The organism is Arthrobacter arnarulunnguaqae, assembly GCF_051262515.1.
Lineage (GTDB): Bacteria > Actinomycetota > Actinomycetes > Actinomycetales > Micrococcaceae > Arthrobacter_N.
The window spans coordinates 167604-225274 of sequence record NZ_JBIMER010000004.1; the positions used below are offsets into that span (position 1 = coordinate 167604).

Here is a 57671-nt window from a genome sequence, read left to right on the forward strand (position 1 = left end):
AGGCCAAGCCGAACGGGATTTCCATACCCCATTTCGCCGTGGGCGACCTATGCTTCGAAGCCGACACCCTGGTGAAAGGCTCACATCGTGTTTCTGTTCTTCGGCATGCGTTCGGTCCACCGGACGTCCGTCGTCGGACCGGCAACCTGCCGCGTCTGCGGTCGGCAAGCGCTTCAAGAGCTCACGAAGCACGGCACGCGACTAACGGTGTTCTTCATACCGGTTTGGACTTTCGGCCGCCGGTACCGCGTCCGCCTAGACGAGCACCGGGTGGGTGTCCGCGCCAGTCGCCTACAGCTCGGGGCACGCGTGGTCCGTCGCCGTCGGATGTGGCTCCCGAGGCCACACTGGCACCATCCACGGATAGGCTCTGGTCATGCCCCATGTGAAACCGACGCCCATTGTTGCCATGGCACGAAAATCGGCCGGAAGACTGTTCCTTGCGTTCCTTGCCGTCCAGACCGCCGTTGCCGGCACGCTGGTTCTCATCGACGCGGTGAAACACCGCAACAGGGCCCACCGCCCGGGCTTCCCGCATCCGGGTGTATTCGATGCGCGCGTCGCCGATTCGGACGTCACGGTCTACACCTACGGCGAGGACCTCTACCGCGACATGCTCGCCGCGATCCACGGCGCCAAGCGAAGCATCTTCCTGGAAACCTTCATCTGGAAGGACGACGCGACCGGACGGCGCTTCAAGGAAGCCCTGGCCGATGCTGCCGAACGCGGCATCGAGGTTTACGTCGTCTACGACGGTTTCGCCAACCTCGTTGTTCCCCGATCCTTCTACCGGTTCCACCCCGGCATCCACGTCTACCGGTTTCCGGTGTTGCGGCCGTCCAGGCTGTTCACCCCGCTGCGCAGCGCGGGACTGGACCACCGGAAGATACTCGTCGTGGACGACGAGACCGGCTTCGTCGGCGGCTACAACATCGGCGACCTCTACGCCACCGAATGGCGCGACACCCATGTCCGCATCACCGGCCCCTCCGTCTGGGACCTGCGCCAAGCGTTCGTCGGCGTGTGGAACACCGTCACCGCCGACCCGGGGATCCCCCACCTCCCACCGCAGGCGTGGGATCCCCACATCCGCGCGGTCAACAACATCCCATCCCATCTGGTGTACCCGATCCGGGGCGTGTATCTGGACGCGATCAACCGCGCCCAGCACCACATCTACATCACCACCGCGTATTTCATCCCGGACCAACAGATCCTGCAGGCCCTGCTCTCGGCCAGCAAACGAGGCGTGGACGTCAGGATCATCCTCCCGGAGGACTCCAACCACGTGCTCTCCGACTGGCTCTCGCGCGGTTTCTACACCAGCATGCTGCGCGCGGGCGTCACCGTCCTGCTCTACCGAAACGCGATGATCCACGCAAAGACCGCAACCATCGACGGGCATTGGTCCACCGTCGGCACCGCGAACATCGACCGGTTGAGCCTGACCGGCAACTACGAAACAAACCTGGAGATCCACGACGAGGCCCTTGCCGCGGACATGGAGAGGATTTTCGGCGTCGACAGCGCCAACTGCAGGGAACTCACCTTGGATGACTGGAGCGAACGGCATTTCGCCGCGCCGATCAGCGAAACCATCCTCATTCCCCTGCGCCCGTTCCTTTAGGCGACCGGCGGGCCTACCCGTGTCGTTTGAAGGGGGCCGCGGCGTGGCGGTCGGCGATCAGATACTCCTCGACGGCCTTTTCCGGGACCCGGTAGGAGCGTCCAAACCTCACCGCGGGCAGCTCCCCCGAATGCACCAGCCGGTACACGGTCATCTTCGACACCCTCATCGCGACCGCCACCTCGGCGACCGTCAGGTAATGGGCGTTTTCAAAATTCCCCAGCTCAACCATTTCCATCCCCCATCACGTCGTCCGCTGTCCCCACAACGGTTCTCCGGCACCCCAGATGGTCCGGGGCTCCATTGACCACAAGGAAATCACGCGCACCTTGGGGTTTGGTGGGAACGACGTCGACGCGCTCCGGTCTCTCGGGCAACAAGTGCCCGGTACGGTTCACGCCGCCGTCAAACGGGTGGCTAGGCTGGGTGGATGGCGACAGTTCTTCTCGTGCGGCACGGCCGCACCACAGCCAATGCCACTGGACTGCTCGCTGGCCGGGCCGCCGGCGTCGGCCTGGACCAGATCGGGCGCGACCAGGCGGCCCTGGCCGGGGACCGGCTGGCGGCCGTGCCCGTAGTCGGGGTGGTGTCGAGCCCTCTTGAGCGTTGTCGGCAGACCGCCCAGCTCATCCTCGACCGCCAGGCCGGGACCCCGTACGCGCCGGTCGATCTCGATCTCACCGAGTGCGATTACGGCCAATGGCAAGGCCGCACGCTCAGTGATCTCGCGACCGAGGATTTGTGGACGGTGGTGCAGTCGCAACCCTCCGCCGTCGTCTTCCCGGGCGGTGAATCCATGGCCGCGATGCAGGCTCGCTCCGTGGCCGCGATTCGACGCCACGATGCGGCCTTCGAAGCCGAACACGGGCCGGGGGCCGTGTGGGTGGCGGTGAGCCACGGTGACATCATCAAGTCAATCCTCGCCGACGCGCTCGGCATGCACCTTGACCTGTTCCAGCGTCTTAGCGTGGGCCCCGCCTCCGTATCGATCGTGCGCTACGGCGCTAGCCGGCCGAGCGTCCATGCGACCAACACCGACGCGGGGGATCTGTCGTGGCTGGCGAACGGCATCCAATCCGGCGATGCGCCGGTGGGCGGCGGCGCGGGGAACAAGGCGCCCTGAACCCCATGTGCCTAAAATACTGACATGCCTACACGTGTTCACGAGTTTGACTGGCCTGATCGGGTCGTCGTCGGCACCATCGGCCTTCCGGGGGCGCGCACGTTCTACCTGCAGGTGCGCGCACGGAAGCACATCGTGAGTATCGCCCTGGAGAAGCAGCAGTCGGCTCTGCTCGCGGAGAAAATCGACGAGATTCTCGACCAGCTCATTGCCGTCCACGGCAACCCCTTCAGGGTTCCCGCAAATACTCCCATCGAACTTGTCGACAACGACCAGCTCGAGGCCGTTCAGGAGCAGTTTCGTACCGGTTCCATGAGTTTGGGCTGGGACCCGACGACGGCGCAGGTCGTGATAGAGGCCTACCCCATCACCGATGTCGATGCCGACGACAACGACGAATCCCTTGATCAGGACGGCGCCGACGATCCTGAAATGCTGCTAGTGCGAATGCCGGTCGGTACCGCCCGCGCATTCGCCAAGCGCACCCGTGAGGTCGTGGGCGCCGGGCGTCCGCTGTGTCCGGTTTGCGGTTACCCCATAGACGCCGACGGGCACGTGTGCAACCTTCCCGAGATGTGATGCCAACACCGGATCTGGCGGCCGCAGAGCTGACGCTCACCGGCCGCATCACGACGGCTTCAAACGCTACATTCCTAGGTAGCATCGGCGACGTGGTGGTTGTCTATAAGCCGATAGCAGGCGAAAGTCCACTGCGGGATTTTCCCCACGGCACCCTGGCTTACCGGGAGGTTGCCGCCTATCTGGTCTCGAAGGTCTTCGGCTGGAACGTGGTGCCGCACACTTGGTTGCGCGATGGTCCGATGGGCGAAGGAATGGTGCAGCTTTGGCAAGACCAAGACCCCGCCCAAAGCGCCGTGGATCTGGTCGCGACGGACCACGTGCCGGAGACGGGCTGGAAACGCGTCCTCGAGGGACGCGATGCGAGCGGACGGATGGTCGCCCTCGTCCACGAGGACTCGTCAGCGCTCAGACGCATGGCGGTGTTCGACGTGCTCGTCAACAACGCCGACCGCAAAGGCGACCACATTCTCGCCATGCCGGACGGACACCGGCACGGCGTGGACCATGGGCTGACCTTTCACCATCACCACAAGCTGCGCACGGTGCTGTGGGGGTGGCTGGGAGAAACTCTGACCACCGAGGAGCGCGACGGCATCGAGCGTGTCAGCGAAGGACTGCACGGTGAGCTGGGCCGAAACCTGGCCGACTTGCTCAGCGCCGAGGAAATCGCCTCCCTCGCCGCGCGCTGCGCCGGACTTCGCCTGGCAGGGCGGTTTCCGGCTCCGAGCGGTGAGATGTCGGCCGTACCCTGGCCGCTGTTTTAAAGGAATTACGACTACGGGCTTCGCAGGCCGTGCCACGTTAAGGGCATGGATCCTTGGGTAGACGGAGCACGGAAAAACGAAGGCCCGAGATGCGCGGTATCACGCGGGTCTCGGGCCTTCTTTCGGAGCCCCCTGCCGGATTCGAACCGGCGACCCCCACACGTTTCCGTTCCCCCAAGGAATTATCAGCACCAATGCGACTCCGTGGGTTAGAACGCGATGAAGGCACATATGGAAAGCCTCAGAGTCCCGCAACACTGGTCGACGGAAGTGGCGGATTGGTGGGATCTAGCATCATTGCTCTGTTAGCGGTGGTGCCGTGCCTTCCCCGGTGAAAGAGCCGGCCACGGTGACGAGGACGCCCGCAAGCACGGCAGCATTGCCCAGAAAATGCCCCGTACGCCGAGTGATCCGCCGTTGCGGGGATCCGGTCCTTATTTAACTACGAGCCGGTCATGCATTGAGTCGCGATATTTGAGCGGTCCTTGGAGGCTGCTCAGCATCGACAGCCTGGCCAAGGGTGGGCGGATCCTGCCTACGCCAGTTGAGTGACTCTTAGGTTCTCCAGTGTTGCGGCGCCTCCGTGCGCGTACATCGTGAGCTCGTTGCTTGCCTTGTCCGGAAAAATCAGGTCGGTAAGCACCAGCTCGCCGTGCTGCGCAAAGACCTCGACAGAGCAGTGGTCGACGTAGACCTTCAGGATGTATCGACCGCCGATGGCGTTGATGGGGGCGGTGTCGACGGAAGCGAACCCCGTGTGGAAGCCCGTGTTGCCGGAGGCCGTCCGGTCGAGGATGAGTCGGCCCTCCGCGGGGTTGATGCCGATGCGGGTTCCTTCCGTGTCGCTCCCGCGAACGATGAGTCCGAATTCTTCGGCCGTGCCTGCCGTGAACTCCGCTTCGATAACCTGCACCGTTCCCGCGGCGGCAGGCATCTGGCGTGTTTCTTCGGCCAGGTGGATGCGGCCGCACTGGACTACCGGTGCCCCGTCGCGGCCTATGGATTCCTCTACGACGGCTTGACGTAGTGTGGGGCGGCCCCCCGTGGTGGACAGCGAGAGCTCCCTGGCCAGGGACATTGGGCTTCGCCAGGGCGAGGTGGGGATCTCGTTGGCATAGTCCCAGTTGTTCATCCAACCGATCATGATCCGCCGACCGTTTGGGGCGTCGCTGAATGAAACGGCGGCGTAATAGTCCCGGCCCCAGTCCAGCCATTGATATTCGTGGAGGCAGTCGGATTCCTGCCCGCCGTTGGTGATGGTGGAGTCGGAGTTGAACTCGACGCCGTCGAAGTCTCCCGTGAAGTACTGTCCGGCCGAACCGCCATTCGGGCCGCCGGGGTTCAGATTCACTGTCAGCACCCATTTGAGCTCTTCCGGATTGCCGTCGACCGGCAGGGCAAACAGGTCGGGACATTCCCAGATACCGCCGGTGGCGTTGGCGGGGCCGAAATCGCTGAGGTGTTCCCAGGTTTTTAGGTCATCGGACTTGTAGAGGACCACTTTATAGTCTTTGGCTTCGACGGCAGCCAACACCCAGTAGGAGCCGGCTCGGCCGTCGTAGCGGAAGACCTTGGGGTCGCGGAAGTCTGCCGAATTGCGGCTGAGCACCGGATTGCCTGCGTACTTCTTCCAGGTGAACCCGCCGTCCAGGCTGTAGGCCAGAGACTGCGCTTGGGTGCCGTGCAGCGGCGATGCATCCTTGTAAGCACTGGTGTAGACAGCGACCAGTGGGGGGGCCGCCTTGGTGCCGAGACCGCTGCTGTTCTGGCTGTCGAACACGATGCTGCCGGAAAAGATGTCTTCCTGCTCGTCGCAGGCAATCGCGACAGGCTGTTCGGTCCAGTCGGCGAGGTTTCTTGACGTCGCGTGGCCCCAGGACATGTTTCCCCAGGTGTTTCCGAAGGGATTGTTTTGATAGTAGAGGTGGTACAGACCCTGATGGTAGATCAGCCCGTTGGGATCGTTGAGCCACGTGTTTCGAGCCGTGTAGTGCAGGGCGGGCCGGAAGGCTTCCGGGTGGGTGGTGGTCACGGCCGTCATGTGGGGGGTGCTCGTTTCGGGATGGGGGTTCGTGGATCTTGAGGTGGCGTCGGGTCGGCCGCGGCGATGGAGCCGGGAGGTGGTGCTCAGCTGGCCAGGTGGGCACGCACTTCGGCCGAGGATGGCAGGTCCGCTCCTGGGCGGGCCACGGTGATGGCGGCTGCCATGGATGCCGTGTGGGCGATCTGGTGGAGAAGTGGTGCAGGCAGCCCCTCGCCCTCTCTGTTCAGGAGTCCCAGGATGAGGGCGGCCGTGTAGGAATCGCCTGCGCCGATGGTGTCAGCGACACCATATTCCACGGCCGGGACGCTGGCGTCCGTGTCGGCGGTCAGTAGGAATGAACCGTTGGAGCCGCAGGTGACGACGGCCAGATCCGTGCCGAGTCCGAGGATGTGTCGGGCCACCTCTTCCGTGGAACTGCGCGGATACAACCACGCGGCGTCCTCGTCACTGAGCTTCACAACGTCCGTGAGCGGGACGAGATCTTCGAAGATGGTTCTGGCTTCGTGGTGGCTACCGAGCAGTTCGGGCCGGATGTTCGGATCGTAGGTGACGGTGCTGACGCCTGCGCAGTGCTGCAGGACCGCCTTTACACCAGCGGCACCCGGGGCCAGGAAACTGGCAATCGACCCGGTGTGCAGGAGCTTGGGAGGGTGTGCCGGGGCAAACGGGGCCAGTTGCCAGACGACGTCGAAGGAATAGGTTGCGGACCCGTCGGGGGCCAGCGTTGCCGTGGCCGTCGAGGTGGCGGCGGCGTACCGAGAGCCCGGGAGTATCTGGACGCCCGCGCCGGTGAGGTGGCTGCTGATGGCAAGCCCCCGGTCGTCCGTGCCGATTGAGGTCAGGAACCCTGTCGCCACGCCTAGGCGGGCGAGCCCGTAGGCCACATTGGCGGGTGAGCCCCCCGGGCGCTCCGTGACGCCGTCCTCTGTGCGGACCACGTCGATGAGTGCTTCGCCGACAACGACCACGTCGGGTATGCCGGAGCGTGCGGCAGCGGGTTTCATCATGGGGTTCTTTCTCGAGTTCTTCGGCTGGCACCGGTTCCGTAGTGGGGGTGACCGGGATCGGGTTGGTGGTGTGACGTCAGGCGGCGGGTTCCGGCGCTTTCAGCGCCCAATGGGACGGGCTGAGTGTGACGCGTTCGCCCGTTCTCCGGCCGGCGATCCGCCCCGTGGCTTCCCTCTTCGGCGGGCGGACGCCCGGGGGCCTGTGGGCGTCGGGTACGGCGGAGAGCAACAACCGTGTGTAGGGGTGGTGGGGGGCGGCCATCAACTCGATGCTCTCGCCGCCCTCAACCAGGTCCCCGGCGCACATCACCATGGTTGTGTCCGCGATGTAGCGTGCGGATGCGAGGTCGTGGGTGATGTAGAGCATGGACACCCCCCGTTCGTCGCGCAGCTTGCGCATCAGATTGAGAATCCCGATGCGCACGGAGACGTCGAGCATGGAGGTGGGCTCGTCGGCCAGGATGATTTCCGGTTCCACGGCCAGTGCCCTGGCGATGGCCACGCGCTGCCGTTGTCCCCCGGACAGCTGGTGGGGGTACCGGTCCAGCATCTGCTCACCGAGACCTACTGTGGCCATCAGCTCACGCAGTTTGAGTTTGAGGGCCTTCGGGCCTTCGCCTTCTCCATGGAGCTGCAAGGGGCGTGCCAGGAAGTGCTCGATGCGGTGTGCCGGGTTGAGGGATCCGAAGGGGTCTTGGAAAACCATTTGGACCTTGCTTCGGTATTTCATCGACGCCCGGCGGCGTTCGGTGGCAAAGATGTCTTGTCCGTCGATGATGAGCTGCCCGCCCGTGGGCTGCTCGAGGCGGGCAAGAATGCGAGCGATGGTGCTTTTTCCGCTGCCGGATTCCCCGACAAGCGCCACAATCTCGCCGTGGTTGATGTCGAAGGAAACGTCGTTCACCGCACGCACGGTAGATCGGAAGGGAAAGCCCCCCAGATGGTAATCCTTGCTCAGGTTGCGTACCTGGACCAGGGGCGCCGCCTTCGTTTCGGGGCGGGATGGGGTGCTCTGCAAGGGGCTCATCGGCTTGTCCTTTCGCTGGGGGCGACGTGTTCGGGGACCAGCAGGCACGCCGCATCGTGGCGTGCGGCCACCTGAAGGAGCGGTGGCTCGATGCCGCGGCACGCGTCCACGGCGAGGGGGCACCGGGGATGGAAGCGGCACCCGGTGGGCGGGTGGGCCATATTCGGCGGGGCGTCCGGGATGCCGGTCAGCTCCACCCTCGGTCCGGTCAGCGGAGGGAACGCTCCCATGAGGGCGCTGGTGTAGGGGTGCAGCGGGTTGCCCAGCATGTTCTTGGAGGGCGCGACCTCGACGAGCTTGCCCGCGTACATCACGGCCATGCGGTGGGAGAGCTCGACCATGAGGGAGATGTCGTGCGTGATGAACAGAATGGAGAATCCCAGCTCCTGCTGGAGTTCCTTGATCTGGTGCATGATTTCCTGCTGCACGACCACGTCCAGGGCCGTGGTGGGTTCGTCCATGATGAGAAGTGAGGGTTTGAGCGCCAGCGCGATTGCGATGACGGCTCGTTGGCGCATTCCGCCGGAGAGCTGGTGCGGGTAGGACTTGAGGCGGTCGGGGCTGATGTCGACAAGTTTCAGCAGCTCCGCGGCGCGTTCCCGGGCGGCTTTCTTGGGCATCCGTTCATGCGTGGTGAAGACGTCGACGATCTGGTCTCCGATGGTCATGACGGGGTTAAGGGAGTTCATGGCGCTCTGGAAGACCATGGCCACGTCGCGCCAGCGGGTGCGTCTCAGTTCTTCCTCGCCCAGGGCCAGGAGATTTTTTCCGTTGAGCTCGATGGATCCGCCTGTGATGCTGGCCGGCACCTGCAGGAGCCGCATGACCGCGTTCGCGATGGTGGACTTGCCGCAGCCTGATTCGCCGGCGAGCCCGAACACTTCCCCCGCGCCGATATCGAAGCTGACGCCATCCACGGCGGTGACGTTTCCGCTCTCCGCCCTGTACTGAACCCTCAGGTCTCTTACGCTCAGCACGGGGGCGGCGGCACGGCCGGTGTATCCGCGGTTCCGTTCGGTCAAGGTCTCCACGGGTCAGCCTTTCTTTTCCGCGCGCAGGCGAGGGTTGGTGATTTCATCGACGGCGTAGTTGATCATGGCCAGGGCGAATGCGACGACGGCGATGGCAACGCCCGAGGGCAGGAGCACCCACCAGTCGCCGGTCATGAGGGCGCCGTCGTTGTTGGCCCAATAGAGGTTGGTTCCCCAGCTGACGGACCCCGTGTCTCCGAGCCCCAGGAACTCCAGGCTCGCTTGGGCTCCGATGCCGTAAATGACGCAGCCGAGCAGGGTGCTCATAACGATGGAGGCCATGTTGGGCAGGATTTCCCGGAACATGATGCGCCAGGCTTTCTCGCCGGTCACCACCGCCGCGGCGACGAAGTCCTTGCTGCGCAGCGACAGGGCCTGGGAGCGCAGCACGCGGGCGCTGCCCGCCCAGCCGGTGATGACCAGGACGACGACGACGGTGGTGGGGCCCGGCGGCAGGAACGCGGCGAGCACGACCAGGAGCGGAAGTCCGGGGATGAGGAGGAAGATGTTGGTCAGGAGCGAGAGTGCTTCGTCCGTGGACTTGCCGAAGTATGCGGAGGCGATGCCGATGAGGCAGCCGATGAAGGTCGCGGCCAGACCGACGATGAATCCGACCGTCAGCGAGCTCCGGGATCCCCACAGTGTAAGGGCGAGCACGTCCTGGCCTTTGGAGGTGGTTCCGAGCAGGTGGCTCGCGGATGGGGGCAGGGATGCCTCGGGACCGAAGTCGGAGGGGTTTCCCGGTGCCAGCACGGGCGCCAGCAGTGCCAGGAGTGCGAACACGGCCAGGACGGCCAGCCCGAAGAGGGCCTTCTTGTTTGTGAGGACGCCGTGGACGAACCCTCCGTGGACCAGGCGTCCGGAGACCGGAGGTTCCGGTACCTGAACGGTGGGGTTGCCCGCCGTCGTGCTCGCGGTGGGTGTTGAATCTGTGAGTGACATGGGGAACCCGTTTCTAGCTGACCCGGACCCGGGGGTCCAGCCGTACGTAGATGATGTCGACGAGGAAGTTGGCCGCCAGCACGGCGGCGGTGATCGTCAGGAAGATGCCTTGGGTCAGCGGGTAGTCCAGCGCCTGGACGGAGGTCAGGAGCTGGTAGCCGATGCCCGGGTACGCGAACACGGTCTCGGTCAGGAGAGCGCCGCCGACGACGAAGCCCAGCGACATGCCGAAGGACGTCACCGAGGGAAGCATTGCGTTGCGTGCCGCGTACTGGAACATGATCCGCGAGGGACGCAGTCCCTTGGCCCTGGCCATCGTGATGTAGTCCTCGGCGGTGGTGGCGATCATCGTGTTGCGCATCCCCAGCATCCAGCCTCCGACGGAGACCAACACAATGGTCAGGGCGGGGAGGATGAGGTGTGCGATGACGTCGCCGATGTATTCGAGGGAGAACGATGCGTTGAGCCCCGTGGAGAAGGCATGGCTCAGAGGCAGCCAGCCCAGGGTTATCCCGAAGAGGTAAAGGGCGGCCATGGCCAGCCAAAAGTAGGGGAACGATCCGATGAAAATCAACAACGGCGGAAAGACCGAGTCCAGAAACTTTCCGCGCCGCCACGCCGCCAGAATGCCGAGGAAATTTCCCAGGATGACGGCGATGATCAGGGACGTGCCGCCGAGCAGGAGGGTCCATCCGATTTGTGACCCGATCACCTCCGAAACGGGGGCGGGAAACCGGGACAGCGAGATGCCCATGTCGCCCTGGAGGATGTTGCCGATGTAGGTGAAATACTGCTCCCACATGGGCCTGTCGTCCAGGCCGAAGAGCCGGCGAAGCGCATCCACCTGGTCAGGGCGCATCTGGGTCTGGACTTGGGAGAACATCCTGCTGACAGGATCCCCGGGCATCAACCTCGGGAGGAAGAAGTTCAGGGTGATGCAAGCCCAGAATGCGAGGACGTAGAACCCTAGGCGGCGAAGGAGGAATACCATGATTCCGTTTCTTTCTTGATGGTTGCGCGTCCCGGGAGTGCTCCGGGACCGGCAGGTGGTGGCGGGGTGGGTGCTTTGTGCATGCCTCGGCTTGAGTGTCTGTTCGGGGCCGGCGGCCCCGAACAGACACCCGATGCCTACTGGGCCGGCTCGAGCGAGGTCAGCACCAGCACCGTGGTGGCGGAGCGGGCCGAAAGGGTTGCGTACGGGTTCTCGCTGCTGGGCCAGCCCGTGAATCGCTCATCGGTGTACGCGCCCCACACCGGGCCGGAAAACAGCGGGATAACCGGGGCAACTTCATCGAAGCGTGCCTGAAGCTCGCTGACGAGGGCCTTCTGCCCCGCCGGGTCTGCCGTTGCCACCAGCTCATCGAGCGTCGCGGTAGCTTCCGCGTCGCCGAATCGATGGTAGTTTTCGTTGGCCGTCTTGCCGACCGGCTTCACGACCGCCTCGGACATGACGCCCCGGTAGAACTCGACGGGCGTTGCGCCCGCGTTGCTCCAGACGATGCCGCTGTCGAAGGATCCGTCCGTGTAGCCGGAGACGACCTGGGACCAGTCCGGGGAGTTGACCTCAACCTTCACGCCAATTTTTTCCATGTTCTTGGAAATGATTTGGGCGACGGAGAGCCAGTCCGAGGAGGCCGATCCGACGGAGAACTTGAACTGGAACGGCTTGCCGTCCTTGAGTGTGCGGAGGCCGTCGGCGCCCTTTGCGTAGCCGGCGTCGTCGAGCATCTGGTTGGCCTTGTCCACGTCCAGCTTCGTCCACTCGCACTTGTCTACGATGCTCTGGTCGCGCCAGCTGCTGTAGGCGTCGCTGAGGCCGGTGCAGTCGGCTGGCTGGGTGTAACCGGACATGCCCAGGTCGGCGACCTGGTCCCGGTCCACGGCCATGCTGAGGGCCTTGCGGACAACGGGATCATTGAAAGGGGCCTTGGTGGTGTTCAGTTGCCAGTTGATCGTGCCTCCGGTGGTGGGGTACCAGAAGTTGCGGTGTTCCGGATCCTTGTCGACATAGGTTTTCTGGACGTTGGGGATGAACTGGTCGCTCCAGTCCACGTCGCCGTTCTGCAGAGCCAGGTTGGCCCCGGAGTTGCCGGCGAAGGCGAGCATCCTGATGCCGGCGAGCTGCTGCTTCTCCGGCTGCCAGTAGGTGGGATTCTTGTGCAGTTCGTACGACTGGGTCTGGAAACGGGAGACCTGCGTGTAGGGGCCGGTGCCGACCGGGGTGTCGTTGGTGGCCTTCGCCGGGTCCGCGATCTCGGACCAGACGTGCTTGGGCGCGATGACCTGCTGCCCGACTTCGAAGAGTCCGGGGGCGTAGGGCTTGTTGAAATCGAAGCGGACGGTGTGCGTGTTGACGGCGGAGACCTTGGCCAGATAGTCGAATCCGCCCAGGATCTCCTTCTGGAGCTTGAAGGTGTACACGACGTCGTCGGCGGTCAGGGGCTTCCCGTCCGACCACTTGACCCCGTCGCGGAGCGTGAACGTCACTCCCCTGCCGTCGTCGTCCGCCTTCCACGACGCGCCGAGCCACGGTACCGGCTCCCCCTTGACGGGGTTCACGATCAGAAGCGGCTCGAAGACCGACTGCTGCGTCATCGGCAGCGCGTTCGGGGAGAACGGGTTGAAATTACTGGTGAACGTTGCCGTGTCCTCCCGGGGGATGGTCAGGAGTTCGTTGGCGGCCGCGCCGTTTGCCGCACCTTCCGACGCGCTGGGTGCGGTGCAGCCGGAGAGGGCCAGCGCGCCAATCGCCAAGGTGGCCGCAACAACCGTCAGTGACCTGTTGGGGTGGATTTTGGGCATGAGGGAGCTCGTTTCGTTGGTGGAAGGGAAAGGGGTTAGCGGATGGTGGACGGGACAGGCAGACGCACGGATGTGCGCTCGACCAAAGGACATTCGACAACGCGTTGGAGCGGTTCCATGTTGCGGTCCGCCGCTAGTTGGGCCAGCAGCGCGACACCAGTGACTCCCATTTGCCGGAAGGGAAGCGCAACGGTCGTCAGGCTGGGCCGCAGGTAGTTGGCGATGATTTCCTGGTTGTCGAAGCCAACCACGGAGATGTCGTCCCCGATGCGAAGCCCGCGTTCTTTGATGGCGTCGTAGGCGCCCATGGCCATGCGGTCGGTGGCGCAGAAGATCGCAGTTGGTGGCTCTGCGCCGTCGAGGAGGGAGACTGCCGCACGGTAGCCCTGGTCCGCCTCGCCGTCCTCGTTGATGACCAGCCGCTCGTCCAGGCCGAGACCTGCCTGCTCCAGCGCACGGACGTAACCGGCCCGACGGCCGACGGCAGCCGGAATAACCGGGTCCAGATTGATCAGCCCAATCCGGTCGTGTCCGGCCGCGATGAGTCTCGCGGTGGCGGCATAGCCGCCCTGGGCCTCATCCGGAATGACGGAAGGGAAACCACCCGACTCGTCGAAGCAGTGAACCAGGACTGTCGGAACCTCGGCCGCAACAGATGGCAGCCTCACTCCCCGATGCCAGTTCGTCGCGTAGATCAGGCCTTCGACACGGTGCTCAAGCATCGTCTCGATGGCCCGCCGGTCAGTGTCACTGTTGCCGTCGGTATTGGCGATCAGCAGTGTCTTGCCTTCCCGCGCGGCCTGCTCCTCGGCGCCGCGTACGGTATCGGCGGCATATGGCGCCGTCACGATTTCAGTGATGAGCCCGTAGAGCTTGGTCTGTTTGGACGCCAAGGCACGTGCCCCGGCGTTTGGGCGGTAGCCCAACTCCGTCACGGCCTGGTGGACGCGGTCACGGGTTTCTTCTGGGATTCCGTTCCCGGTCCCTCCGTTCAGGACAAACGAAACGGTCGTGCGAGACACTCCCACGTGGTTCGCGACATCCTGCATCGTCACTTTGACCTGCCGAGAGTTCGTCATCATTGACCATCCGATGTCTACAAGGAGAAGGGGTAGTGGAGGAACAAACCTACTGATGCGCGTTACTAACGCGCGTTAGTAGGTGTGATATAGAACATATCCTCTGTCGGCGTGGCGTGTCAAGCAGTCAGTGCCCGCCACCCCGGCACCTCTCTGTGTTGATGAACGTGGCCGGCATCCGACGCATCAGGTCCGGCGAGGCCTGGGCGAACGTTGCGTGAGGCCATCAGGACCTGCCAAGAGCCCCGACGTCATCGGGGCCGGGAACCGAACCGCTGTGCGACGATGTCCGACTGCTCACGCCGGCGGGCGGAGCGCGTACCCATCGATACCCCTGCCCCACCCTCCAACAGGCCCCGATGCCCGCACCGTCCTCCAGGTTTGGCCGGCATCCACGCAGACTGGCGGTGGCGTCCCGGCGCGGGACCGGTTCGATGTGTGTTTCGTCAACTTTAAGCAGGGCGTTTCGGCGCTAAGAATCGGGCCACGTTGGCATGGTTTTGGTCCGTTTCGGCGGCTGGCTATTTCATGAGGGCGTTTTTGACACGGTAGGACTCACCGCAAAATTGCGGGAGTCGTCCGTGGTGCACGAGTCGGTCGATGACGGCGGCGACCATGTTGTCGTCGCCGAAGACCTTTCCCCAGCGGGAGAACTCCAAATTCGTGGTGATGATCAGGCGGCGTTTCTCGTACCCCTCGGAGATGACCTGGAAGAGCAGGCGGGCGCCTTCGGTGTCGATCGGGAGGTAGCCCAGTTCGTCGATGGCGATGAGCTGGTTCTTGGCCAGGGACGCGAGTTCCTTGTCCAGCCGGTCCTCGTCTTTGGCCCGTCGCAGCATCATGACTAGGAAACTGCTGAACAATTTTCCAGGTTTAAGGCGCGCCTCCGGCGTTTCGGGCCGTGGTCATTAAGAGGTCATTAAGGCTTGATGAATGCAAGGATTTGAGCAGGCCCAACGCGAGTTGTTGGATGTGCAGGCACTGGCCGGGGAGTTGTTGGCTCCGGGCAGTGCCTTCGCGTTTCTGGCCGAGCACCGGGAGCGGTTGTTTCCGGACTCGATGATGGAAGACCTGTTCCCGGTGCGCCGCGGCAGGCCTTCGATTCCGGCTTCGGTGATCGGCTCGGTCCTGGTCCTCCAGGTCTTGGAGGGCCTGTCTGACCGCGGGACCGCGGAGGCTTTGACCTTTGACCTGCGGTGGAAGGCGGCCTGCGGTTTCGGGCTCACCCAAGCCGCGTTCCATGCCTCCACGCTCACGTATTGGCGCAAGCGCCTGGCCGCCAGCGAACGTCCCCACCGGATCATGGAGGCCGTGTTCGAGGTCGTCACCGAAACCGGGTTCCTTGCCGGCAAGCGCCGGCGTGCCGTGGACTCGACCGTGCTCGATGACGCGGTGGCCAGGCAGGACACCGTCACGCAGCTCATTGCCGCGATCCGCCGCTTCGGCCGCGACGTCCCCGAGGCAGCTACCCTGTTGGCCGTCCATGCCACCAGGTACGACTATTCGAGGGTCGGGAAGCCGGACATTGCCTGGGACGACAGGGAAGCCAAGGAAGCCTTGGTGTCGGTGTTGGTCAACGACGCGCTCGCGTTGCTGGACGCTGTCGACCCCGAGTCCTTGGAAGCCAAGGCCAGTGAGTCCTTTGCGTTGCTGGCCCTGGTGGCCGGTCAGGACGTGGAACCGGCCGAAGGGTCCGACGGCACCGACGGGCGGTGGCGCATCGCCCGCAGGGTCGCCAAGGACCGGATCATTTCGGTGGTGGATCCCGAGGCCCGGCACGCGCACAAGTCCCGCTCGGCCTTGCGCGATGGATACAAGGCCCACATCGTGGGCGAACCGGAAACCGGGATCTATACCAGCGGGGCCGTGACGAAGGCCGGCGGTCCGGGCTCCGGAGATGCCGAGGCCGGAATCCAGTTGCTGGGCACCGACCCCTCCATCCCCACCACCGACACCGCGGCCGCGACCGGGGACGGGGACGGGGAACGGTTCCAGGTGCTCGGCGATTCGGCCTACGGCTCCGGGAACATGCTCGAGGCCCCGGAAACCGCCGGACATGAATCGGTGGTCAAGCCCAGGCCGCTGCGTCCGGCCGTCACCGGTGGGTACGTCTTGGATGACTTCGCCTACGACCCGGAAAAGCAGACCCTCACATGCCCCAACGCCGTGGTGCGCAAGATCAGCGCCAAGGGCAACGTGAACTTCGGCGCCGCTTGCAAGGGCTGCCCGCTGCGGCAGATGTGCACGAAGGCGAAGAAGGGCCGCAAGGTCGTCATCACCGAACACCACGGCAGGCAACGCGCCCACCGGGCCGCGGCCAAGGACACCGGGTTCCAACACGACTACCGGGCCTACCGGCCGTTGATTGAACGATCCATTGCCTGGCTGGTCGCCGGGGGCAACCGGCGCCTGAGATACCGGGGGACGGTCAAGAACAACGCCTGGTTGCAGACCCGTTTGGCGGGCCTGAACCTTCGGCGACTGCTGAAACTGGGTCTCACCCGCCAAGAAGGGGCGTGGATCCTGGCCTGAGACCCCGGCAGGGGTGGGATCCGGGACCGTAACCCGCCACGGAGCCCGGTAACCGCCCATGGATGGCACCGAAAACGATCCCCAACCCAAAACCGGTGATCGAAAAGCCGTGGGCCACCAAGGCTCCCAACGCCAAGGAAGACCGGCCCGGTACAAAAACACCCGAACCGGCCCTCCAAAAGACCACTAAATCAACAGCATCCTAGTCTGCACTGAGCGTAGGCGGGGTGGGTTGGAGGCTCGATCAGTTCCTGTTGAGGCCGAATGTCCGGGTCATCAGCGCCGCCTTGTAGTGTGACTCGGCTGCGTTCACCTCCGAGGAGGGCGTGCTGGGCCCGAACACGCGGAGGAGGCTGAACACGAAGTGTCGGGCGTGGTCCGCCTTCGCCCCGGCTGCGGCCCCGGGCGCGCTGTACCGTGCCAGTTCGCGGAGGGCGACGTTGCCGCCGTGGCCGTCACGCGCGTAGGCCGTCCACCGGCCGAGGATCCGTTCGGCACCGTCCGCCTTGCCGACGTATTGCTTCCCGTTGGTGGAGTCCGTGATGAGGTAGATCCCTTGGACCTCCGACAGGGCAACACGCCAGTCGGCGTACCGAGGATCCTCCACCATGTCCCGCAGCTGCTGGTGGGTGAGCAACACGCCGTCGAACCCCGGGAAAGGCACCTTGTCCCGGTCGGCGATCTCCAACACCGGCATGCGCGCGGCGCTCGGAGAGACGGCGCTCCGGTGCCAGCTGCGGGGGTTGTCCCATTCGACCACGAGCCGGTCACTAGGGGGCGCCAGGAAGCCGGTTGGGCGCAGGTCGAAGGACCGGTACTCCTCAGTACGCTCCGCGCCCACCTCGCCGTGGTTCTCGAAGGCGCCCCAGAGTCGGGAACGGCGCTGGCCGTCGGCGACGAGGACCACCCAGTACCGGGGAGGATCCGCGGGGAAGCGGCGAGGCGAGATGTCCTAGGCTCTGGTGTAGGCGAGGACCCGTTCCTCGGTCAGGTCCTCCGGTCCACGCAGAGCATGCGCGTCACCCGGCTTGAAGGCGTGGCGGATGACGTGGACGTCCTCCGGCCTGACCGCCGGGTCATGGTCCGCGCCCATGCCCGCGAGCACATGACCAAGGGTAAGGGTAAGGGTAAGGGTAAGGGACGCACGAGAAACCGGCCCGGCAGGGACCGCCGTCTCCGCAGGCGCGTCGGGAGCAAGGGATTGCAGATCAGACACGGGAACACCATATGCCACCGGCTCAGGCGTTCCCGCGGTGAGTTGACCACGAAGGTCTATTTCGCCGTGGACGCGCGCGGCTTGCCCGGCGCGGTGGTCGCACCCTGAGAGCCCAGTCATGACGTGGCGATGCTGCGAGACAGCACTACACCGAAAGTCTCGCCGGGCTCATGGAGCGAGCTTCCAAGAAGGAACCTTTACAAGGCAGACGAAAACGAATAAGTGGCGAATAAGTGGCAAGAGATCAGTTTCGGCTGTGTAACCGTGTACCCGGCACCCACAAAAAACCTAGTCAGTGGTCACTATGAGGAGCCCCCTACCGGATTCGAACCGGTGACCCCCTGTCACCGGTACAAGATGTTGAGGCCGTCCTGGTACTAGCGGCCCAATGGGCGGTTTTGCCCCCTTACGGCGCCACGTAGGGGCAGGGCGACGCAGTACTGACAGCCCAGGTATCCCGGGAAGTCCCACAATCTCCCTCGTGCTCCCGGGATTATTGGCTCATAAGTGGCTTCTGGCGCCACAATGGTGGACGCCTCGCGTTGGCAGTCAAGCACGTGACCCTAAGATCCGTCCGCAGCTTCAGGCTTCCATTTCTCGATTTCAGCGTCCGCAGCGATGAACCAAATAACTTCAAAGGCGGCGTGACGCCCGTCGTTCGTTCGGCTCCTTCACCGCTTGGACGGCACCCATGTGAGCACGCCCCCGCTGACTTGACCGGGCAAGTCCCATCCGTACAGGACGAAGGAGAACGGTCGTGGGCGTTCCGTATCCCTGGTGCCCTGGAATGGCCTTCAGAGCCGGGACCACTGTCGCCAAAGTGTCACGAAGTCGCCGTGACGATCCACTCCCGCGCAGCGCGAGAACCAGACCCGGAAACCACCGCTCACTAAGATCATGGACAAGACGATCAACAATACGAACCTACTATCGCGGGCAGAGACTGCAAGGTGGCTGCACCAGTCACCCAAGACGCTCACAAATTGGGCTTCTTCCGGGATTGGTCCTCCCTATCGCCGGATCGGACGGGCAGCGCTCTATCTCGAAAGCGACCTCATCAGCTGGATGGAAGCCCAGCAGCTCGTCGAAGAAGTCGCCTGATGTCCCGCGAGCGGAAGCCGGTCGGCGAGATCGGCAAGGTCGTACTCATCGAGTTGGACACGAAGAAGTGGAAGGCTACGGGTCGCTACCGGGGCCGGGACGGCTTGCTGCACCGGGCCAGCGCCGAGGGCACCTCGCGGGACAGGGCGACGGCTGAACTGCGTCGCACTGCGCTGAAACGCGCGGGAAAAAGCGATGGGCTGGGCAAGAAATCCCCAACTGTAAAAGACGCCATGGCCGGCTGGGTGGAGGGACTCAACGTCGTGGAGAAGGACGCCGTCGTCAAGCCCTCGGGCTTCATTACGCCCGCTACATTCCGGCAATACACACACTCGGCGGCCGTCGTTAACGCCTTGCTGGGAAACGTCCTTCTAGCAGATCTCGAGCCACTGGTCATCGAGACATCCCTGGCAAGTCTGGTTGATCGAGACGGGTCCTCTGGGGCTTCAAAGGCAAGAATGGCGCTTGTTGTGTTGCGGCTGACTCTCGCGCAGACCAAACGGCTTCGCCTCCTCCCCGATAATCCTGCGCGAGACGTGCGGCTTCCCCGCCCTCGCAGGAATCCCCCAGAAGCCCCGACTGTGGAGGCTGTGGAGCTGCTACGCGAACTGATCGAACTACGCAAGAATGCGAGGATGCCTGGCCCTGTTCCGAATGCGCGGCTGGGACAGGTTGTGGATCTCATCCTGGGAACAAGCATGCGTATCAGCGAAGTCATGGCACTTCGCTGGGCGGACATCGACTTCGAAGAACGGCGACTCACCTGCAGTGGAGCGATGATCGAAGGGCAAGGACCGATGTACCGGCAGTCCTACGGAAAGAACAGCAAGGCATTCCGGACTATGGCCCTCCCGGATTTTGCTTGGCGCAGCCTTGAGTCGATCCGGTCGGAGTTCGATCCTGCCCCCGCTACCGCACCGGTCTTTCAAACCCGTACCGGTAGCTTCACCGCTCCTTCGGCAATCCGGCGGCCACTGCGCGCACTCTCCGCTTTCGCGAACTCGATCGAGTTCGGCCGTATCGGGCCCGTGAATCCCCATGCCTATCGCAAAGCCGTTGCCACGTTGCTCGCAAAGCACGCTGGACTTCCGGCTGCCCAAGAGCAACTGGGCCACGAGGATGAAGACACGACTCGCGTCCACTATGTGGCACCGGCGGACGAAATCACCGATCGCAGCGAACTCTTGTCGGCGTTCGCGCCTCGTCCTAAATCGACAAGTGGAGGCAGCGGACCGAAGTGAACGAGCGTTTCGTGTCGTGGCGCGCGGCCGAAGGGCCTAAGGCAAGGACTCACGGCGGAATGCCGCATTCGCTATGGCTACTACCGTGCTATTGGCATGGCGTATGCCGCGGTGCCACCCCACCAAACATCACGCGGCGGGCGGAGCAACTGCCTATGGCTTCACCTTCATGCCCCGTTGCGCGAGCCCAAATGGCGAACTACCGTCGGGTGCCCGGGCAAGGCCGCTGCAAGTGGCGGAGTTCGCGAAGCTCCGTGCGCCCCCGACCTCGCAAGATGGACGGGCAACGCATGCCTAGGGGGTGCCTGCTAATTTTCGCTCCTATCGAAAACTGCAGACTCCCCAGCAAAAGCAAGCTCCATGTGGGCTTTGGCCAGTAGCAGGCGCCCTTTCCCGTCCTTCACCAATCGGAGCGGGTCGGAGAGTCTGGTGACTTGCGGACTTGCCGTGTCCACACTGGTCACACGGTAAATGTAGTAGCGTTCGCGATGGAAGCTCGCCTCAACGAGCTCTGAGTGCGAGATATAGAACGGAGCACCTGGAGCGGATCCTTTCGTGGATTTCACCTCGATGTAGATTACCTGGCCGTCTGCATCGATGCTTTTCAGGTCGAAAGGCGACAGTTCGTCGGTTTCTGACACCCAAATCGCGAGGTCGGGGTTCTTGCCGAGCCCACGCAGCCGCGCGCGTTCGGCCATATATGCAATCTTCTCGCCGCGCTTCCCGACGCGACGGTTGTCCTCAACATCTCCAATGGAAGGTGCAGTCGAGATCACGGCGCCCCCTCGGCTATCAAAGTGTCGCGTCGCGCCTACGGTCGTTTCGAAAGGCTCAGGTTCACCCTCTGTAATACGCAGCGATTCATAGTCAACGTCCGGGACGCTCACAGTGACCTCATGGCCTCCGCCTTCTGACGCTGGCGTCGCGCGAGCACTGGGCGCGGCATCGCTTAGGGATGGCATGCCTTGGGCCGCACCCAATCCCGCACCACTTGAACGACTCGCGCGTTCGCCACTGAGCGCAGGGGCTAGGTCATCGAGCACGTTACCAATGTCTTCTTCGAGCTTAATCTCGAGTCCGAGCTGATGCCGCGCATCGTCGATGTCCGCCGCCGGGATATGTCGATCAGCCATCATTCGGTCGCGGTCCTCAATGGACGTAGTCAGGAGCATCGTAATGGCATCAGAGAGGGCAGGCACACCCAGATATTGGGCCAGTTGGCGCCCCAGGGGGAACCAGTGTGGCTGGCCCTCCTCGAGTTCAAGATAGGCCGTTCCGACGCTGCCCCGCCTTGTGCCTTCCTGCCCCTTGCGCACAGCGATATAGCAAACAGCATCACCACGCTCGACCTCGATGCCGTCGTAGGCGTACTGCAGAGCAAGCCGATCGCAGACGATAAGTTCAAGATGGTTGAGTGCGCGTCGTGCCGAACTCTCAGCCCTGGCATTCTCGGAACGTACCAACGCCAGAATGTAAGGCTTGATGTCGCGAATTTTCCTTCGCACCTGGTCAAGCGCAGAGCCTTGTGTGTGTTCCCCATATGGCACCGCTATCGTCTCCACGACGTCATCCAATTTCGATAGTGACAGGTACCGAGTTAGCCGACTGAGCCCCGCCTCGGCTGCCAAAACGGGACGCTGGCGCTCCCAAGTGTCGCGAAGGAGGGGGTCCTCCGCATACGGCGGTTGTGCAATGAAACGCTTCGCGCCCTGGAAACTCGCCAAGAGACGGACACTGTCCGGCTTTGGGTGCAACTCGGTGTCATCGGCCAGCACGTCATTGAGCGTGCGCTGTATGTAACGAGCAGACAGTTCTGTTTCACGACTTATTTCACCCGATCCGCCCGCTTCCTCCCCGACGCTACTGAGTAGAATGAGTAAATCTCTGACCTTGGGACGTGCGGCATCTGTCAGCCGCAGGGCCCCAGCCATTGCAGCGCCACCACGAGTCTGGAACATCGCCGCACTTATTCGCGGGATTCGCTCCTTGATGTGTCGTGGCGTTTCTTGGGATTCGATCCAAGCCTCCTCTGGACAGACCACGTCGGCCACACCGGCCCGGGCGACCGGCACCCATGCGCGACTGCCGAGAACGTAGGCTAAGAGTGACTCGCAGCGCCTATCCCGCTCCCCCACATGACTGCCATGAATACAGTGGAAGATAGCCGTCATCTCCGGTTCGAAGACGTTGCCCCAGCTCAGGCCCAATTGCTTCCAGAGAGCAATCAGTCTCACTGGATCTTTAGACTCGACGAGCTCAAGTAGCCGGTCTAGCACGATCGAGCGTTTTAACTGTTGAGACGCAGGGTGTCCCTGGGGACATCTGGCTGCCTCCGCGACCGCAGGGTGGCTCAGCCACTCTTTGAAAACTGGTCCACGATGGGGATGCCGGATGCCGTCGACCATGAACGAGGCCCTCTCGGCCGCCTGCGCCACATCCAGTCTTGGGTGATCCGCGACTCCTAGCATTCGGTAGAAGCTCCGATCCGTTTCCCTCTCGTCCGATTCAAGCGGTGCGGCAATATCGAGGAAGTCGGTCTGGCGGAACGGCCCGTAGATGGTCTCTAAGTCCTCGGACCCGGTCCATGAGGCATCGAAATAAAGCTCTCCGCCGGCACGCAAGCCCCGCGCCGATCCATCTGATGAACGGGCCGGAAGCAGCACCCGGGAAAGGCCCTGCGCTAGGTCCTCGCTGCCCGAGAGGCGGACAGCATGATAGGCGCGCAAGCCGACCATGGCTCGGGCACGCTCTGTCGGATCCGCGTCCGGATCGGCCAGGATGCCGATGAGGAATTCCCGTATTAGTTCGCGCCATTCGAACGACTTCACCCCCAGTTCACGAAGAAGGCTCTCGGCGCCATCCACGTCCGGCATCTCTGCGATTGGCACAGGGATGTCATGCGGAATTGCGGAGTCTCCACGCACCCGGGGAAGAAATACGGGGCCATCGGCCGGCGCGAGAAGGTCGCCGTTCGTGCTCAGGACGCTCGGCAACTTCCTGAGGGCCGCGACCAACGACAGTCCGAGCGAGTTCCGCCAGTCCACCAGGAATTCGTAATAGGCGTCGAGAGTCGTCCTCGTAGGTTGCCGAAGATGGGCGAGGAACTCGGAGAGGCGCATTTCCTCCACACCAAGCCCCAAGAGGAAAACGCGCACCGGCTCAAGTGCCTCAACGTCGGGACGAAGCGTGCGGCTCCGATGCAAGTCCGCCACAGCGTGGGCCGCCGCGAGACTCGGAAGCTTTCTCGGCAACAACTGCATGTCGCCGGGCATCTGCAAAGCGGCTCCCTCGATAGATGGAAGAAACGGTGTGCGCGATAGTGCCCGACACCATCGTTCTCGAAGCCGTGTCGCTGATCCCGAAGTCGGTTCAGACAGCGTCGGTACCAGCGCCTGAATGGCCTGCTTGCTAGCACCGGTTCGACCGATGAGGTCCGCCGCGACTGTCTCGGCTAGGAAGGCGGCCACTTCCTCGAGCAAGTACCCGTTGTATGCCACTGCCTCAGGGGTGCTGGCGAGCTGTCTTCGGTCCATACTGAGGGCCCATTCGGCATGAATCGCGAGGTGGGTTCCGGGCCGCTCATCGGTGGGGAAATAGACATGCAATGGGAAGGACTCCTCCAGGCTGGGGTACCCGGAAGCGTCCAAAGGGACCGCGACAGCGAGGCTGACGCCCCCAATCTCAGCCCATGCGGCTCCCAGAGGCGCCAAAATGCTCGCGTCCGGGGCAACTTCGCCTCGGTAGATCAGCCACTCCTCATCACGATCTTCGATCTCTAGCAACACGTGCTCCACCGGGCCATCACTGTCGCGGCTGACTTCGACCGCAAAATCAGCGTGCGTACCCCTGAGCTCGAGGTGGTCCACACCGTGCAGGAAAAGCAATAGCCGTGGCAGGAGGTTTGCCACGAGGTGATCAGCTACGGTCTCCCTCGCGATGCCGTCCCGAAAAGGGAGGCGAATGACAGTTGTCCATTCGGCAGCGAGCAACTCTGCTACGACGTCGACATCGGCGCCCAAGTCGCGGTCTTCAATAGGGAATGGAAAGGCGTAGACAGGGAACTTCTGTTGTTCCGGAATATTTCCGAGCTCGGCGAACACTGTCTGGCGCACCCGCTCTCCGTCGAACTGAAACGATGCCTGCCGACTGACGACCTGAGGCCGGTCACTAATCTCTCCAACCGACTTGAATCCCAGCCCCTTATGTCCCACTGAGGTGCCAGGATCCTTCGATGACCGGCCCAGCGAGCAGATAGCCTCGACTTGCTCCTCCCCGAACCCGAACCCGTTATCGGCAACAATCAGGGCGGTCTCGGTGAGGAGGAATGTAGCTCGCCCACGCTTGCCAGTATTCAGTGCTGCGTCATTGGCGTTCTGGAGGAGTTCGAAGGGATAGCGCCCGGAGTACTGCTGCCGCACGAGTTCCTGCGCCCCACCTCTTTCATCAAGACTCTTGAAAACTGTCTCGACCAGATCATGCTCGACTTGAACGCGTATTGACGATATTTCACGCTCGCGCAGCTTGGCCGCAACATCCATACCCATGCCCCCACCTATCCCGACGGTCTCATCGCTAAGAATGCTCCATCCGATGGGTTTTGCTCGCATCAGACACGGTCGCTGTCGTGGTACGTCTAGATCCGGTGGCGACTTTTAGGGACCGCTAGGGAAGAAGCGCCCGTGAGAACAACATTGCGCGGCGCCGAATTGCGCTGGATGACGAGGTTTCCGGCCGCTTGTCACGGAAGAGGCACTAGCGAGTTCCTGGTCAATGAGGCTCGCGATCTTCCAGGGATTCGCGAGGTTGTTCACAATGCATCGGCGCCGACCAAATCGTTTATGAGGACGAACCCTCCTCAGTCAGTGTCAAGAGCCGCCAGCCGCGAAGCCATGCGTTCCTCAGCGAAAACAGCCCGAGCAACGTTGATTGTCTCAACGTCATAGTGCGGCACCAGCAGGCCCAAGCTGGCAATAGCCGCGACGAAGGCCTGCTCTTCAGGCATCGACTCGAGACACATCGCATGGACAAGGCGTGCGCCTTCCAGGCGCTCATCTGCAGCACACTCGGAATGACGTGTACTTAGCGCTGGGGGCGCCTCAACGGCGCCATCCACACCGCTGACGGACGGATCGCGGGGCCGAAGGGACCGGCACGGGATGGGAAAAACAAGCCCCACCGCGGGGACCGGGCGTGGGTGACGGGGTGGAGCCCGGAGCAGATCGCCAGGCGACTGCCGTTGGACTTTCCCGAAGATGGGTCGATGCGGATCTCGCACGAGGCCATCTACCAGGCGCTCTACATCGAAGCCCGGGGCGGACTGGAGCGAAGGATGTCCCGGTGCCTGCGACGCGGCAGGACCAAACGCGTTCCCCGAGCGCGGACGCGCCAGCGCACATGGGCCCACGTCACCGAACAGACAGTGATCTCGAAGAGGCCGGCAGAGGTCGAGGACCGCAAAACGGCAGGGCACTGGGAAGGGGATCTCATCATCGGGCTCCAGCGGTCAGCGATGGCCACGCTGGTCGAACGCACGACCCGGTACGCGATGCTCGTCCACTTGCCCCGCCAGGAAGGTTACGGAACGGTCGCACGCACCAAGAACGGACCGGCCCTGGCCGACTATGGAGCGTTGAGCACGAAGGACGCCCTCACGAAGGCCCTGACGTCGCTGCCTCCGGAGCTACGCCGGTCGTTGACGTGGGACCGCGGCAAGGAACTTTCAGCGCACGCTCTCTTCACCGAGGAGACCGAGGTCCCCGTCTACTTCGCCGATGCAAAGAGCCCTTGGCAGCGCGGCAGCAATGAGCACCTCAACGGGCTGCTGCGGCAGTACTTTCCGAAAGGCACCGACCTCTCCCGATGGAGCGCCGGCGAGATCGCAGCCGTGGCCCATGCCATGAACGACCGACCGCGTTGCATCCTCGCGTGGCGGACCCCGGCAGAGGCCTTCGAAGATCAGCTACGCTCGGCCCAACAACAGACTGTTGCGACGACCGGTTGAATACGGCCAGTACACCTCGGCGTCCTTCCGCGCTCTGTTGGGCTCCCTGGGGATGCGACCGTCGATGGGACGGACCGGCGTGTGCTGGGATAACGCGGCCGCGGAGAGCTTCTTCGCGGCGCTGAAGAACGAGCGGGTCTACCGCACCGTCTACGCGACAAAGGCCCAGGCCCGACGCGACCTCATCCGCTACATCGAAGGCTTCTACAACAGCCGCCGACGCCATTCGGCACTCGATTACCGGCGACCCAACGACGTCCACTACAGTTACCAAACGCTGGCGATGGCAGCGTAGAAAACCAACAATTCCGCTGTCCGAAATCTCCTAAGCAGCCCAGTGCCGCACCCGTGGAGGCGGGGTCCGCCGTAGACGGTGCCGACGCTCCAGCGTCCGGGCAGCGCGTTTCCCAAGCGCATCACGGGGCGGCCTGCGGTGTCACGGTGTCTCCTGTCGCGTGACTTGCCCTGTAGGAGTCCGGTGGCGGGGGCCCGGTTCCTGGTTATGGGCCCGGCCGGGGCCGGCCGCTACGCTGTGTGGGGACGTCCACGGTGGACGGCGGAAAGCGGGTCCCCATGGGGATGGCCGAGGATTTCAGCAGGGTGCATGGGCGGGTCGTCCGGCTGATTGCCGGGGGCAGGGCGCTTGCTGGCGCGCGCGCAGACGTGGAAACGATGCGGGAGATGCTGCTGGACGGGGCGGACGCGACACCGGGACAGCGGGACGACGTGGTCCGGTGGCTCAAGGAGCTGTTCGGGACGAAGGCGACCGCGAAGGCCGTGAAGGCCATAGTGCGCGGCACCGTGTGGGAGCCGGCCCTAGCCCCGGACGATCCGGCGTTGGAGGTGTTCCGGGACGCGCACCGCAGGACGAAGCTGCTCGCGGACGGCGGGCAGCCGCTCCGGTGGCTTCCGGAGCCGACCCGGCTGGGGTTGATCCGTGGTAACGAGACGATCCTGCGCAAGGTTTTCCGCCCCGCTAGGGACGTCCGGGCGGAGGACATCGCCGACCTGAGGGCTTGGACCCGGAGACTCGTCGCGGCCGCCCCGGAGGCGCACCCCCGGGAGCCCGCCGCGAGTGTCCCGGCAGAGAAGCGGAGCGTCGGGGCCGCGGCCCTTGGCCGGGTCAGCCGGCTGACCGCCGCGCAGGCGCTGGCAAGGCTGGACGCCCGGCGGATGGAGCTCGCGGCGTCGTACCGCAACGCCCCCGAGCGGGAGTCGCATCTGTTGGACGCCCGCCGGGATCGGCTTGCAGCGGAGATCCTGGAGGCGAAGGCCGGGCATCTGGCGTCCACGTACGCGCAGGACCGCGAGTTCACCGAGCTGGCGAAAAGAACCCGCAAGCTGCGTTGGCATCCGCCGGTGGTCCGGGACGCCAAGATCATCTCGGGTGGGCTCCCCGAGCTCGGGAAGCGCCGCTGAGCGCCGGCCGGGGCGGCCCGATTCGTGGTTATCTCCAGCGGCCGATTCCGGTGGCATACAGGTCCGCGTCCAGGTGCGTCAACGGCGGATTGGAGGTGAGGTAGCCGGTGTGGTGGGTGATGGCGTTCTAGCAGACAGTCGCCCAGTCGGTGATCTGCCAGCAAAATAGCTCCCGAAACTCCTTGGCGGGGAACCTCCCCCACTGTAGCGGCGCCTCAGAGCGGCTGCGCTTCCTGCCCGAGGGCTTTCCGGTGCCGTCGCCCCTTGCGGTCCCGGTCATGGCTGCGCCGGAGTTCGCCGAGACCCGGTGGGTGTATCCGCCGACCCTCTCCAGGACCACGCCGTTGGCGACGTCGGCCAGGGCGATTACGGCGAGGACCTGCTTGGTGCCGTGTAGAACGATCGGGTGACCGAGCGATCGGCCCCGATGGCGTGCGATTCGATGACGCCAGGCGTGCGGCCGTTCTGGTCAGCTGTCCCGGCTGAGTCGACTTTTGCGTACCGGGTCGCGGCCGATCTTCATTGTCTATGGTGCTCGTTAGATAGGGGCTCGCGAATGTCCATGCCTCCATCGGCTCGCCGCGTGACGGTGGCTCGATCGTCTTTACGGTTGAGCCACCGGAACAGAACGACGATGAGCCAAAAACCGCCCGTCAGGATCGTCAGTAGGGTATGCAGCACCATGCGCATTTGGCGCTGTCTGGTGAGAATCACCTGCGTTTCGGTGCGACTTGCGACACCCATTCTCGCGCAACCTAGTCCGCGACGATCTGGTCCAATGAACCCCCTGGAAATATTTCCGCCGGGAAACGCTGGCAGGCATCCGCTAGAAGTTGTCAGCCCATGGCGCCAGCGTCAAGTAGTCCCGCTGGTGAAACTCTTGCACCGCGGTCCCCCGCTCGTCCTCGCAGTCTGGCTCCCAGTCGTCAGGGTGGGTGTTGGGCGGAAACTCGTTGGGCAGGAGTTGTTGACGCGGCTGGATGAGGCGGGACTTTTGGTTCTTAGGCGAGGCCGTTGCCAGCTCCTGTGCTCTCGACTGGTACCGCGCCGTTAGCTGCCGGTCCGCCTCAAGTAGGGTCTGCAACGACTTCTCCGCGTCGTACTTGTTCACCACTGCCCCCTTTGGGGACGTTGCCCCGCCCTTCAAAGACGGGGCGCGCCCGCTTCCCAGCGCAACCGGGGAAGGGCTGCGCACCGGCATTCTCACGTGCCGACCCGGTAACTGTAATCGAACAGGTATTCGATTGGCTAATGACGGTCGTCGATTCCGGGGCGGAAGGCCCCGGCGCCGAAGCGAAGTCGACTCGCCTGAGGAGCCCCGTGCGGAAGCAGCATTGAGGGGGCCGTGGCACGAGGAGCCGGCGGCTCACCACCCGGTCGCCGCGGGCTAGGGGAGGGCGAGCGTCCGTTGGAGACTGGCGTCACCGCCTGCGAGGCGAACCCCTCGGCAACGGCGGGTGGAAGTTCAGGGCCGTTCACCAACGCCATAGGCTGCGGCCTCCTGTTCCGTCGACGCGTTCGGCATGTTCCGCTGGCGCGTTCCGCGTGTTCCGAACTGTTCCGCACCTCCGGAACATGTTCGACAGCCCTGCATCCCGGTGACGACGCGGTTTTTGTCTCTTCAATTCCTGATGTTCCAGATGTTCCACAAAAAAGATATATAGGGGCAATAGACGGGTCTGCACATTGGTATACACCCTCTGCGGTTACCCCATCACATCCCCGCCGCAATGTGTGGAACACGCGGAACGCGACCCACGGAGGCTCCTGCATCCCAGTGTTGTTGCGGATTTGGGACGTTCCGGGGGTGCGGAACAAGACGGAACGGTTTTCCGCGCAACCCGCTTTTGTTCCATTCGGGACCCCTTGGGAGTGTCTTGGCACGGCCGGTGCGGCACACGCCACTTGAGCGTTGTGCTGTAGCCGAACGCCCGAAGGCGCCCGGAACGAATGCCGACACCCCAGAATCCGTGTGAATACAGAGATGCGGGCGTCCGGAGCCACTGAAATGCGTATCGCGGACGGCAATGCACAAGCCCAAAAGGGCGGAAGTGACACCCGTGGGAACGCGGAGGCCATAGGTATTAACGCCAACGCATTCCGGCCCCCTCTCAAGGGCCACACGACTCAGGAGAAAAACCTTGAACAACAGCACCACCCCCGCAGCGGCCCCGGCCGCGCCGGCCGTCCCGCAGCTGGTCATCCCAAACTTCCAACCGAGCGCCCCGACCGCCATGCCTTGGGTGGCGACGGACTACACCTACACGCTGGGGGCTACCTCGCACGGCGCCACGAAGCTCGCCGAGTCGGCCGTCGCCCCGCTGGTCGCCGCGGCCCGCGGGTACCGCACCGCCACCCCCTCCACCGCCGCGGACGCCGCCAAGACCGTCCTGGGCATCGAGGACATGCGCACCGGCGCCGGCAAGAAGCTGAAGGAGGCGGCCGCCACCGGCGACGCGCTGATCATGCCCTGGTACTCCTGCACCCAAGTGTTCGAGGCCGCAACCAACGGCCGTCCCCCGGAGCGCACCACCTACCAGATCCGCCCCGCCAACCCGGAGCCGGACACCAAGAACAAGCTCCGCAAGTACCTAAACGAGGCCAGGGTCGAAACGGTCATCGGCTCCCACCCGGCCACCCCGGCCTGCTACCTCGACGCGCAGCTCATCGTCGTCGCCGAGGGGCTCCTGAAGGCCGAAGCCGCCCTGACCGCGTACCTGATCGCCAACGGCGCGACCCGGGCCGAACTCGCCAACGAGCACGGCGGCAACATGTACGCCGCGCAGGCCGCCCTCACCGCGGCCATGGAGCGCATCCCCGCGGAGGACCGCGTGCTCGTCGTGGAGATCATCGGCTGCCAGAACTGGCGGGGCAAGAAAGACTGGGCCACCCTGGCCCTGAAGAACCGGGCCGTGTGGATCGCGATGGACGCGGACGTGCAGAACAACCCGTACGTGTGGGACGCCGCATACGACATCCTGAGCCACGTGTCGAACAAGGGCGCGGAACCCTCCGTGCTCCTGCTGCCGGGCGCCGAGGGCAAGACCGGGGTCGACGACTTCATCGCCGCCGGCGGCCGCTGGTCCGACCTCGAAAACCTGGCTGTGGCGACGCTCCCGGAGCGCCCCGGCATCAAGGGGCGCCCGGCCCGCATCGCTTCCGGCGTCTCCGACATCGTCGGCGGGGTCACCTACGGGGTCGAAAAGGGCGAAGACGAGAACGGCCAGCCGGTCGCCACCCTCGTCCCGTGGGCTGAGGCGGCCGTGCAGGTCACCGCTCTCAAGGTCGTCACCTCCCCGTACCCCTCGACGATGCCTTCGCAGAGGATGTCCGGAACGGTCACCTGGCTCTCCGAGGACGCGCAGGGCCACGAGACCACCAACGTCGCCTACTTCGTGGACCGGCCGTACGCGCTGCTCACGAGCGGCCTGGCGAACGTTCCGGAGACGCTGTCGGTCCTGACGGACGGTGAGGCGTCCGCGGTGGTGCACGAAGCCTACTTCGCCGGCAAGACCCTGACCGCGTGGCGCAAGACGAGCGTGCACGCCGAGCGCGAGACCACTGTGCAGACGACCGGCATGTACGAGCACAACGGCAGGCTCGTGTTCCTGACCACCAACGGTGCGATTACCGCCGGCGGGTTCGATCCGTCGCTGCGCGGGATCGCCGAGGGCCACCCGGACACCACGACTCCGTTCGTGGACGGTGACCAGGAGCCCAAGCGGGTCACCGAAGCGTTCGAGGGGTACTCGCAGGTCCGCGGCATCTTCAGCCCGGACTTCCAGTTCGTGTGGGCGACGACGCTCTCGGCGATCGCCGCGACGGCTCTGGGCCTGCAGCCGCAGGGCGGGTTCCTGATCTTCGGCAAGCGCGGTTCCGGAAAGACGCAGGCGGCCCGCTGCCTTTCCATGCCGTACGGCGTCTCCTGGGGACGCCGGTCCCCGGTGAAGCTGAACGGAACGATCGCGGCCCTGACCCGGCAGCTGCTCAACGGCAACAACCTCATGCTCGGGTTCGACGACGCCCGCGACAACGACGACGACAAGCTCAACCGCGAGCTGCGCACGTTCATCATGAACGCCATCCGCATCGGCTACGAGTCCGACGCGGTCCCCACCACGTCCGTCCGGGACGCGTCCGGGAACTGGATCACCAAGCCCATGCTGCCCTTCAGCGTCCGGTTCCCGCTCATCACCGGCGAGGACCTGCCCGACCTGGGCCTCACCCCCTCGACCGTGCAGCGCTTCCTGTCCGCGACGCCGACCGAGCACAACCAGCTGCTGGCCGGCCGCGGCGAAGTCAAGGCGATGATCGACGAGCTTGAACGCGCCCGGGCCGCGGAGGACCTGCTGGGAGCCCTCCTGGTCGCTTGGCTGCGCAAGGCGGTGGGGACGGAGAACCCGCGCGAGGTCATCCTGGCCGAGCTGAACGAGACGGTCGCCAAGGAGAACACCGTCATGGGGGCCCACGCCGAGAAGCCGGGCGAACGGGACCTGGAGCTCCTGGCCCCGCTGATGGCCGGGCTCGGTGCCGTGTACGACATGGTCGCGGATGCCTATCGGGCGCAGGGCCGCGACGAAGAGGCCGCGGACATGGCGGAGCTGCTGAAGGAGGACCGCGAGGAGCTCGTTCAGGCGTGGCGCCGGCACCGCAACAACTACGGTGACAAGGCCGAGGCGACGCACGGCAAGTACCTCGCGACGCTCAACGACCTGCTGGCCACCAACCGCGTGTGCTGGGGCCCTCCGACGAAGCCGGAAGTCGGGTTCGCGCCCCTGTGCATCGGCCGGGTCATGGACAACGGAAACCTGCGCCTGGTGAAGTCCGCGGCCGTCGAGGCGCTGCAGGGCACCCGCAACTTCGAGAAACTCACCCTGGAGAAGCTGGAGCTGGCGATGAAGGAGGTCAGCAAGCAGCAGAAGTTCCGACCCTTCAAAGGCGCCGGGACGGTCGCGGGCTGGGAGATCACCCCGGAGGAGTGGATCAAGGCGACGGTCGGCATCATGACGGACACAGAGCTGGATCGGCTTGACGACGAGGAATGCAGCGTGGCCGGTTCTGCCGCGGCGAACATGTCCGCCGTCAGCTACGCGCTGGTCCCGAGCCGGCAGCTGCCGGCGGGCGTCAGCCGCCTGAACAACGATGGTTCGGACCACAGCCGCGCCAAGGCCCGCCTGGCCGCGCGGGCGGCCTAGGCAATGCCCCGTGGGCGGGCCGCCGAAGCGGCCCGCCCACCCGGGGCACCAGCCCCACAAAAGAATCCTCTCCGAATCCCGTCAGGGTTCGGGTTCCCAGACCCGCGTGCCAAAAAGCCATTGGACAAGCAGAAACCACGTAGACACCCCTAGAAAGCAGAAGCCGATGAACAACAACTTGAACACCCGAAAAAACACCGCCGCCACGCTCATCGCCCGCCATGCCCGCACGACAACCCCAACCCGCTGGACGGCCCTGTTCCGGACCGTGGAGGCCTCCGCGGGCAAGGACCCAGCCCTTCGCACCGTCGCCATGCGCGCCTTGGTGACTGCGTGGTCGAAGGCGATCAAGGCCGCCTCAGCGGAGCTCGCCGCGGCCGGCGCGGTCGAGCCGGACCCCTCGATCCTCGCGACCCTGCCGGGATCCACGGTCCAAACCGTTCTGGCCACGTGGGTCGCCGGTCCTGGCGTCCCACCGTACGGGAACCTTTCCAACACCAATGGGCCAACCAGCGCCGAACTGGAGGACCCGGACCTCTCCATGCACGGCGATACCGGGGACGCGCTGCGCGCCACTTTGGAGTCGCGCCTGGCGATGGAGCCAAGGCCGGTGTTCCGGATCGAAGACTCCGACCTGTCCAACCAGGCGCTGCTTCAGGAGCTGGTGAACCGCATCATCCGCCGCAACGCCGAGACGTTCACTCCGGAGGAGGCGGCCGCGGTCGTATGGCGCGAGAAGATGGAGCTGCAAATGGACCAGCAGATAGAGCAACAGGTGGAGCAGCAGCGGATGAAGCAGCAGGTCGACGACATACCGCCGTTGACGCCCGAGCAGATGGACCAGTGGGCGGTCGTCCTGGGCGCGTGGACGCGCGTGATGGCCGCAGCTGCCCCGGAGCTGCACCAGCTCGGATGGCGCGGTTCGGTCCCGGACCGCCCGTTCGACCGTACGCTTCCGTTCCAGGGGATCGCGACGACGGCGTCGGGCGTCGTCCTGGACGCGCCTGCGACGGAGTTGCACCTCCAATACCTCGCGCAAACCGTCGCTTCGGACTGGCCGGCAGTCTAGCCATGACGTAGTGCACATCGCACAGGCGGCTGACAGCGGTGCGGCAACTCGGGTGTCGCACCGCCCGGCGTGCCTGCTCGGGACGGCGCGCCCGGCGGACCCTCACGAACATCCCCGTCCATCGGCTCCATGGTCGTCAGTGCCTGTGTACCCACGGCATGGCAGCGGATGTGTCCCCACCGTCGAATCGGACGAGCGCTCGGCCCGAAAGACAGTCGTTCGCGCACACGTCCCTCCCCCAGAAAGCGACACCACCCGGCGATTTAGGTGCCGCCGGGCGCCAGCGGGCCTATGGAGAACGGCGCGAGGTCGACGCCAGGACGGGGAGTGGGATCGTCCTGGATCACCAGTTCCGTGCCATCCTGCCGGTTCCGCGCTTAGTAGTGGTTTACGGGTGTTTGTGGCGGAGGAAACGATGGGTCGGGGCTCGGGTTGCCTGCGGCGCATTGGCCTGCGGCTCAGGGCTCCGGTGGTGTGGCTCGGGGCTCCGGTGGTGTGTAGCTCGCCGGTGCTGGACCCCGGTGCGGTGTGCGCTGCGCGGTGCATCGCGGAGGAGACCCTAGGGTTGCGGCGGCATAGGATGGCCCGTGCGGCCGGCAGGATGGCGGCGCAGCACAGTCGGTTGCCGACGACAGGACTGGCTGGGAGCCAGAAGGGGCGGGTGCCTCCGGCAGGCAGGGACAGCACTATGGGAACGATCCGTCGGGGAAGGATCTGGTGGCCCGTGCCGCTGTGGATCGGAGGGACGGTGCGGATCGGCCGGATGCGGACCGCGCGGCGCGGGCCCTCTGTGCGGACCGGACCATGGGTGTGGGCGAGACGGGTGCGGAGAGCGCGGGGAAAATGGATGCCCCCGTGGGCGTGGCGGATGTCGGCGGCGCGGGACATGGACGGCGCCGGCCTGACCGGTTTCGCTGACGGTCAGAGGGGTCGGATCGCCGGGGGCGTTCGTCGCGGTGGGGGCAGGAGCGGTGGCTGCGCAGTTTGGTGGATCCTGCCTCGCGCCCCCGGTTGCGGTTCGCCCCCGGTCCCCGGGGGCTCCCTTGCCCCGCCCCTCCTTATGCCCCCCCCGCCTAGCCACCGTGGTTGGGCCTGCCGGCCGGGGCTCGTCGCTAGCGCGCCGGCGGCTTACGCCGGCCGCAGCCAGTGCGGGACGTGCAACAACCCGTGCGCGGTCCGGACCAGCGCGAGCGGGTCGAAGCTGTCCGCCGGGTCGAACGATATGTTGGCCAGCGGCACGCTCAGCCACCGCTCCGCCGGCACGCTGCCGCGGCCAACCTGGAAGGACGCTTCCAGGTTCAGGAACGCGTCACTCAGGTTGTTGCCGGCGGGGAACCACTTCGCCCAGTCGGCGACGCCGATGCGCCCGGCCGGAGAGAACCTCGTGCGTTCGGGGTGGACGCGGAGGGCCTTCCGGATGGCCTGGCGGATCTCGGTGGACCCGCCGCGCTTCCGGATGTCGCCCGGGTGTGGGACCCCGACGAACAACACGACCAGGCCGGTCGTGGCGAGCGGTTCGCGCTCCATGAAGCGCACCCAGCGGGCGACCTTGGCATCGAACCGGGCGGAACGGGACGCGGTCACCTCGATCGCGATGCGCAGGCCGTCGTGCCGGATGATGAGGGCATCGGCGCGGTGCGTGTACGCCCCGGTCGGCTGTGCCGCGAGCATGTTGGCCTGGCCGCACTTCTCCCCCAGGACCGCCGAGACCGGGAGGTACTCGGCGGCACGGATGGCCAGCTCGACGGCCAGCACGTTGTGCCGGTCGAACGAAGTGCCGGTGGACCATGGGAGGCCCCCCGTCACCGCGCGGGCCTCGCCGTCGGTGAGCTCCTTGGCCAGACCCGCGAGTGCGCGGCCCCCGAAGGGCTTTCGCCGGTACAGCCACACGGGCCTCGTGGAGCCTCGTCGCAGCTGCCGGTTGGCATAGGTTCCCATTTCCAGTAGGTCGAGCGTCTCCAGTGCACGCGGCACCATCGTGCGCCGGTCCAGCAACGCAGTGTCTCCCGTGAGGACCGCGGCCTGCTCGGCAGTCACGGTCCCCCAGGCGTCCAGGCAGGCGAGCAGTCTCAGCGCGGTCGCCCGGCGGCGGACATCGGAGAAGAGCCGGAGCGCGTCGTCGCGGGTCAGGCCGGTCCCACCCCGGGGGTTGCCCGCCGGCGACCACACCGCTTGGGATCCGGAGACCCAGCTCTCGGACCAGTACGGGTCGTTCCGTTCGACGGTCGACAACGCCCGGGGGTTGGCGCGCGAATGGACCACGAACGCGGGGAAACCGGTCATCGCCGGCCTCGGCAGCCGGCGATCAAGTGGCGGGCGAAAATGCGCGACAGGCTGGCGTGGTCGGGCTCATCCTGGCCGAACACAAGACTGCACGGTCCTTGGCTCAGGTCGTCGGAGACGGTGTGACGGTTCACACCGGCACTGGCGGTGTGGCGAAAAACTATGGGCTTTACATGCACAGGAATTCCCTCTCGGTCGTCTACACCGTGAGAGCGGCCGGGTTTGTGTTCGGTGCGCAGCCGGTCTGGGGAGCGCGATCCCAGGGTGGAGAGCCCCCGGGGGCACTGCGTCACGGGGTGGGCACCAATACGAGCCCCGGGATTCGGCGAACCAAGCGACGGCCGGCAGAGCGTATTACAAGCCGCGCTGGCGGGACCCCGCCCGGACCTCGTCGAGCTTGGCCCGCAGCCACGCGCTGCGCATGGCTGCATTCCGCTTCTCCCGCCGGCGCCCCCGCACGAGCTCGCGCACGAAATAAAAGAACACGCCGAGCATGATGACGCTCCACAGCATCTGGGCCGCGAGGCCGATATACGCTTCCATGAGTCCGCCCCCCTTCGTTGATGCCAGCCTAGCGACCGGCTCCGACGCGTTGGGGAGGAAGCACGCCAGACACCGGATGAGCCAACCCGGAGTAGGCACCATGGGCAACTGAGAAGCGGTTCGATTCCATGTCGGACACCGCAAAGCGGTTGCCGTCTCCCACCTGCATGGGCGTGCCCCTACGTACGTTCGCAAGTCGATGGTCTGCCACCCCCATTCCCACCCCTCCCTGAGCGTGGCGATCGCCGAGCGGCTGCCCTTGCCAATGATTAAATCCCCCTCCCAATGCCCCGGTACCAATCTCCCCATCACTTCCGCAGGCCTGTCCCTAATCATGACCATGTCCGGGAAGCGCCTGACCCGGTGGTCCTTCCTGCGGCGTGGCCTACGACCGGTCCGTCCGCTGCGCAGCGAAACAGCCGGATCCACGGCAAGCTCCAGGCTTCCGCGCCCGTACAGGGCCTGATAAACGGTCTCAGGCACAATATGCATGTCCGGTTGTCCCGGGAAGTCGGCGCGTAGACGGTTGCTGATCTGGCGGGGGCTCCAGCGTTGTGTCAGGTGTTCGCGCACAAACTCCCTCAGCTCCGGGTTTCCGGCGATCTTCCCCGTTCGCGGACGACTCCGCCTGCGCTCGGCATAGCGCTGAGCCGTCCGGGGACGGTAGTTGCCAGAGGATTCATGAATGTTCCGGCGTATCTCCCTGCTCACCGTCGATGGACTACGCCCCAGCTCCATGGCAATGGCACGGATGCTGCGACGTGCGTGCAAGAGGTCCGCGATCGTGATCCGTTCGGACTCTGAGAGAAACCGGGCGGAAATCACGGCCGGCTTACGACGGGAGATGGGAGCGTACTTCTTGATGTTTCCGGACTTCAGAACGACCGTGTGGCCGTGCCGCCATCGCGTGCCGGAACTACGACTGATTCCTACGATCCGGCACGCTTCGGAATTGCCCATTCCCTGTTTCATCAGCTGATCATAGTGAGCGCGCGCAGCGTTCTTCGGAGGGGCACCCCGTGACTTTCTCGGTCTTTTCATGTCGTCCAATTGCAACTCCTAAAGTTCAGGTGTTGCAACTACCGCTAGACGCCAAGCCATCGAAACGGCACACTTTTCGACCGTCACTGACACCACCCTTCGTGATTGACCCCCGCGTGTGCCGGCGCTTTGCCGGTGAACGGGCCTCGTCTCGTTTTGGAGATGTCTGCGAGACTGTCACGCGGGCCCACTCGTGTCCCAATGACGCTGCCCCAGCTCCTCGACAGGAACGCAAAGTGATCGCCGTTTCAGCGCGCCAAGGTGCACGTAAGAAGGTCGTCTGAAGCGCCTCGGGTCTGATGGATTAAGCGCTCCGCCGCGGCCTTGCCACACTAGATATGCAGTTCACCGCCAAGAATCGCCACAGCCACCCGGTGGATTCCGGACACCGGGTTGTCGGCACTGATCGTCGCCGGCAGGTTGATCCTGAAGGTCACGGACTGGGCATCCACGTGATGGTGGCTGACGACGTCGTCGCGTCTGAGCACCTCCACCGCAGGATCCCCCATCTCGTAGCATCGGACGAAGGCCGGCGTAAATGAGGTGGTGAAGGGGGCGTCATTCGACATCGTCGTGTGGTGGTAACCGAAGCCTGATTCGGACCCGTAGCTGGCGACGTGTGCCAAGAAGTCCGCCACGGCGCCGCCGTTTCCCGTGGCCTCCATGCGCTCCACGATCCGCTGGGTGAGTTGCGGCACGGTGAAGGAATTGGCACTGGGTTCGGACATTTGGAGTCCGACACTTGCAAGTAACAGCCTGTTCTCGCCGGGTACGTCGTCGGTGGCTTGGAGCGGCTCAATCTGGTGCACACCTTGGACGGTGTGGCTAGAGGTGTGCCCGGTCGTCGTCTTGATCTCAACGCCGGTCCCGTCCCAAGAGAAGTCGCGTGAGGAGCGTCGCCAACCGTCCCATGCCTGGACGAGTTGGCCGACGTACTGTTCATCCGCGTGGCGGAATACGGCATCGAGGAGCAGAAGTTCTCCTGCAAGACCGAGCAGCGCGCTTTGGGAGAGTTCGAGCCGCTTGATGGCAAGTTCAATAATCGGTTCCGTCATTGCGAAGGCCCGCGGTAGGTCTCTATCTGCTCCTACGCGTAGCAACTCAGTGCTGATAAGGGCACCGACTTGGTCGTAGTGACCGAAGGCGGGAAAAAGGATGCGGTTGGCTTCTAGAGGTGCCTCGTTCTCGCGGTGCCACGAGTGGTACTGCACTGCGTCGCGCACCGTCTCAGTTCTGGCTTGAAGCGCAGGGCCGGTCAAGAACAACTCCACGTGCCCCAGGTGGTCGCGAGCGGCACCGACGATCTGGGCCGTAGTGAGCCACTGGATTGTGCGATCGCGGCCTTCGACACCGTTCGGGATGGCGGTGATCTGCGTGAGGACTTCCTCGTAAGTGGTCATGGGACGGTCTCTCTTCTCAGTTCAAAAGGACGCCGGCGCGTGTGGCGGCGAACTGCTCGGGTCCGCCAGCTGGGATGCAGAGAGCGACCGCGATGGCGGGGTGGGGCTGGCCTTTGTGCTGATTGATGTAGATCAAGATCTGGCCGTCGGAGCCAGCGGGCCGCCAGGCGGAGTCCGCCCGTACCGAGGGCAACGGATCGTTGCGGTGGTAGTAGTCGAAGTAAAGATCGCTGCGGTACTGGCCGGGACCTGCCGTCGGGTCACTGGCCCCCCAAGTGGTGGTGAGTTCACCGGCCTCCACGTTCTTAGTCGTGGCCCTGACCGTGAAGGCCAAGTGCGACAGGGGTCCACTGTTGACGGTCTGACCGTCCCCGAAGCGGATCCCGACCCAAAAGCGGGGTTGCAGGGCCCGCTTCTGCTGAAGGTCGGACATGGACCACAACCGCCCGGGATCGCCGGTGACGAACAGTCCTCGGACCGGGCGGCTCAAGCTGGCTGCCCAGAGACGGAGGTAGGCGGCGATCGCGTAGGGGCAGTGACGCCGCGTCGGATCGCCCTGGCGTCCTGACACCGGGGGCCTGTAGAGGCCCGGATTCGTCACGGGACCCTTCGCGGCCACGCGGACCTCGATCTGTGCCCAATGGGTGGAGATGGGGCTTTCAGTCCCCGGGGCGTAGGCGTCGTATTTCAGCTGGTCCAGCCAGTCGGCCGCCTCAAGAAGACCCAGCGGCTGATCGAGGATTTGGCCGCGCACCGTTCCTCCCGCGATGAGTGGTGACGAAGGACGTGGTTTGAAGAGATCCGCCACGAGTTGCGCGTTGGGGTCTGGTCGGCCCCCGCTGTTAAGGACAGTGAGGAATGGGCGGGCGCCCGGCGAGAGAGGATAGTTACGCGTACTGGTGATCTTTCCCGTCGCGGCGAAGTTGTGCCCCTGCAGCACCGCGGGTTCGGGCGCGCCACCCATCATGCGCTCGATGATGGCGCTGCGAATCGCCTCATCCGTGTCGTGGTAAGCGCTGAAGAGGCTGAGTTGGTCGGACGAGGCGAAGACGCGGCACAGTTCGACGTAGGAGCCCCGGTAGCCGAACCAACGCTGCATCTGCATCTGGGTGTCCGCCAGCGGGGTACTGGCAGATCGCTGGAACAATGCAGTGGTCATCCCCTCGAGGGTGAGACCGCGCGCCATGACGTTGCCGGATACGAAGATCGTGCACAGGTCCCGAGGGGCATTCCACTGGCTTGACTCGGGGTCGAGAGTCGCGCGGTAGGACGGACGGTCGTCAGCGATCGGATCGCTGTTGACGACCGAGACCCGAGTGCCGGGGATGATCTCGTCGGCCAGAAGTTCCTTCAGTGTCGGCCAGTCCGGGAACTGCCTCGGGTGGACGATGTTGAACTCGGTCTCGATCGCCCGGGCCGAGTCCTTGTATCGGTCGAGCCACACCTCCCACGACGCGGCGTGGGTGGTGAGCGTGGCAATCAACTGAGATGGCAGGCTCGCCCCTCCCTCATCGAGCAACCGACGAGCGCTGCGCCTGTCGGGAACACCGGCCCACACGAGGAGGTCCTCGGCCGCGTGGAAGTGATCCTGGATGTTCGCCGACGGGTGGAAGAGCATCGAGTGCGGCGCCATGACTGTTGCTTCGGCTTCCTCGGCACCATCGAACGTCATGGTGGTCGCCGTCGCCGGGCCGACGCGCCGGGATCGGTGAAGGCGAATGGCGCCCGCCACTAGGAACGCTCGCACCGCTTCGGCCCGGTCGTCGTTGGGATCATTGGTCGCAGGCCGGCACAGACCTGCCAGTCTGCCGCGGCGGTAGAAGGTCTCGCCCCCGGTGTAGAAGGCTGGCATCCCTGCTGGTTCCGGGTACGTCGACGAGCGAGGTGCATCAAGGTTGCGGGGGTCGGCTGTGTCGACCATGTGGCCTATGTCGAGGGGGGTTCTCAGCGAGACCAAAAAATCCCTGGGTGCGAGAGGGTTGTGGTCCTCTTGCAGGAGGTTGGCCTGAGGCGTGGCCGTGTAGGCGATGTATGTGGCGAAGAGGTTCTTGGGTGAGCCCTTGGGCGGGTCCCAGAGGTTGGCGATGGCACGCGGAATTTGCTTGAGGTTTCCGTACACTTGGTCTTGGCCCGACTCCGCGACCGCGTCAAGGATCGACCCGTCGTCGGCCTCGTCATCCAAGACCATCATGTGGACCGGACGGTCGAGTTCGCTGACCGCGTTGAATACGGACCTACGGAGGCTATCGCTGAGCGCACGCAGATGGTGCGTCTGCTTCATAGCCACGATGATGATCGGCTGCCGCTGCGCTAGGCGCTGCTTTACGGTGGCCGGCATCAAGTGGTACATGCGGTCCAACGAATGGGTGCCCTCGGAGAGGACCATCCCTGCGGCTGGGCAGAGAAGCCGTCTTGAGCGTTTGACGGAGTTGTCCGTGCCTGAGTCAAGCTGCTCGACCAGACGACCATAAGTCTGCCGCCAAAGGGATAGCCGGGTGCCACCCAGGACGATCACCATATCGACGCCATGATCCATGGCCAGCGCGGAGACACCGAGCATCGAGGCGGTCTTGCCGGACTGGACCGACCCCATTACCAGCCCGGTCCGAACGCGGTTGTCCGGCCATGAAAGCGGCTCAGGATCTCCGTCGCCGAGGACGCCGCGCTCAAGGACGTAGCGACTGTCGGCCTCGATGGAAGCTTTGGCGGTAGGGCTCAAGCCGTAGAGTTGTGCTTCGTAGCGAGACCACCATGTGTCCGCCGGAGCCAGGTCGGGCGGATTGAAGTAGATGCGTTCGGTGGGCGGAGGCGTGGGCATGTGTTACTGCTCATCCCCCGAAAGGATCATCCGTTCCAGCGAGTCGTAGCCCGATGATCCGAAGCGATCCCGGACGGCAGCGGACGCCTGGCTAGGGTCGAGGTCGAGGAGTTCGATCACTCCCTTGGCGATGCGCGCGATGTAACTCCACTGGGTCTTGGTTTGGGCCTTGTCGATGCGCTTCCAATCGGCTTTACTCGCCTCCCACATTCCGTCGGCGTTCTTCGCGATGCGGTCCTCGATGTCGTCGGGAGACGCGGCGAGCGCGAATGCGATGCCGACCAATGAGCCCACGAGTTGGAGTTCCTGCCACTTAGCCCCCCTGCCATCATCCATGAACGCTTCCGACCATAGTTCGGGGTGGCGGCCGTGCAGATCGACAGCCCTGATCAACCACTCGAAGAGATCGGCGAGGATCTTCTTATTGCGCAGCGGGTCTGTCTCATCCTTTTGGACCCTGGTGAGCAACTCGTCGATGTGTCGAGCCGTGGTCTTGAGTTTCTCACCGCCGGTGTCAAGTAGGAGCAGCGACAGGATCCAGGAGACGACCTTCGTCCGGCGATAGCGAGTGACGCCGAAGCCATAGCCCCTGAGAGCCTCCCCGAGGCCCCCGAGGCCAGGGACGTCCACGAGCGAGGGGGCAATGTCCTTGATCTCGATACGCGGATCTGTGTCGCCGGCCGCGAGCAGTATCGCAGGCGTCAGTTCGATCTCGTGGAACGCTGCGTTGCGGATTTCTTCCGCGTTCAAGTGCACACCCTGCTTGTTGTAGAGCTTGAAGACGTCATGGATCTGTCTGGGGTCGGCCTGCGTGTAGAGGATGACAGGCACCTTGTAAGCGACTGTCTTGGTAAAGAGCTTCTTGACCGTCATCCCCGCCCCAGCGACGTTGATCACGTTTTCGATGATCTGCGTATAGTACTTGCCTCGCAGGGGCTCTAACTCAGGGCCATTGAGGCCACCGCTGCCGTTGTTGCGCAGCTTGAAGGGGAAGTAGTACTCGTTCTCCAGCGCCGCGGTGAGGGTCTCACCCTCCAAGGTCTTCCACGCCTTGCGGAACTTGAAGTAGTCCTCTGAGAAGTTCTTGAGCAGGTCCTTGCCAGGGTGTCTGGAGTCCGCCTCCCGCACCTTCTCCACGGCGGCGGGGTGTGTACCCACGAATCGCAACAGCGCGGTTAGTCGCTGCTTGCCATCGACGACTTCCTGAGGGTCGGACGCGCCGATCTCACGAAGGATGATGGACGGGAGGGGTATGCCGCGAAGAACCGATTCGATCAGGGCCTGGCGGTCGGCAGTGGTCCAAACGTCACCTCGCTGGTACGAAGGCGTAAGGTTCAAATCGGAGTCCGTAAGCTGGATGATCGGCCACACCTCGGCAGTTGCGATGACTGGTTCGGTGCTGAGTTGTTGTGCCCCGGGATCGGACTCCTCCCAGGCCGTCGACCATTTGCTCGTCGCCGCCGCGCGGGTAGCGCCTTCCGACTCCAAGTCCTCGGCGAAGGACTGCTGCAGCCGGCATGCTAGTTCTATGCGCTGGTTGAGCCGTTCGAGTGCCAAAGGCGTTAACTCACTCGGGGAGGTCGTCGTGTCGATCGCTTCAGCAGTATCCAGTTCGAGACTGGAGACGAGGCTGCCGAGGAAGTCTTCGCGGCCGGAGTTGGGCAACTGCTCAGCAAGGTTAAGCCAACCCTGGACCTCCGCGAGCTGTGACATCCATGAGTCAGGGGACATGTCGATGTCATCGCTGCTGATCGACATAGATGCCGCGGTAACACCCGACGGCGCATCCGTGACCTCGGACAAGGTCGAGATACCAGTAGCGATGCTCTCCCACAACTGCGTGCGGGGGTCTTCCACGTCGATCTCATGAGCGACAAGGTTCTCGGTCACGCGACGGCTCCCAGGGGTTCGTGGTCGATGTTGGCGGACGCGGGCGAGTCGCCCAGTCCATTCAGGAGGCTGCTCGCAATGGCTTTGACGACACGGGCGTTCACAGCGTTCCCAAGGGCCTTGTAGGCAGCGAGGTCGGAGGCAGGAAGCTGGATACCACCGAGGCTCTGGAGTTCGGCGCACTCGGCGGGTGTCATGTAGCGCCGCTGGCCGGTCAAGTTGGCCCCGAGGATCGGCACCTGCGTCTGTGTGAACGCGATCAGGCTGGGAGCGGTAGTCGGCCGCTTGACGCGGATGCCGGAGGCGCGCACCTGCAGTACGAAGTTATCGATGTCACGCTCCTCTCCCTGGGCATTCCACTCCAACTTCTGAAAACTGGAGTGGAATTCCCACGGACGCCATTCTCTGAGCCACGGTTCAATCCAGTCCACGTTGTCTTCATAGAACTTGCGGTTCTGACGAATAAAGCCGCGCTTCCAGTTCGGGAACTGGACGTCACTCTCCCGACGAGCGTGGCTTGGGATGAGGGCCTGTTGAGTGGGGATGGTGAGGCCATCGAGCTTGAAGCCGAAGCTGCCGCTAACGTGCATTCCGCTGAAGCCGCGCTTCGAGCGACGAGTCCAGACGCCTGCAGGCGTCTCGTCCTCGTATGGATAGGTGGCGCCGAACTCCATCGACCAGATTGGGAACGACGGCATCTTGAGGTCAGCCGGCGTCCGCCTCAGGAAGTCGCCCCACATGTCGATGGCGTTCAACGTGCCCGCGGGAATCGGACGACTGGAAGGCACGTCGTGGCGCAGCACAGAGGTGATGTCGGTGGGATCTTTATGCTTGGCGGGCCACTCGAACCCATCCAGTCCGTCGAGCGACCCCACGAAGTAGGCGCGGTCCCGGATCTGGGGGATGCCGAACTCGTGCGGCGAGAAATGCTCGATGTCGACCTCATAGCCCAACTCCTGCAGCATTGCAATGATCGTCCTCTTGGTGCGCCCCCCGTCGTGGTTCAGGATGTTGGGGACGTTCTCGAGGATGAACCTGCGGGGCCGCTTGACCCGGAGGATCCGGTGCACAGCGAAGAAGAGGTTCCCCTGGGCGGTGTCAGCGAAACCCATCTGATCGCCGGCCTTGGAGAAGGGTTGACACGGAAACCCTGCGGTCAGCACCTCATGGTCGGGGACCTCCCGTGCCACGTCTTCGTCGGATCCCAGGTCGTTGATGTCGCTCCACGGCCGGATGCCGAAGTTGTCCCGGTAGAGGGCGTTCAGGTTCGGCTCCCACTCGGCAGCGAACACACCCTGGCCGCCCAGCTCATCGAGAGCGACATGAAACCCACCGAGCCCAGCGAAGAGGTCGATAAACCGGAAGTTTCCGCTGCTTGTTCCCACTATCCCAGTCTCCGTCCGCTGCCCGGCAAGTCACGGACAAATCCTTGTCGTGCATCGTGCCAACTCACATTGTGCCAACTGAGACCGACATAATGCGTATGCGAAACGCCGCGCGCGCGTCGAATTGGCAGGGCCCGGGGTACTTTTTCGTCACCAGACGTTAGCCCATGACGGAACCCGACCACGTTCGGCAGCCGAAAACCTTACGTTCGCGATAGCGACTTTCAAAGTATATGAGCAAGGACTTGGCACCAGGCTCGCGGGGCACGACGCTGAACTACCACCTATCCAGTGTATAAAGCTGTCATTGGGCCAGTCGTTTACAGCCTCGGGAGTCGGCCTGCCCCACACCTCGTCTAAGGCACCCCTCAACTGCGCGGCCAGAATGTTGCGGCGCACATGTAGAGCCAATTCTCTTCGAGCCTCCGGATCCCTCCGTAGCTTCCCACCTGTCGTTCTCAACGTATCGAAGGGTGACGGCAGCTTCGGCGGTGTCGTCGGCTGTGCCAGTCTCACTGCCGCTTCCGGCGTCTCTCGTCCCCGGTGCTCATTCATGGAGACTCGAAGTTGGGCCACACGTATATGGGAGCTTATCCGAGGCGGCATACGACTTCGATCCAGCGGTCGGGCCCAGCGCCACGCGTCCAAGAGCCCCGGTGGCGGATGCCTCGATACGCCAAGCCTGCGGCGAAGTACTTGACCTGCGTGAGCCAGCGGGCGACGTCCGTCTGCAGCAAGTCTTCGCTGTCAGCCCATTCTTAGAATGATCGGACCGGCGCCATCCAAAGGGCGACGGTTTTCTGACTTCGAAGGAACCTTGTTCCGTTTCGCGACCTGGACTCGCGTCGACGCCTGGCCCAGCATCCGCGCCGCGCTCGACCAGTGCGCGGACTCTTCGTAACGGGCTCACCCGCGGATCTCTGGTCGATGGCGAACCTGAACGAGAGACACCTGCAATAGCCGAGGTTCTCGGTGGGCATCTGCTACGGCGCTGGCGCGCATGTCGGCAGCGGTCCGCTCGCAAACCTGGGATTCCATATCTTTGCAACGATGAAACGGGTCGGGGCTAACGGGGAACTCGAGACGGAATGGGGAGCCAACGACCCGCACGCTGGCACGCATGATTACCGCGGGGACGCGTTCTTCGACTACTACCATCGGGAAGAGCAAGTCCCAAGAGTGACCAGTGGAACTCCTTGGCGCCTTCCGGGATCGCATGGCCAAATTCTCTTCAACGTGAACCAGTTGCCGGGGCAGGCGCACCCAGCCCTGGCGGCGGGCGAATGCATTCCAGCGGGCGGGCCCGAACAGTTCGCGGCGACCCGTGCCGGATAGCGCATCACAGATTGACGGGGAGGTGCAACGATGACCAGCTACGAGTCTCTCCTCGGACTAGTCGCTGATTTGCCAAGTGCTGCTTCGGTCAGCTTGCGGGACATCCGGTGGATGACCGAGGCTCGGGTGGTTGGCGTGGCAAGAAGCCATGAAGGCCGGGTCGAGGTGTTCCTTAGCGGTGCCGAGCTGGCAGCCACATCCAAAACGGTCAGGGATGGTATCAAGTTTCGCGCATGGCACCGCGATAACGCGCCGTCGTTGGACGCAAACAGGCTTCTGCTCCCCGCACATGACCACTTCGACCAAGTCACGGCCTTCATCTGTACTGAGTTGCTGCGCAATTGCGGATGTGGAGCTCAGACAGGCATTCGCCAAAACCGAGCCAATAGTCGAGCTAGCCCTCGAGCGGCTGCGCATGTCGAACGAGGTACTCATCGGACTCGCCGGAGAGGTGCTCGTACTCGATGCCCTGTGCCGCCATGCCGCCGAAGGCCAAGTGGCACAGGGCGTCGAGTCGTGGAAAGGCTGGAAAAATCGTCACGTAACTTCGTCTTGAGGACCGCAGGAATCGAAGTAAAGACCACGACTAGGAACATCTCGTCTCACCGCGTCCAAGGGGTCCATCAAGTCGAGCCCACGACGGCGCAGACGGAGGGCGGCGCGAGGTGCGCCTCTACCTCGTGAGCCTCGGCCTGCAGCCTGCTGACCCTGGCGGCGATTCCTCCTCTATCCCGCGACTCGTCAATCGAGTCATCGAACGCATGGAAGCGGCCTCGTGTGGCGGACACGTGGATAATTTCCTCTCTCGCCTTTCCGAGTCCGGCGCTGAATCGGGCGACGGTTACGACCACAACACGATGTACGAAGACTCTTTGTACATCACATCCTTCCTGACAGCCTCCTTCCGTGCTTACGACATGTCCGACGAGGCAGTCGAGGTTCTGCGACGGGAGGACGTCGTGGTCCGGCATCATGTAGACGTCAGTTCCGTGCGATTCCGCGTGGACTTGCCGGTGGCCGCAAGCATCAGCAATCCTGTCTCGGGGGCAAACCAGGTAGTGCAGACGATTCTGACTGCGTAGCCACCGCCACGGGACTGAGGTAATTAAGAACGGTGGCCGACCAACGCGCCATCGTGGTGGTCCGCTGGTCGCGCAATACCCCCTTCCAGGGCTGCGGTGCCGCAGGGATGCCAGACTTCAAATGTAATCGGTGCAGAGAGCGCCTGGCCAAGGCCGTCCAGGGACAGGGGGCGAGCCTGACCAGTCTGCCGAAACAGACGGCGCGCAACGCACGGCGCTCAGGGACAGCAAGCCTGGCTAGCCAAGCAGCCGGGACCGCTTTGGGACGTCGGTACTTCGGTGTCCTAGGCGAACAGGAGATTCGGTATTCTAGACGAACAGGAGAGAGGCTGCGATGGAACCGGGCAACATCTACGAACTCCTCCGGGCGATCGAGCAGACGGTCGGCTCGGAACTCTCCCACGCAGAATTAGTTGAATTTGTAGATGCTGCCGAGCCGCCCGGCGAGGCAACCCAAGGCAAGTAGACCAGCGCCTGATCCGCAAGGGGGCGCGGCAGCGCCATCATCCGCACATGCGGAATGACGTGTACTTAATCCTAACGATTTCGCGGGTCGCGGCTGATGAGCAAAGCAGCCGACAGCATGGAGCCGGCGGTCGCCGACGGGCCGCGCCCGCTGGCCCATTCCGGAATGGGCAGGCGGAGTCGGAAGCAAGCCAAGATGGCATCGGAGCCGTTGTCGCCGCGCCGCAGAGGCACCGCGAACGACCGGGATGCTCCCCGATACCGATCAGCCTCACCCATCGCCGGGCGCATGCCCTACTCGGCAAGGGGACTCGTGATGCGAACCTCCACGGCGCCGCGCACCAGACGGACCCCTTCGCTCGCAACATGAAGACACTTTTCAGCATGGCGATGCCGACCCACCGAAGAAGGGAATAGGGAGACTGGGCAGGGTGACGAGGTAGGTGGCAAGGAACGTCCCGGCGCACACCCGGGACCCACCCCACCTGCCGGCCCGAAGCATCACCACGGGGGGCGGCAGATGGGCGCCAAGTAGTCCGCGCGCCGTGGGACGGAACGTCGTGCACCAGCGCAACGAAAACCATTCCCGTTCCTCAACCCCGAACATGGGCTCAAGGTACGCGGGCACTCGATGAGGAACTCCCACCGTCTCCCACCGACGTCACAGCCTACGGGCTCCTGCAGCCCCTGACCCGGGATCATCTCTAGCCATCCTCATGTAACTATTGGAGGATTCTCGGCTGATCTCATTTGGTGGAATCTACAGTCCTCCCACCACATGGTTGTACTCAGACACTTTCCGACGAGCACCAGGAGACTCTTGAAATGAGGATCTACTACTTCCATGGCGGCACCCCCACCTTGAATGAGGGAGAGCAGATTGTGCCGACCTCGCAATCTGGTGCGCGGTCAACGAATCTGGAGTCGCAGCTGGAGTTGGGGGCTAATCAGATTGCCCAGAGAACCGACAAGGTCTATTTGACGACCGATCTGGAGCTTGCGCAGGTCTACGCCGGCCTGTGGACTGCGGAAGGAGCGGACCAAGCCGGAGGCGGCTCCGTCTATCAGGTCGAGGTACGAGACGGCAGCATGGAATCAGATCAAGACCTGCTTTCCAGTGCAGGCGTGTCATATCAAGCGGACTCTGCAGTAGTTATTGCGGTATGGAATCGGTCCGTCGCCTTCAAGAAAGAAAAGTTCGCGAAAAAACTCAAAAAAGTTTTGTCCGAGCATGAGCGTGCAAAGGCTGCGAAGACAGCTAAGGGTGAACGGGCCGCCGAGATCGAGTAGAGGATCAAATTTCTACTCGATCGCTGGAGTCATGGTTGGTCCGTCGCTACATGGACCGCTCTGTCTGGCCGGCGTGATTTTCATACCCGCGTCCGTTCGAATTGAACGCAGCGGACGGATGCATAGTAACGAGCGGGGGCCCACGCACTGGAACCTTAGGCAGCATCGCATTGCTACACGACGTCCGCGACTGGACAGCGGTTTGTCATGACCCGCCGTACGGAAGGGATGGAAGGGCACCGGCAAGATCTACACCCGCATGTCTAGCTTCACCGACATGTGGCTACGCTGTCGCGTCAAGCCCACCCTGCCAAGAGGCCCGGACACCCCGCGATGGCCGGGTCTTTTGAGTAGGATCGATCCCGTGAATATACGCCTCGCCACCCACCACGATGCACCACAGCTCGCGGAACTGCTCAAACCCTGGACCGAGCACCGAGCAGAATCCGAGCGGTACGCCCGCCGTCGGGGACCGACCGGTCCGGGTACCCACGTCGCCGAGCGCGACGGAGCCATCGTCGGGTGGCTGAACGGCAGTCATGTCAACAAAAATGCCGACCAAATGGCGGACTATAAGGACCGTGCGGACTGGAGGTGCTCCGTGCTGGCCGCGATGTACGTCAGCGTCGACCACCAGAAAGACGGTGCTGGCACAGCACTCGTGGAAGCCTTCCTTGCGGAGAGCGAGGACACAGGGAACACCATGGCCTACGTCCACCCAGATGCCAGCGTCGGCGCGGATCTAGAGCGGCTGCGGGGCTTCTACGCGAACCTCGGCTTTTCGGTGCGGCAGCCCGAGGGCCGCACCAGAATGGAGCACTGGCCGATGGCTAGGGACATCGAGGGATGACACTACGATCAAGGCATGGAGCATCAGATACCGAAGCAACTCCAGGCGACGGCGAAGCGAAAGCCGTTCCCGCCTCAGGGATACAAGGAGCTGTGCGAGCTCTCCCTCCAAGAACGGGAACCGGCCCGGCGAGCGGAGCTCGATCGGCTGAGCGGGCGCGTCAATCTCGACGTCCCACCCACGCCTGACGGACCCCTCCCCCCGAAGCAGGGACGCCTCCCCCTCGTGCCGGCGAGGGATGCTGTCGGAGGTGAAGTGGCGGTGGTTCGTGGCGCATGGGTCGCGAAATACAACCCGACGAGAGCGCAAGAAGAGGCACAGCTTCCCGCCGCGGACCGCACCGTGGTTGCCTCCGACGTCTGGCAGGACTTCGAGTGGGCCAACCCCTCCCGAGCCATCACGGATCCCTGGATCAACAGCAAGCTCATGCGCGGATCCAAGGAAGAACTCGAGAAAGCGAATCCAGGCGATCTCGTGTTCGTAATGCGCACCGACCACCTCGACCAGGACGTGCACCAGCTCGCCCGCCGGACCGTCGTCGGACTGTGGTGGATCGAGTCGATAAACAGTTGGACCGAGGACGACGCGAACGGGAACGCCAAGGAGTACACGGAAGCTGCCGGGTTCCCTGTCCGGCGTTTCGACTTTCCCGTTCCGGTTGTCGAGACGGGCCAGATGGACGGCGACTTCGAACGGATCAACGCACTGCGCGACCGCCGGCGGCGACCCTTCATCGAGCTGGACCCGGCCGAGGCGCTGCACATGGCCCGGGCCTGCGGCCTCCCCGCCAGCGTGCTGTCGGAGACCGACCCCGACCAACTCGCACCCATGTGCGCTGGACTGAAGCTGGGCCCGCCGTGGGAGGTGCAAAAGCGCATCCTTGACGGGGCAAAGGCAGTCGATCACCGCAACAAGGTCGAGGCCAACGCGCGCAACGCGGCCGTCAAGGCGTTGCGCCGGGAAGGGTTCGGCGTGGTGTCCACCGAGGACGAGAGGGGCGCGAACGGCCCCGGAGCCGACCTGTGGGGCTGCTGCTATGAGGCCGACGGATCCGTGTCGGAAATCCGTGTCGAGGTGAAAGGGACGGGCACGCCGCACCCTTGGGGCGTGGCCTTGACCCGCTATGAGCGGGAGGCAGCCGTGCGGGACTCGGGGGTGGGCAAGTGGTGGATGCTCATCGTGACGCACGCCCGCCGGCCGGACCACAAGGAGCACTGGCTCACCAGTGAAGAGGCCGTGCGGAAATTCAGTATTCAGGATCAACAGGGCAGGTGGGTTGCCGATCCCTCGGTGACACTCTGACATGAGCCGCGCCCAAGGCAGCAGCGCCGCTTCCTGGAGCGTGGACCGAATGGCGCACAATACACCCCCGTGGTGACGGAGGTATCGGGCCCCGGCGTTGTCGGTGGCGACTGCGCCCACGTACAGGTAATCGGGGCTGCGGCGGGTTAATGGTGGCGGAGACGATCATGGTGCTCCTCGCCGCGCCGCTAGCGAACTGCGCACGCCCCGGCCCCTCCCCCAAGCCGCTCCGCCTCGTGCACCGCTCCGCGCGGCTTCAGCCGGGAAAGGAGGGACATCTCGCCCCTCATGACGCCACATCGCACCGTCAAAATCGCCACCACGACCGGCGTCGCCTACTACGTCAACAGCATCCGCAAGACCGCCGGCACCCACACCTACACCGGGACGGGAACCGTCACCGCGAAGGCATCCACGAGCTCCTACATGCTCGCCGGAACCGTGTCCTGGAAGTTCGACAACCGCAACGCCGTCACCCCCACCCCCCGGATCGTCCAGATGGGCGAATCGTCCAATCCGGGCAGGCGGTGATGTTGATTCACGAACACCCGCAACATGCCGTGCCAGCGTTTCCAAGCAGCACCGATCGTTCCCCTCTCGTGGCGCGGCAGAGAGGGCTCGGTGTGTATTTTTAGGCACGCATCCCACAGCAACGGGTTGTCTTCCATCCGCTGCTCCAAGTACTTGGTCACCGCACGAGTGGTGCTGTGGCACAACCGGGCGATCTGCTGCGGGTCAACACCCTTCCGGTACATCAGCATTCACTCATCGCGCGGCTCGACCGTTCCACCGCCGATGCTCGCCATGAATGCGCCTGCCTTCGCAAGGCTCTCCTGCTTTTCTGCGATAAACCTCCCGGACACGGGCTGAGGCACAGGGCTTGGCCGTTTCTTGTGGACAGATGGCCATGTTCATGCACGACACTGAGGAGATGCAGGTTTTCGACAGACTCGATAGAGCCGATCCTCGGCCCGCTAGACACTCAGAGAGTACGTTCGAGTTCCTGAACCGTGTGCACAGGTCAAGGTTTCCGCGCGAGGGACGGATTCTGGGTTGGTGACAACGGTTGGCGCCGGGATCACGTCTCGGGTGTGCTGTGGATAAACCAACTGCAGCCCGAGTCGGTTTCATTCCGCGTCCCGGTTCTTTGGCTACACCCAAACGAGCAGAAAATTACCGAACTCCCCACCATATGGGAACGAGCTATCATGCAAGACGACAACATACAACACGCCATCGCCTCCATCCGGCCGAATGAACTGTTCGGCTTGACCTCTCCGTGGCCGCAAGGGGAGGCGTTCCCCCGGAATCACTAGCTGGAAGTCGATGAATGGCGGACGCAGCGTTGCATGAAAGCGATGACGATTTCGCTTTGGGTTCCCTGCAGGGCGGCGTAGGCCTTGAACTCGTTGGCGAGGTCCTCGGGGACGTCGAAGTTCATGCGCTTCAACGGCTGGGCGGATGCTGCAGGCTTCTTGGCGGTCATGCCGTGGCGTCCTGCCGGGCGTGATCGATCGCGGTCTGGATGTGGACGGGGTTCAGGCCAGACCAGTGGAAGTCGTCGTCCACCACCACGACGGGTGCCTGGGAGTAGCCGAGATCTTCGGTGATGTACTACATGGCGGCGGGGGTCTTGGTGAGGTCCACCTCGGTGAACGCGGTGCCGGCCGTGGCGAACTTCTCGGCGGTCTTGCGGCATCCAAAGCATCCTGGCTTCGAGTAGACGAAAAGGCAGGAATTCCATCACTCATGTGCCGTGGGATCGCTTGGTTCTTGGAGTAGGTCGCGGCGCGCCCATGCGCGGCGGTATTTGTTCCAGCCGGTTGATAATGTGGAGTACATCCTACTGAAAGGCAGTTGGGCCTGTCAAGTTTGCTGTGTAAGGGGCTGGTCGGTTATCCGGTCTGCCGGGTGGTCAGATCGGGAGTCTGTTGGGGAATTGGATGGCGAATGCGTTGAGTGCTTGGTGCCACCCGGCCGTGCCGGTTCCGAGCTCTCCGCCCCTGATCGTTTCGATGTTGCGGATCCCCAGGTAGACCAATTTGATCGCGGCCTCGTCGGAGGGGAACGAGCCTCTGGTTTTCGTGATTTTGCGCAGTTGGTAGTTGATCGATTCGATCTGGTTGGTGGTGTAGATGACCTTGCGGATCCCGGGGGTGAACGCCAGGAACGGGGTGAAGTCCTCCCACGCGTTCCGCCACGCTAGCACCGCACCGGGGGCCTTGGTGCCCCAGGCCTCGGCGAAGTGCTCCATGGCCAGCTGGGCTGCCTCCACGGTCGCTGCGGTGTAGATCGGGCGCATGTCCCTGGCCATCGTTTTACGGTCCTTGTAGGACGCGTACTTCATGGCCGTACGCAACAGGTGGACCACGCAGGTCTGGACCACGGTTTCGGGGTAGACGCTGTTGACCGCGGTCGGCAATCCGCTCAGCCCGTCGCAGCACAGTATGAGGATGTCGCGGGTCCCGCGGTTGCGGATTTCGGTCAGGACGTTCGCCCAGAACTTCGCCCCCTCCGAGGCCCCGAGCCAGAGTCCCAGGACCTGCTTGCGACCCTCCAGATCAACGCCCACGGCCACGTGGCAGGCCTTGTTGACCACGACGCCGCCGTCCCGGATCTTCAGCCAGATGGCGTCGATATAGACGATCGGATAGACCTCCTCCAAGGGCCGGGACTGCCAGTGGGAGATCTCGTCGGCGATGACGTCGGTGACGCGGGAGATCGTCGCGGCCGAGACGCGCGATCCGTAGATCTCCTCCAGATGGGAACCGATATCGCGGGTGCTCATCCCCCGGGCGTAGAGGGACAGGACCATGTCCTCGACCTTGCCGAGCCGGCGGGCCCCCTTAGGGACGATGACCGGCTCGAAGGAGCTGTTCCGGTCCCGCGGCACGGTGATCTGCAAGGGACCCTGCAGGGTCTGCACGCTCTTGGTGGTCTTCCCGTTGCGGGAGTTACCCGTCCCGGCTCCAGCGGGGTCCCCGGACTCGTAGCCGAGATGGTCGCTGAGCTCGGTCTCCAAAGACCGTTCCAGGACCGCCTTGGTCATCCGGGATAGCAGCTCCTCGACACCGTGCCTGCCCTCACCGAGGTCCTCGGCGGCGCTCACCAACGCGTCGATCTGATCGGCGCTCAAAACGCCATCCAACGGGTTCTCAATCATGGTGTTCTTGGCCAAAACGGGCCGTCCTTTCACAGGGTAAAACCTCAGGTCACACCCCAGTTAGAGACCGAACCCTTACACAGACAATGAAACACCCTCAGGCAGTTGTGGCGCGTCGACGAGGTTTCCTGGCAGAGATGCAGCACCAGAACAGGCTGGCCGAGCAACGCCAGCGTGCCGCCACGCGGGAACGCGAAGCCGCGATCCGGCGCAGCGAGCAGGCCCAGCGGGCCGAAGAACGCGCCATGCTTGCAGCGACCCGCGCCTCCGAAGCCGACCGCAAGCGCCTGGAGAAGGAGGCCGCCGCCGCGCACGTGGCCGCCCGACAGGCCGAGGTCGAGGAGCTCAACGCCGAACTCGCCGCCACCTACGACAGCGTCGACACCCTTCTCGAAGCGACCCTGGACGTCGACGACTACGTTGACCTCAAGGACCTCCGCAAGACCGTCGAGCATCCGCCGTTCGCCCGCGCGGACCTGCGGAACCCCGTTCCGGCACCCATGGTCCTTCCCGACCCAGAGCCTCCCGTCTTCCAACCCCCGGCCGCGCCCACCGGGATCTTCGGCCGGAAGAAGAAGCTCGCCGAGGCCCAAGCGCAGTCCGAGGCGGAGTACGAGCACGCCCACGCCGCCTGGGCACACGAGATGCAACAGCTCCCCGGCCGGCGCCAACAGCTCGCCGAGCGGCACGCCGCCCAAGAGCAGGCGCGCCAACAAGCGCTCAAGGTCGAGGTCGACCGCTACAAGGACGAGTGCGCTCGGCGCGAGCAGGAAACCGCGGACCACAACGCTTCGCTCGAGCAGTTCATGACGAATCTCAGCTACGGGGCGGTCGACGCCGTGCAGGAGTACATCGGCATCGTCCTGGCGAACTCCGTGTACCCCGACGGGTTCGCCGTGGAGCACGAGGCCCAGTTCGATCCGGAGAACGCCGAACTCGCCCTGCGGGTCCTGATCCCTGGACCCGACACGATCCCCGCGGTCAAGTCCTACCGCTACGTCAAGGCCAGCGACGAGATCACGCCCGTCGCCCTGTCCCAAAAGGACGCGAAGGACCGCTACGCGGGCATCGTCCACCAGGTGGCCCTGCGGACCCTGCACGAGGTCTTCGAAGCCGACCGCCGCGGACTCGTCCAGAGCATCGCCCTCGAAGTCGGCACCGAGACCGTAAACCCGGCCACCGGCCGGGAAACCTACATCCCGCTGGCAGCCGTGGGAGCCCCCCGCGACACGTTCTCCGAACTCGACCTCTCCGCCGTCGTCCCGGCCGCCACGCTGGAACACCTCGGTGCCGCCGTCTCGAAGAACCCGCTGGGACTGGTTCCGGCCAACGCCACCGGCGTCCGCCGCTCCTGATGGCGACCCCCGGACAAGCCCTGGTGTTCAACCCGCCTCCGGGCTGGCCGCAGCCACCCCGGGGCTGGCGGCCTCCCGTGGGGTGGACCCCGGACCCCGCCTGGCCCGACCCGCCGGATGGCTGGCTGCTGTGGTTGCCGCCCGAGGGCTCCGAACCCGCCGAAGCCGCACCCGATTCGGCACCCTCCGTGCCCGCCCGTCCGAGCACCCCGCCCGAGTCCGCGAGAATCGCGCTGCTGGAGGCGGAGAACGCCGCGCTGCGGCAGCGGCTGTCCGAGACCAGCGCCCCCACCGGGGACTATGTCGAACTCGACGACGCGCGGGTGCTGCAAGAGGTCGGGATCTACCGCTACCACCACCCGCTGGAGAACGCCGCGTCGTTCCGGGACCGCCTCGATGAGATCGAGGCGCGGATCGCCGAGCTCGTGAAGCTCGGCGGAGCGATCGTGAAGTCCAACCTCTTCACCTTCGACAATTCGCTGGCCAAGGGCCGCCGGATGTCAGACGATCTGGCCAAGCTCATGCTCCGCGCCTACAACGCCGAGGCCGACAACAGCATCAGGTCGCTGAAGGTCGGGAACGTCGTGACCGCCAAACGCCGCCTCGAAGCCTCCCGGACCGCCATCGCGAAGCTCGGCGCCATGATGGAAATGCGCATCAGCGACGACTTCCACCACCTGCGCAACGAAGAGATCGAACTCACCGCCGACTGGCTGATGAAGAAGCAGGAGGAGAAGGAAGCCGAACGCGAAGAGCGGGCCCGGCTGCGCGAGGAACGCCGTGTCGAACGCGAACTGGCCGAGGAACGCGCCCGGCTCGACAAGGAACGCAACCACATCCTCAACGCGCTGAACGCGCTGCGCGCCGCGGGTCAGGCCGACAGCGACCTCGAGCAGCGCCTGGCGAGCATCGACGACGCGATCACGCAGAACGACTTCCGGGCCGCCAATATCCGCGCCGGCTACATCTACGTGATCTCCAACCGGGGGGCCTTCGGCGAGGACGTCGTCAAGATCGGCCTCACCCGCCGACTCGAGCCCACCGACCGCGTGACAGAACTCGGCGGAGCATCCGTGCCGTTCCGCTTCGACATCCACACCCTGTTCTTCTCCGAGGACGCCGTCACGCTCGAGAACGAGCTCCACAAACACTTCGCCACCCGGCGACTCAACCAGGCCAATTCCCGCAAGGAGTTCTTCTTCGCCACCCCTGCCGAGGTGCGCGAAGTCCTGCTGGAGAAGGTGGGGAACCTGCTGGAGTTCAACGAGGACGCCGCGGCAACGGAGTACCTGCAATCGCTCAACCAGTGGCCGGCGCGACCGGGACTGGGCCAAACGGCCGGAATCCAGGGCTAACCGGATTCAAGTCTGCGCATGCTTCGGCCCGCGCCGCGCCAACAACGGACAGTCCCGGCTGGGACGCCGCGACCTACGAGGGGAACCAGGCATGGCATCGAGTGGTTTGGCATCGCTGCAGCGCGACGCGCGCGACAAGTTGGACCGTTACACGTCCACAACCGGTGGCTACGCGTTCAACACCTACGACGTCCAGGGCGCTGTCGATGCCCCACTGGCTCCGTCCGACGTTCTGATGGCCAACCTCTTGAGCCTGCAGCTCAGCGCGCGGGACGTCATCCCCCTTTTCACCGACGACGGCGGGGCCGCACA

The 57671-nt window shown here is 64.2% G+C and carries 42 protein-coding genes and 4 pseudogenes (1 of these 46 only partly in view); 21 read left to right on the forward strand and 25 right to left on the reverse strand.

The annotated features are described in order from the left end of the window. The first annotated feature begins 409 nt into the window (after nucleotides 1-409). Nucleotides 410-1627, forward strand: coding sequence for a phospholipase D-like domain-containing protein (locus ACHAAJ_RS06165; protein ID WP_435727119.1), 1218 nt, complete (start codon nucleotides 410-412; stop codon nucleotides 1625-1627). 13 nt (nucleotides 1628-1640) lie between these two features. Here the strand turns inward: ACHAAJ_RS06165 and ACHAAJ_RS06170 are convergent, their stop codons facing one another. Next, nucleotides 1641-1859 (reverse strand): helix-turn-helix domain-containing protein, encoded by a 219-nt coding sequence (locus tag ACHAAJ_RS06170; RefSeq protein WP_435727120.1) that lies wholly within the window; start codon nucleotides 1857-1859, stop codon nucleotides 1641-1643. A gap of 198 nt (nucleotides 1860-2057) precedes the next feature. Here ACHAAJ_RS06170 and ACHAAJ_RS06175 point away from each other — a divergent pair, with 198 nt between their 5' ends. From ACHAAJ_RS06175 to ACHAAJ_RS06185, 3 genes are read left to right on the forward strand one after another with little or no spacing between them, the layout of a single operon-like run. Continuing rightward, nucleotides 2058-2750 (forward strand): MSMEG_4193 family putative phosphomutase, encoded by a 693-nt coding sequence (locus ACHAAJ_RS06175; protein WP_435727121.1) that lies wholly within the window; start codon nucleotides 2058-2060, stop codon nucleotides 2748-2750. Nucleotides 2751-2774: 24 nt separating this feature from the next. Further along, the gene (locus ACHAAJ_RS06180; RefSeq protein ID WP_435727122.1) at nucleotides 2775-3329 is read left to right on the forward strand and encodes a DUF3090 domain-containing protein; all 555 of its coding nucleotides are present in this window, start codon (nucleotides 2775-2777) and stop codon (nucleotides 3327-3329) included. Then, nucleotides 3329-4096, forward strand: coding sequence for an SCO1664 family protein (locus tag ACHAAJ_RS06185; protein ID WP_435727123.1), 768 nt, complete (start codon nucleotides 3329-3331; stop codon nucleotides 4094-4096). Before ACHAAJ_RS06180 ends, ACHAAJ_RS06185 begins: the two co-directional genes overlap by 1 nt. Before the next feature lie 535 nt (nucleotides 4097-4631). Here the strand turns inward: ACHAAJ_RS06185 and ACHAAJ_RS06190 are convergent. The 9 genes from ACHAAJ_RS06190 to ACHAAJ_RS06230 all read right to left on the reverse strand — a co-directional run bounded on the left by ACHAAJ_RS06190 (nucleotide 4632) and on the right by ACHAAJ_RS06230 (nucleotide 14870). Next, nucleotides 4632-6137, reverse strand: coding sequence for a glycoside hydrolase family 32 protein (locus tag ACHAAJ_RS06190; RefSeq protein WP_435727124.1), 1506 nt, complete (start codon nucleotides 6135-6137; stop codon nucleotides 4632-4634). Between the two features lie 86 nt (nucleotides 6138-6223). After that, on the reverse strand, nucleotides 6224-7147 hold the full coding sequence (locus ACHAAJ_RS06195; RefSeq protein ID WP_435727125.1) for a PfkB family carbohydrate kinase: 924 nt from the start codon (nucleotides 7145-7147) through the stop codon (nucleotides 6224-6226). Nucleotides 7148-7223: 76 nt separating this feature from the next. After that, nucleotides 7224-8051 carry an ABC transporter ATP-binding protein gene (locus tag ACHAAJ_RS06200; RefSeq protein WP_435727126.1) on the reverse strand — a complete coding sequence of 276 codons (828 nt, stop codon included), beginning with the start codon at nucleotides 8049-8051 and terminating at the stop codon, nucleotides 7224-7226. Between the two features lie 119 nt (nucleotides 8052-8170). Then, nucleotides 8171-9205 carry an ABC transporter ATP-binding protein gene (locus ACHAAJ_RS06205; RefSeq protein WP_435727127.1) on the reverse strand — a complete coding sequence of 345 codons (1035 nt, stop codon included), beginning with the start codon at nucleotides 9203-9205 and terminating at the stop codon, nucleotides 8171-8173. A gap of 3 nt (nucleotides 9206-9208) precedes the next feature. Next, on the reverse strand, nucleotides 9209-10147 hold the full coding sequence (locus tag ACHAAJ_RS06210; protein ID WP_435727128.1) for an ABC transporter permease: 939 nt from the start codon (nucleotides 10145-10147) through the stop codon (nucleotides 9209-9211). Between the two features lie 13 nt (nucleotides 10148-10160). Then, entirely contained in the window at nucleotides 10161-11138 is a 978-nt protein-coding gene (locus tag ACHAAJ_RS06215) for an ABC transporter permease (RefSeq protein WP_435727129.1), read from the reverse strand. Nucleotides 11139-11275: 137 nt separating this feature from the next. After that, entirely contained in the window at nucleotides 11276-12949 is a 1674-nt protein-coding gene (locus tag ACHAAJ_RS06220) for an ABC transporter substrate-binding protein (RefSeq protein ID WP_435727130.1), read from the reverse strand. A gap of 35 nt (nucleotides 12950-12984) precedes the next feature. After that, the gene (locus tag ACHAAJ_RS06225) at nucleotides 12985-14031 is read right to left on the reverse strand and encodes a LacI family DNA-binding transcriptional regulator (RefSeq protein WP_435727131.1); all 1047 of its coding nucleotides are present in this window, start codon (nucleotides 14029-14031) and stop codon (nucleotides 12985-12987) included. 518 nt (nucleotides 14032-14549) lie between these two features. Next, nucleotides 14550-14870 (reverse strand): ATP-binding protein, encoded by a 321-nt coding sequence (locus tag ACHAAJ_RS06230; RefSeq protein ID WP_435727132.1) that lies wholly within the window; start codon nucleotides 14868-14870, stop codon nucleotides 14550-14552. A 91-nt stretch (nucleotides 14871-14961) separates the two neighbouring features. Here ACHAAJ_RS06230 and ACHAAJ_RS06235 point away from each other — a divergent pair, with 91 nt between their 5' ends. Continuing rightward, nucleotides 14962-16560 (forward strand): IS1182 family transposase, encoded by a 1599-nt coding sequence (locus ACHAAJ_RS06235; RefSeq protein ID WP_435727133.1) that lies wholly within the window; start codon nucleotides 14962-14964, stop codon nucleotides 16558-16560. A 244-nt stretch (nucleotides 16561-16804) separates the two neighbouring features. On the opposite strand, the gene ACHAAJ_RS06240 is transcribed toward ACHAAJ_RS06235, so the two are convergent. Continuing rightward, the gene (locus ACHAAJ_RS06240) at nucleotides 16805-17467 is read right to left on the reverse strand and encodes a GIY-YIG nuclease family protein (RefSeq protein WP_435727134.1); all 663 of its coding nucleotides are present in this window, start codon (nucleotides 17465-17467) and stop codon (nucleotides 16805-16807) included. A gap of 45 nt (nucleotides 17468-17512) precedes the next feature. After that, nucleotides 17513-17653, reverse strand: a complete 141-nt coding sequence (locus ACHAAJ_RS06245) for a hypothetical protein (protein ID WP_435727135.1) — start codon at nucleotides 17651-17653, stop codon at nucleotides 17513-17515. A gap of 1020 nt (nucleotides 17654-18673) precedes the next feature. Between ACHAAJ_RS06245 and ACHAAJ_RS06250 the strand changes: the two genes are divergently transcribed. Together ACHAAJ_RS06250 and ACHAAJ_RS06255 are read left to right on the forward strand one after the other, a co-directional pair. Further along, nucleotides 18674-18877 (forward strand): helix-turn-helix domain-containing protein, encoded by a 204-nt coding sequence (locus ACHAAJ_RS06250; RefSeq protein ID WP_435727136.1) that lies wholly within the window; start codon nucleotides 18674-18676, stop codon nucleotides 18875-18877. Continuing rightward, a complete protein-coding gene (locus ACHAAJ_RS06255) occupies nucleotides 18877-20118 on the forward strand; it encodes a tyrosine-type recombinase/integrase (protein ID WP_435727137.1) in 1242 nt (413 codons plus the stop codon). The genes ACHAAJ_RS06250 and ACHAAJ_RS06255 overlap by 1 nt, the downstream gene beginning before the upstream one ends. Before the next feature lie 308 nt (nucleotides 20119-20426). On the opposite strand, the gene ACHAAJ_RS06260 is transcribed toward ACHAAJ_RS06255, so the two are convergent. After that, nucleotides 20427-24662, reverse strand: coding sequence for a protein NO VEIN domain-containing protein (locus ACHAAJ_RS06260; RefSeq protein ID WP_435727138.1), 4236 nt, complete (start codon nucleotides 24660-24662; stop codon nucleotides 20427-20429). Between the two features lie 548 nt (nucleotides 24663-25210). Between ACHAAJ_RS06260 and ACHAAJ_RS06265 the strand changes: the two are divergent. From ACHAAJ_RS06265 to ACHAAJ_RS06275, 3 genes and pseudogenes are all read left to right on the forward strand, one after another. Further along, a pseudogene (locus ACHAAJ_RS06265) lies at nucleotides 25211-26119 on the forward strand (IS30 family transposase); the annotation flags it as partial. Between the two features lie 10 nt (nucleotides 26120-26129). Next, a pseudogene (locus tag ACHAAJ_RS06270) lies at nucleotides 26130-26414 on the forward strand (integrase core domain-containing protein); the annotation flags it as partial. A gap of 368 nt (nucleotides 26415-26782) precedes the next feature. Further along, the gene (locus ACHAAJ_RS06275) at nucleotides 26783-27538 is read left to right on the forward strand and encodes a hypothetical protein (protein WP_435727139.1); all 756 of its coding nucleotides are present in this window, start codon (nucleotides 26783-26785) and stop codon (nucleotides 27536-27538) included. Between the two features lie 826 nt (nucleotides 27539-28364). Here the strand turns inward: ACHAAJ_RS06275 and ACHAAJ_RS06280 are convergent. Next, on the reverse strand, nucleotides 28365-28649 hold the full coding sequence (locus tag ACHAAJ_RS06280) for a hypothetical protein (RefSeq protein ID WP_435727140.1): 285 nt from the start codon (nucleotides 28647-28649) through the stop codon (nucleotides 28365-28367). Between the two features lie 1030 nt (nucleotides 28650-29679). Between ACHAAJ_RS06280 and ACHAAJ_RS06285 the strand changes: the two genes are divergently transcribed. Then, nucleotides 29680-32733, forward strand: coding sequence for a hypothetical protein (locus ACHAAJ_RS06285; protein WP_435727141.1), 3054 nt, complete (start codon nucleotides 29680-29682; stop codon nucleotides 32731-32733). Between the two features lie 166 nt (nucleotides 32734-32899). Further along, nucleotides 32900-33802 carry a hypothetical protein gene (locus tag ACHAAJ_RS06290; protein ID WP_435727142.1) on the forward strand — a complete coding sequence of 301 codons (903 nt, stop codon included), beginning with the start codon at nucleotides 32900-32902 and terminating at the stop codon, nucleotides 33800-33802. A 1128-nt stretch (nucleotides 33803-34930) separates the two neighbouring features. Here ACHAAJ_RS06290 and ACHAAJ_RS06295 read toward each other — a convergent pair. From ACHAAJ_RS06295 to ACHAAJ_RS06330, 8 genes and pseudogenes are all read right to left on the reverse strand, one after another. Further along, nucleotides 34931-36085 carry a hypothetical protein gene (locus tag ACHAAJ_RS06295; protein ID WP_435727143.1) on the reverse strand — a complete coding sequence of 385 codons (1155 nt, stop codon included), beginning with the start codon at nucleotides 36083-36085 and terminating at the stop codon, nucleotides 34931-34933. A gap of 354 nt (nucleotides 36086-36439) precedes the next feature. Next, complete coding sequence (locus tag ACHAAJ_RS06300) at nucleotides 36440-36628, reverse strand: hypothetical protein (RefSeq protein ID WP_435727169.1); 189 nt, start codon at nucleotides 36626-36628, stop codon at nucleotides 36440-36442. A 225-nt stretch (nucleotides 36629-36853) separates the two neighbouring features. Next, a pseudogene (locus ACHAAJ_RS06305) lies at nucleotides 36854-37600 on the reverse strand (IS30 family transposase); the annotation flags it as partial. A gap of 401 nt (nucleotides 37601-38001) precedes the next feature. Then, entirely contained in the window at nucleotides 38002-39069 is a 1068-nt protein-coding gene (locus ACHAAJ_RS06310; protein ID WP_435727144.1) for a PD-(D/E)XK motif protein, read from the reverse strand. Between the two features lie 16 nt (nucleotides 39070-39085). Next, nucleotides 39086-41887, reverse strand: a complete 2802-nt coding sequence (locus ACHAAJ_RS06315) for a Z1 domain-containing protein (RefSeq protein ID WP_435727145.1) — start codon at nucleotides 41885-41887, stop codon at nucleotides 39086-39088. Nucleotides 41888-41890: 3 nt separating this feature from the next. Then, a complete protein-coding gene (locus ACHAAJ_RS06320) occupies nucleotides 41891-43777 on the reverse strand; it encodes a GmrSD restriction endonuclease domain-containing protein (protein ID WP_435727146.1) in 1887 nt (628 codons plus the stop codon). Beyond that, on the reverse strand, nucleotides 43774-45162 hold the full coding sequence (locus tag ACHAAJ_RS06325; RefSeq protein ID WP_435727147.1) for a DNA cytosine methyltransferase: 1389 nt from the start codon (nucleotides 45160-45162) through the stop codon (nucleotides 43774-43776). The genes ACHAAJ_RS06320 and ACHAAJ_RS06325 overlap by 4 nt, the downstream gene beginning before the upstream one ends. Nucleotides 45163-46891: 1729 nt before the next feature. Next, nucleotides 46892-47038 carry a hypothetical protein gene (locus ACHAAJ_RS06330; RefSeq protein WP_435727148.1) on the reverse strand — a complete coding sequence of 49 codons (147 nt, stop codon included), beginning with the start codon at nucleotides 47036-47038 and terminating at the stop codon, nucleotides 46892-46894. Nucleotides 47039-47162: 124 nt separating this feature from the next. On the opposite strand from ACHAAJ_RS06330, the gene ACHAAJ_RS06335 reads away from it, so the two are divergent. The 6 genes from ACHAAJ_RS06335 to ACHAAJ_RS06360 all read left to right on the forward strand — a co-directional run bounded on the left by ACHAAJ_RS06335 (nucleotide 47163) and on the right by ACHAAJ_RS06360 (nucleotide 52017). After that, a complete protein-coding gene (locus ACHAAJ_RS06335; protein WP_435727149.1) occupies nucleotides 47163-47579 on the forward strand; it encodes a hypothetical protein in 417 nt (138 codons plus the stop codon). A gap of 334 nt (nucleotides 47580-47913) precedes the next feature. Next, on the forward strand, nucleotides 47914-48045 hold the full coding sequence (locus ACHAAJ_RS06340; RefSeq protein WP_435727150.1) for a hypothetical protein: 132 nt from the start codon (nucleotides 47914-47916) through the stop codon (nucleotides 48043-48045). Nucleotides 48046-48869: 824 nt separating this feature from the next. Further along, nucleotides 48870-49334: a hypothetical protein gene (locus ACHAAJ_RS06345; RefSeq protein WP_435727151.1), complete on the forward strand. Its 465-nt coding sequence runs from the start codon at nucleotides 48870-48872 to the stop codon at nucleotides 49332-49334. Nucleotides 49335-49698: 364 nt separating this feature from the next. Beyond that, complete coding sequence (locus ACHAAJ_RS06350) at nucleotides 49699-50184, forward strand: GNAT family N-acetyltransferase (protein ID WP_435727152.1); 486 nt, start codon at nucleotides 49699-49701, stop codon at nucleotides 50182-50184. Nucleotides 50185-50199: 15 nt separating this feature from the next. After that, a complete protein-coding gene (locus ACHAAJ_RS06355) occupies nucleotides 50200-51486 on the forward strand; it encodes a hypothetical protein (protein ID WP_435727153.1) in 1287 nt (428 codons plus the stop codon). Nucleotides 51487-51774: 288 nt separating this feature from the next. Then, complete coding sequence (locus tag ACHAAJ_RS06360; protein WP_435727154.1) at nucleotides 51775-52017, forward strand: hypothetical protein; 243 nt, start codon at nucleotides 51775-51777, stop codon at nucleotides 52015-52017. Nucleotides 52018-52798: 781 nt separating this feature from the next. Here ACHAAJ_RS06360 and ACHAAJ_RS06365 read toward each other — a convergent pair. From ACHAAJ_RS06365 to ACHAAJ_RS06375, 3 genes and pseudogenes are all read right to left on the reverse strand, one after another. Then, nucleotides 52799-52972, reverse strand: a complete 174-nt coding sequence (locus tag ACHAAJ_RS06365; RefSeq protein ID WP_435727155.1) for a hypothetical protein — start codon at nucleotides 52970-52972, stop codon at nucleotides 52799-52801. A gap of 128 nt (nucleotides 52973-53100) precedes the next feature. Beyond that, nucleotides 53101-53202, reverse strand: a pseudogene (locus tag ACHAAJ_RS06370) (thioredoxin domain-containing protein); the annotation flags it as partial. 199 nt (nucleotides 53203-53401) lie between these two features. Beyond that, a complete protein-coding gene (locus ACHAAJ_RS06375) occupies nucleotides 53402-54634 on the reverse strand; it encodes an IS256 family transposase (protein ID WP_435727168.1) in 1233 nt (410 codons plus the stop codon). A 152-nt stretch (nucleotides 54635-54786) separates the two neighbouring features. Between ACHAAJ_RS06375 and ACHAAJ_RS06380 the strand changes: the two genes are divergently transcribed. From ACHAAJ_RS06380 to ACHAAJ_RS06390, 3 genes are all read left to right on the forward strand, one after another. Beyond that, nucleotides 54787-56004 carry a hypothetical protein gene (locus ACHAAJ_RS06380; RefSeq protein ID WP_435727156.1) on the forward strand — a complete coding sequence of 406 codons (1218 nt, stop codon included), beginning with the start codon at nucleotides 54787-54789 and terminating at the stop codon, nucleotides 56002-56004. A 77-nt stretch (nucleotides 56005-56081) separates the two neighbouring features. Further along, nucleotides 56082-57359, forward strand: coding sequence for an SNIPE associated domain-containing protein (locus tag ACHAAJ_RS06385; RefSeq protein WP_435727157.1), 1278 nt, complete (start codon nucleotides 56082-56084; stop codon nucleotides 57357-57359). A 91-nt stretch (nucleotides 57360-57450) separates the two neighbouring features. After that, nucleotides 57451-57671 carry the 5' portion of a DUF6308 family protein gene (locus ACHAAJ_RS06390; protein WP_435727158.1) on the forward strand. 385 nt of this gene lie beyond the right edge of the window, so 221 of the gene's 606 nt are visible here — the first part of the coding sequence; the start codon lies at nucleotides 57451-57453; its stop codon lies beyond the right edge, outside the window.

Coding starts and splice junctions, on each gene's coding strand:
- ACHAAJ_RS06165 (WP_435727119.1), top strand. CDS start 410: ATGGCACGAAAATCGGCCGGAAGACTGTTCCTTGCGTTCCTTGCCGTC.
- ACHAAJ_RS06170 (WP_435727120.1), bottom strand. CDS start 1,859: ATGGTTGAGCTGGGGAATTTTGAAAACGCCCATTACCTGACGGTCGCC.
- ACHAAJ_RS06175 (WP_435727121.1), top strand. CDS start 2,058: ATGGCGACAGTTCTTCTCGTGCGGCACGGCCGCACCACAGCCAATGCC.
- ACHAAJ_RS06180 (WP_435727122.1), top strand. CDS start 2,775: ATGCCTACACGTGTTCACGAGTTTGACTGGCCTGATCGGGTCGTCGTC.
- ACHAAJ_RS06185 (WP_435727123.1), top strand. CDS start 3,329: ATGCCAACACCGGATCTGGCGGCCGCAGAGCTGACGCTCACCGGCCGC.
- ACHAAJ_RS06190 (WP_435727124.1), bottom strand. CDS start 6,137: ATGACGGCCGTGACCACCACCCACCCGGAAGCCTTCCGGCCCGCCCTG.
- ACHAAJ_RS06195 (WP_435727125.1), bottom strand. CDS start 7,147: ATGATGAAACCCGCTGCCGCACGCTCCGGCATACCCGACGTGGTCGTT.
- ACHAAJ_RS06210 (WP_435727128.1), bottom strand. CDS start 10,147: ATGTCACTCACAGATTCAACACCCACCGCGAGCACGACGGCGGGCAAC.
- ACHAAJ_RS06215 (WP_435727129.1), bottom strand. CDS start 11,138: ATGGTATTCCTCCTTCGCCGCCTAGGGTTCTACGTCCTCGCATTCTGG.
- ACHAAJ_RS06220 (WP_435727130.1), bottom strand. CDS start 12,949: ATGCCCAAAATCCACCCCAACAGGTCACTGACGGTTGTTGCGGCCACC.
- ACHAAJ_RS06225 (WP_435727131.1), bottom strand. CDS start 14,031: ATGATGACGAACTCTCGGCAGGTCAAAGTGACGATGCAGGATGTCGCG.
- ACHAAJ_RS06230 (WP_435727132.1), bottom strand. CDS start 14,870: ATGATGCTGCGACGGGCCAAAGACGAGGACCGGCTGGACAAGGAACTC.
- ACHAAJ_RS06235 (WP_435727133.1), top strand. CDS start 14,962: ATGCAAGGATTTGAGCAGGCCCAACGCGAGTTGTTGGATGTGCAGGCA.
- ACHAAJ_RS06245 (WP_435727135.1), bottom strand. CDS start 17,653: ATGGGCGCGGACCATGACCCGGCGGTCAGGCCGGAGGACGTCCACGTC.
- ACHAAJ_RS06250 (WP_435727136.1), top strand. CDS start 18,674: ATGGACAAGACGATCAACAATACGAACCTACTATCGCGGGCAGAGACT.
- ACHAAJ_RS06255 (WP_435727137.1), top strand. CDS start 18,877: ATGTCCCGCGAGCGGAAGCCGGTCGGCGAGATCGGCAAGGTCGTACTC.
- ACHAAJ_RS06260 (WP_435727138.1), bottom strand. CDS start 24,662: ATGGGTATGGATGTTGCGGCCAAGCTGCGCGAGCGTGAAATATCGTCA.
- ACHAAJ_RS06290 (WP_435727142.1), top strand. CDS start 32,900: ATGAACAACAACTTGAACACCCGAAAAAACACCGCCGCCACGCTCATC.
- ACHAAJ_RS06295 (WP_435727143.1), bottom strand. CDS start 36,085: ATGACCGGTTTCCCCGCGTTCGTGGTCCATTCGCGCGCCAACCCCCGG.
- ACHAAJ_RS06300 (WP_435727169.1), bottom strand. CDS start 36,628: ATGGAAGCGTATATCGGCCTCGCGGCCCAGATGCTGTGGAGCGTCATC.
- ACHAAJ_RS06310 (WP_435727144.1), bottom strand. CDS start 39,069: ATGACCACTTACGAGGAAGTCCTCACGCAGATCACCGCCATCCCGAAC.
- ACHAAJ_RS06315 (WP_435727145.1), bottom strand. CDS start 41,887: ATGCCCACGCCTCCGCCCACCGAACGCATCTACTTCAATCCGCCCGAC.
- ACHAAJ_RS06340 (WP_435727150.1), top strand. CDS start 47,914: ATGGAACCGGGCAACATCTACGAACTCCTCCGGGCGATCGAGCAGACG.
- ACHAAJ_RS06345 (WP_435727151.1), top strand. CDS start 48,870: ATGAGGATCTACTACTTCCATGGCGGCACCCCCACCTTGAATGAGGGA.
- ACHAAJ_RS06355 (WP_435727153.1), top strand. CDS start 50,200: ATGGAGCATCAGATACCGAAGCAACTCCAGGCGACGGCGAAGCGAAAG.
- ACHAAJ_RS06360 (WP_435727154.1), top strand. CDS start 51,775: ATGACGCCACATCGCACCGTCAAAATCGCCACCACGACCGGCGTCGCC.
- ACHAAJ_RS06365 (WP_435727155.1), bottom strand. CDS start 52,972: ATGACCGCCAAGAAGCCTGCAGCATCCGCCCAGCCGTTGAAGCGCATG.
- ACHAAJ_RS06380 (WP_435727156.1), top strand. CDS start 54,787: ATGCAGCACCAGAACAGGCTGGCCGAGCAACGCCAGCGTGCCGCCACG.